General features: G+C 49.2%; 41 protein-coding genes, 1 tRNA gene and 1 rRNA gene (1 of these 43 running past the window's edge). 25 read left to right on the top strand and 18 right to left on the bottom strand.

All coding sequences use genetic code 11. The features are described 5' to 3' along the window. The 9 genes from MHN33_RS15885 to MHN33_RS15845 form a co-directional block, all read right to left on the bottom strand. Nucleotides 1-449: the 5' end (the start) of a peptide MFS transporter gene (locus MHN33_RS15885; RefSeq protein WP_239399204.1), read on the bottom strand. 988 nt of this gene lie to the left of the window's left edge; the window shows 449 of its 1,437 coding nt (coding positions 1-449); the start codon lies at nt 447-449; its stop codon lies off the left edge, out of view. Nucleotides 450-741: 292 nt separating this feature from the next. Beyond that, entirely contained in the window at nt 742-1,950 is a 1,209-nt protein-coding gene (locus MHN33_RS15880; protein WP_239399202.1) for a DUF642 domain-containing protein, read from the bottom strand. Between the two features lie 379 nt (nt 1,951-2,329). Further along, the gene (locus MHN33_RS15875) at nt 2,330-6,439 is read right to left on the bottom strand and encodes a poly-gamma-glutamate synthase PgsB (protein WP_239399200.1); all 4,110 of its coding nucleotides are present in this window, start codon (nt 6,437-6,439) and stop codon (nt 2,330-2,332) included. Continuing rightward, entirely contained in the window at nt 6,429-10,769 is a 4,341-nt protein-coding gene (locus MHN33_RS15870; RefSeq protein WP_239399198.1) for a hypothetical protein, read from the bottom strand. Before MHN33_RS15870 ends, MHN33_RS15875 begins: the two co-directional genes overlap by 11 nt. Next, nucleotides 10,757-11,515: a hypothetical protein gene (locus tag MHN33_RS15865; RefSeq protein ID WP_239399197.1), complete on the bottom strand. Its 759-nt coding sequence runs from the start codon at nt 11,513-11,515 to the stop codon at nt 10,757-10,759. Before MHN33_RS15865 ends, MHN33_RS15870 begins: the two co-directional genes overlap by 13 nt. After that, on the bottom strand, nt 11,505-13,802 hold the full coding sequence (locus MHN33_RS15860) for a hypothetical protein (protein WP_239399195.1): 2,298 nt from the start codon (nt 13,800-13,802) through the stop codon (nt 11,505-11,507). Before MHN33_RS15860 ends, MHN33_RS15865 begins: the two co-directional genes overlap by 11 nt. Continuing rightward, complete coding sequence (locus tag MHN33_RS15855; RefSeq protein ID WP_239399194.1) at nt 13,789-16,902, bottom strand: poly-gamma-glutamate biosynthesis protein PgsC/CapC; 3,114 nt, start codon at nt 16,900-16,902, stop codon at nt 13,789-13,791. Before MHN33_RS15855 ends, MHN33_RS15860 begins: the two co-directional genes overlap by 14 nt. Further along, on the bottom strand, nt 16,902-18,848 hold the full coding sequence (locus MHN33_RS15850) for a hypothetical protein (RefSeq protein WP_239399192.1): 1,947 nt from the start codon (nt 18,846-18,848) through the stop codon (nt 16,902-16,904). Before MHN33_RS15850 ends, MHN33_RS15855 begins: the two co-directional genes overlap by 1 nt. Before the next feature lie 50 nt (nt 18,849-18,898). Then, entirely contained in the window at nt 18,899-21,118 is a 2,220-nt protein-coding gene (locus MHN33_RS15845; RefSeq protein WP_239399191.1) for a CapA family protein, read from the bottom strand. 264 nt (nt 21,119-21,382) lie between these two features. Here MHN33_RS15845 and tyrR point away from each other — a divergent pair, with 264 nt between their 5' ends. Then, entirely contained in the window at nt 21,383-22,939 is a 1,557-nt protein-coding gene (gene tyrR, locus MHN33_RS15840; protein ID WP_239399189.1) for a transcriptional regulator TyrR, read from the top strand. Nucleotides 22,940-22,978: 39 nt separating this feature from the next. On the opposite strand, the gene MHN33_RS15835 is transcribed toward tyrR, so the two are convergent. Continuing rightward, entirely contained in the window at nt 22,979-23,470 is a 492-nt protein-coding gene (locus MHN33_RS15835; protein WP_239399188.1) for a hypothetical protein, read from the bottom strand. 150 nt (nt 23,471-23,620) lie between these two features. Here MHN33_RS15835 and MHN33_RS15830 point away from each other — a divergent pair, with 150 nt between their 5' ends. Then, on the top strand, nt 23,621-24,160 hold the full coding sequence (locus MHN33_RS15830; protein ID WP_239399187.1) for a thioesterase family protein: 540 nt from the start codon (nt 23,621-23,623) through the stop codon (nt 24,158-24,160). 75 nt (nt 24,161-24,235) lie between these two features. On the opposite strand, the gene MHN33_RS15825 is transcribed toward MHN33_RS15830, so the two are convergent. Further along, entirely contained in the window at nt 24,236-24,910 is a 675-nt protein-coding gene (locus MHN33_RS15825) for an OmpW family outer membrane protein (RefSeq protein ID WP_239399185.1), read from the bottom strand. Nucleotides 24,911-25,079: 169 nt separating this feature from the next. Continuing rightward, nucleotides 25,080-25,844: a response regulator gene (locus MHN33_RS15820; protein WP_239399183.1), complete on the bottom strand. Its 765-nt coding sequence runs from the start codon at nt 25,842-25,844 to the stop codon at nt 25,080-25,082. 340 nt (nt 25,845-26,184) lie between these two features. Here MHN33_RS15820 and dapE point away from each other — a divergent pair, with 340 nt between their 5' ends. Continuing rightward, the gene (gene dapE, locus MHN33_RS15815; RefSeq protein ID WP_239399387.1) at nt 26,185-27,363 is read left to right on the top strand and encodes a succinyl-diaminopimelate desuccinylase; all 1,179 of its coding nucleotides are present in this window, start codon (nt 26,185-26,187) and stop codon (nt 27,361-27,363) included. Nucleotides 27,364-27,382: 19 nt separating this feature from the next. Here the strand turns inward: dapE and MHN33_RS15810 are convergent, their stop codons facing one another. From MHN33_RS15810 to MHN33_RS15800, 3 genes are read right to left on the bottom strand one after another with little or no spacing between them, the layout of a single operon-like run. Continuing rightward, on the bottom strand, nt 27,383-27,919 hold the full coding sequence (locus tag MHN33_RS15810) for a hypothetical protein (protein WP_239399181.1): 537 nt from the start codon (nt 27,917-27,919) through the stop codon (nt 27,383-27,385). Further along, a complete protein-coding gene (locus MHN33_RS15805) occupies nt 27,916-29,106 on the bottom strand; it encodes a peptidylprolyl isomerase (RefSeq protein ID WP_239399179.1) in 1,191 nt (396 codons plus the stop codon). Before MHN33_RS15805 ends, MHN33_RS15810 begins: the two co-directional genes overlap by 4 nt. Continuing rightward, nucleotides 29,107-30,117 carry a phospholipase gene (locus tag MHN33_RS15800; protein ID WP_239399177.1) on the bottom strand — a complete coding sequence of 337 codons (1,011 nt, stop codon included), beginning with the start codon at nt 30,115-30,117 and terminating at the stop codon, nt 29,107-29,109. It abuts the gene before it with no gap. 188 nt (nt 30,118-30,305) lie between these two features. Between MHN33_RS15800 and MHN33_RS15795 the strand changes: the two genes are divergently transcribed. Together MHN33_RS15795 and MHN33_RS15790 are read left to right on the top strand one after the other, a co-directional pair. Then, nucleotides 30,306-31,139 (top strand): MipA/OmpV family protein, encoded by an 834-nt coding sequence (locus MHN33_RS15795; protein WP_239399175.1) that lies wholly within the window; start codon nt 30,306-30,308, stop codon nt 31,137-31,139. Beyond that, nucleotides 31,129-31,530, top strand: coding sequence for a DUF3019 domain-containing protein (locus MHN33_RS15790; protein ID WP_239399174.1), 402 nt, complete (start codon nt 31,129-31,131; stop codon nt 31,528-31,530). Before MHN33_RS15795 ends, MHN33_RS15790 begins: the two co-directional genes overlap by 11 nt. A gap of 47 nt (nt 31,531-31,577) precedes the next feature. On the opposite strand, the gene MHN33_RS15785 is transcribed toward MHN33_RS15790, so the two are convergent. From MHN33_RS15785 to MHN33_RS15775, 3 genes are all read right to left on the bottom strand, one after another. Beyond that, on the bottom strand, nt 31,578-32,081 hold the full coding sequence (locus MHN33_RS15785; RefSeq protein ID WP_239399172.1) for a hypothetical protein: 504 nt from the start codon (nt 32,079-32,081) through the stop codon (nt 31,578-31,580). 79 nt (nt 32,082-32,160) lie between these two features. Further along, complete coding sequence (locus MHN33_RS15780; protein WP_239399171.1) at nt 32,161-32,637, bottom strand: globin; 477 nt, start codon at nt 32,635-32,637, stop codon at nt 32,161-32,163. Between the two features lie 266 nt (nt 32,638-32,903). After that, nucleotides 32,904-33,683 carry a delta-class carbonic anhydrase gene (locus MHN33_RS15775; protein ID WP_239399169.1) on the bottom strand — a complete coding sequence of 260 codons (780 nt, stop codon included), beginning with the start codon at nt 33,681-33,683 and terminating at the stop codon, nt 32,904-32,906. 333 nt (nt 33,684-34,016) lie between these two features. Here MHN33_RS15775 and MHN33_RS15770 point away from each other — a divergent pair. The 20 genes from MHN33_RS15770 to MHN33_RS15675 form a co-directional block, all read left to right on the top strand. After that, nucleotides 34,017-34,093, top strand: a tRNA-Met gene (locus MHN33_RS15770). A gap of 260 nt (nt 34,094-34,353) precedes the next feature. Beyond that, nucleotides 34,354-34,809 (top strand): ribosome maturation factor RimP, encoded by a 456-nt coding sequence (gene rimP / locus MHN33_RS15765; protein ID WP_125719889.1) that lies wholly within the window; start codon nt 34,354-34,356, stop codon nt 34,807-34,809. Nucleotides 34,810-34,851: 42 nt separating this feature from the next. Next, complete coding sequence (nusA, locus tag MHN33_RS15760) at nt 34,852-36,351, top strand: transcription termination factor NusA (RefSeq protein ID WP_239399168.1); 1,500 nt, start codon at nt 34,852-34,854, stop codon at nt 36,349-36,351. 29 nt (nt 36,352-36,380) lie between these two features. Continuing rightward, nucleotides 36,381-39,059, top strand: a complete 2,679-nt coding sequence (gene infB / locus MHN33_RS15755; RefSeq protein WP_239399167.1) for a translation initiation factor IF-2 — start codon at nt 36,381-36,383, stop codon at nt 39,057-39,059. A 115-nt stretch (nt 39,060-39,174) separates the two neighbouring features. After that, nucleotides 39,175-39,585 carry a 30S ribosome-binding factor RbfA gene (rbfA, locus tag MHN33_RS15750; RefSeq protein WP_125562458.1) on the top strand — a complete coding sequence of 137 codons (411 nt, stop codon included), beginning with the start codon at nt 39,175-39,177 and terminating at the stop codon, nt 39,583-39,585. After that, nucleotides 39,585-40,520 carry a tRNA pseudouridine(55) synthase TruB gene (truB, locus tag MHN33_RS15745; protein WP_239399165.1) on the top strand — a complete coding sequence of 312 codons (936 nt, stop codon included), beginning with the start codon at nt 39,585-39,587 and terminating at the stop codon, nt 40,518-40,520. Before rbfA ends, truB begins: the two co-directional genes overlap by 1 nt. 105 nt (nt 40,521-40,625) lie before the next feature. Then, complete coding sequence (rpsO, locus tag MHN33_RS15740) at nt 40,626-40,895, top strand: 30S ribosomal protein S15 (protein ID WP_010385052.1); 270 nt, start codon at nt 40,626-40,628, stop codon at nt 40,893-40,895. A gap of 272 nt (nt 40,896-41,167) precedes the next feature. Continuing rightward, on the top strand, nt 41,168-43,282 hold the full coding sequence (pnp, locus tag MHN33_RS15735) for a polyribonucleotide nucleotidyltransferase (RefSeq protein ID WP_054015305.1): 2,115 nt from the start codon (nt 41,168-41,170) through the stop codon (nt 43,280-43,282). 111 nt (nt 43,283-43,393) lie between these two features. Then, nucleotides 43,394-44,296: a lipoprotein NlpI gene (nlpI, locus tag MHN33_RS15730; RefSeq protein WP_239399164.1), complete on the top strand. Its 903-nt coding sequence runs from the start codon at nt 43,394-43,396 to the stop codon at nt 44,294-44,296. Between the two features lie 4 nt (nt 44,297-44,300). Continuing rightward, nucleotides 44,301-45,473, top strand: coding sequence for a hypothetical protein (locus MHN33_RS15725; protein ID WP_239399162.1), 1,173 nt, complete (start codon nt 44,301-44,303; stop codon nt 45,471-45,473). A 232-nt stretch (nt 45,474-45,705) separates the two neighbouring features. Then, nucleotides 45,706-48,498: a monovalent cation/H+ antiporter subunit A gene (locus tag MHN33_RS15720; RefSeq protein WP_239399160.1), complete on the top strand. Its 2,793-nt coding sequence runs from the start codon at nt 45,706-45,708 to the stop codon at nt 48,496-48,498. After that, on the top strand, nt 48,498-48,872 hold the full coding sequence (locus tag MHN33_RS15715; RefSeq protein ID WP_239399158.1) for a Na+/H+ antiporter subunit C: 375 nt from the start codon (nt 48,498-48,500) through the stop codon (nt 48,870-48,872). Before MHN33_RS15720 ends, MHN33_RS15715 begins: the two co-directional genes overlap by 1 nt. Further along, entirely contained in the window at nt 48,869-50,380 is a 1,512-nt protein-coding gene (locus tag MHN33_RS15710) for a monovalent cation/H+ antiporter subunit D (RefSeq protein WP_239399156.1), read from the top strand. Before MHN33_RS15715 ends, MHN33_RS15710 begins: the two co-directional genes overlap by 4 nt. Beyond that, a complete protein-coding gene (locus tag MHN33_RS15705; protein ID WP_239399154.1) occupies nt 50,381-50,917 on the top strand; it encodes a Na+/H+ antiporter subunit E in 537 nt (178 codons plus the stop codon). Beyond that, nucleotides 50,911-51,180 carry a K+/H+ antiporter subunit F gene (locus MHN33_RS15700; protein ID WP_010385043.1) on the top strand — a complete coding sequence of 90 codons (270 nt, stop codon included), beginning with the start codon at nt 50,911-50,913 and terminating at the stop codon, nt 51,178-51,180. The genes MHN33_RS15705 and MHN33_RS15700 overlap by 7 nt, the downstream gene beginning before the upstream one ends. Nucleotides 51,181-51,189: 9 nt before the next feature. Continuing rightward, on the top strand, nt 51,190-51,519 hold the full coding sequence (locus MHN33_RS15695) for a Na+/H+ antiporter subunit G (protein ID WP_239399152.1): 330 nt from the start codon (nt 51,190-51,192) through the stop codon (nt 51,517-51,519). 275 nt (nt 51,520-51,794) lie between these two features. After that, nucleotides 51,795-53,909: a methyl-accepting chemotaxis protein gene (locus MHN33_RS15690; protein ID WP_239399151.1), complete on the top strand. Its 2,115-nt coding sequence runs from the start codon at nt 51,795-51,797 to the stop codon at nt 53,907-53,909. Nucleotides 53,910-54,033: 124 nt separating this feature from the next. After that, nucleotides 54,034-55,974, top strand: a complete 1,941-nt coding sequence (locus MHN33_RS15685; RefSeq protein WP_239399149.1) for a DNA topoisomerase III — start codon at nt 54,034-54,036, stop codon at nt 55,972-55,974. Nucleotides 55,975-56,049: 75 nt separating this feature from the next. Next, nucleotides 56,050-56,907 carry a tetratricopeptide repeat protein gene (locus MHN33_RS15680; protein ID WP_239399148.1) on the top strand — a complete coding sequence of 286 codons (858 nt, stop codon included), beginning with the start codon at nt 56,050-56,052 and terminating at the stop codon, nt 56,905-56,907. Nucleotides 56,908-57,555: 648 nt separating this feature from the next. Then, nucleotides 57,556-57,671: ribosomal RNA gene (locus MHN33_RS15675) — 16S ribosomal RNA — on the top strand; the annotation flags it as partial.

Here is a 57,671-nt window from a genome sequence, read left to right as displayed (position 1 = left end):
TTATCACCTTCCTGGTACAAATCACCCACCATAGTTGAAATGTTTGGTTTGAACAGACCGTTACCAGCACATAGTAATGCCAGACCCACATAGAAGACTTGTTCTTCCATACCGGCAACCAGACCATGTGGAATACCCATAGTAAAGTGACCCGCGGCCATCAGGATACCACCAATGATGATGGCTTTTCGTTGACCCAGTACGTTGTCGGCCAACCAACCCCCGATCAAAGGAGTCAGGTATACCGCCATGGTAAAGGTACCGTACAGGCTTAGTGCATCTGCGTTAGTCCAGCCGAAGCCACCATTTTGTACCTGGGCAACCAGATAAAGAACCAAAATTGCACGCATTCCGTAGTAGCCAAAGCGCTCCCACATTTCCGTGCCGAAGAGTAAGAACAGGCCTTTTGGGTGGCCCAGAAACTCACCGCGATTAGGTAATGAATTCATATTATTCCCATTTCAATCAAATGTGTTGTTTTGGCCTTAATATTATCGATACCGGAGGTACTGTTGATGACAGTAATCACCGACATACTTTGAACGGGTGGCCAGTCCCCAAATGATTTCCAAGTTCAGTCAGTGTTGACTAACTATTCATTAAAAGCGCGTCAGTATACCTAGTGGGGTGGCGATGGGGAAGCCTTACCAGCTGGGTTTGACACTTTTTGTATACAAAAAAACCAGCCTGAATGGCTGGTTTTAAGGTATATAAAGCAGATAATCCGATTATCGGCGCCGATTAGCGGCAAAAGTTATCGACAAAGGTCAGATCATTAATGTGTTCGGGGCCTGTCATCACTAAAGTCGCAACCGCTGTGTCTGGATTCATTTGCCAGATCTGTGCGTTGCTGCTGTCTTCACGACCAGAGACGTACAGCGTACCGTCTTCTGTAATGGCCAGACCGGATGCCCAGTTCACACCATGCTCCCCAATCTTGGTCAGCTCCATATTGCCTTCATCCAGGGTATACAGCGCCTTACCGGTTAAGACATACAGGACGTTGCCGTCTGCTGAGTAAGCAATGTCGCCATGGCTGAAGTCATCACCTGGGTATGACAGTTTACCCAGTACGGTTTTTTCACCGCTGGTCATGTCGAAATCGTACATGTAGGTTTTACTGGTGCTGCGTAAAGACACGCCATCTGGTGTGACCGCAGAGCGATACAGAGGCCATGACGTCGCGTTGGTTATGCTGTACTGCTGATTGCCATTCAGGTCTAGTGCCCACAAGGTAGATGCTTTGGTCTTGCTGTCCGTCTGTTCCATAAAGTAAAGCACACCGTCTTTGCTCGCGATGTTCGATGCAGTGTGCGTCACGCCTGATACTTTACTGTACTGACCCGCTTCAATATCAAAGTGATATACATAGCCGCCTTCAGCCGAGCCGTAATTATTGATTCCAAATAAGCCAGTGACACAGTCGGCAGTAACCGACACGTTATCCAGCAATGCACCGTATGAGTCTGAGGTGCCCGCACCTTCAAATTTCAGCGTACTTACGTCACTGTTTGCCGTTACCGTGATAGTGTAATGTTGCCAGCCTCGTTGCGTACCGTTTAGCTCTGCGATGACCTGATCGTCCCAGTATACGGTTGCTTTATTGGTATCTGCGTTATTGGTGACACGCGGTGAATAGTAGAAGCTCACGACATACTGCTTGCCAGCTTCTGTTGCAACACTTTGGTACGCGCTGTAGTTACGGGTTGAATCCAGCTCCAGATATTGTTCGCCATCCTGCGCCTGAATAAGGCCAAGGCGGTTAGTCTGAATTTCAAACTTAGCAGAGTTACGGCTCCAGCCGGGCAAAGTTTTAAACAGGCTCCAGGAACCGCTAACGGTATCTGACTGTTCAAAAGAACCATTGGTGATCAGGTTGTCACCGGCATTTGCAGCAAAGCTGCTGATTAGGGCGGCACTGAGGCCAAGCGCAAGAACTGATAATTTCATATATATACTCCAGGGTGCGATTCTATTTGTGTAAATAAAATGTTATCCCTAATCAATTTTAACTAATCCCATTTTCTTACTTTTACACAGTTTGGTCAATTAGAAATCAAAAAATGACTGTTAGTTCCGATTTATGCCTCAAGAACACATGATAAAATTAGTACCAAAGGATTGGGTTTCACACGCTGCGTACCTAATACTTTCACATGTCATTGATTCTCTGTCGTTTCGCAATTTGCATATTTTTGGCATTTTGCCAGACCTGAAACGGTCATTTGGCTTAGCAAAATGCGAAACGACACTAGATTTGAGGCGCTCAGGGATGATCAGAGCAAGGAGTATGCCCGCATTAAAGTAATGCGGGCGTTGGGTATGAATTTTAATCCTGATTGCGGTTTAGCCAGCGCTCGGTCAGCCAACCCGGCTTCTGTCCCCGATTCAGCGCAGCCAGAACTGAAATGGCCCGCTCCGGGGTGATCCTTTGTGTGGCGATATCCCGATACACTTGTTGTGCGGTTTTCTTTCTTTTTACCGCCGCGCCGGCATCCAGAAAAGACTCGACGACCTGCAGCACAAAGCGGGTCAAACCTGACAGGCTTTGTGGGCCCGCAGCCTGATCGTCGCTGGCGTTTTGCTGGGTGAGTCGCTCAGCCAGGTGGCTGAGTTCAGCCTGAGCAAACTCGCTTTGCGCCTGAGGGAGCTTGCTGAGGGTTTGCAACATATGCGAAAAATAGTCACGCTCGATGCGATTGACCTTATCAAGTTGCGTCAGCTTATTGAGGTCACGACGAAACTGAGCGTGGCTGATCTGAGGCTCAAGCAAGCGCTCACAACTGGCGTGCAGAGTATGCCAGTGTTGCCAGGCATAGACATAATTGAGACCCGGGCCTTTGATATTTTGCATGCCCACAATCAGCTGGTGTTGGCCGGTCAGACCAAGGCGAGCGATGCGGCTGGTTAGCTCATCTGCGGTGATATGCGGATTATCAAGCAACAACAATTTACTGTGCAGGATACTACTCAGAACACGTTCCAGTTGCTTATGGTGAGTGGTTAAGTCATCCAGGCATAATAGTGACTGCGCCAGTTGCCAGTTTTGAACTCGCAGCTGGATGAGACGCTGCTGTGCTTTATCGTCAATATGTTCGGTGAGTGCGATACCCAGCAGATCCTCATCATACAGGTGGGCCGTTTCGAGCCAGGGAGAGTCAAGTAGCGCATTAAGCTGATCGATAAACTGTGCCGGAGTTGCATCACATTTCCATTGCGCCAGCAGGCGTATCAAATCTTGTTTGTCATTATTGTCAGTCAAACGGCCAATGCGGGTATCCAGCGCCTGGTCCAGATACGCTTCAAAGCCATCGACATTGCTACCAACCACGACAATATGATCAAAACTGAGATCTTCAATCAACACCTGAGCAAACACTTTAGAGCGCGCAACACGGTCATTGCGGTTGTTGAGCAGGGCAATGGTTTGCGTCTTGGGTTGATCATTGAGTTCAAACAGCCCCAGACGACGCCAGTTTTCCAGCGTGGCCAAACGTTCATTGGCCGACATACTGTTGACGAAAGACTGAGTCAGATGATCTACCGGGGCAGCCGTAAAGTGCTGTAATACGCCCACATCAGGCACAATGCGCTCAGCGGTTTCTTTGTACACATAGTCTTTGTCGATACCAATGTACTGCGCCATTTTGCATACCAGCGCGATATTATCCGGGTGCTCTTCATAGGGATATAAAGCGCGGATATCCGGGGTGATCTGAAAGCCGTCTCCCCAGTGCAGTTGGATCAGGGTCGATTGCTTGTGTTCCGCTGCGCGATTCAAAATAGGAGCCATAGTTTGCTCTGCTGTGAAGATTTGAGTGTGGCTGCCAATAAACGCCGCCATTTCCTGCGCGACGTCGACCCCACTCGGACCGAGAATATCCTCATGATCCGGATAAGTATTGGTAATGGTGGTGAAGTTATCGCGCATCCAGCGGCGCAGGATCCGCACGTATCTGGGCGTCAGGCCCATACACTCCCATAAAAAGACATCTGCGCGTACCGAGCGGGCGAAATCAAGGACATCGCTTTGTTCCCAGATACTTGCTTTGTCAAAAGGCCGAAACAGAGGCAGCTCATATTGTTCCCCCGAACTGCGCGCGAAAATCATCATGGCTTCACAGCCGGTCGTTTTGGTGACCACGCGCAATGCCAGACTACTGAATAAGGCGGCTTTGAGTCGCTCCGTGCCGGATTTTCCCCGTGTGCCCCAGCCACCTATGGTGACGGGGATCTTGGCGCGGTTGGAGCGGATTTTGCGATTCAACCGAACATGGCGTAACCAGAAATAGACGATAAAGGTCGATACAAAAAACACCAGCTGGCCGATGCTGTTTTGATAAATAGAATACAGATACTCTTTAAAACTGTAGCCCAGATTGACCAGCACGCCTGGCACACCGGCTCGGGCAAATAACTTGGTAATCCCTGACTCAACCGGAAATTCACAGTTCAGCTCAGTGCCATAAGGCTGAAACTCCAGACTAAATCCGAGTTTGCGCAATCGCGCCAGGTAGTTTTGCTGCTCAAGTTCATTGCCTTTGCGCAGTCCATCTATTTCGGCATAGTTTACCGACAGTTGCCAGTAGGCGCGAACGCGTTGCCACACATGCTTTGGTGCAGAGACCACTAAAATACCATCGGGCGTATAATTTTTATTACTGGCTTTAAGGTGATCCTGGCTCAGTACGGACAACAGATAGTCGGGTAGCGGCAAATGGGGACGCGCACTGGCTTCTTTCAGGTGATAGAGCGCCTCGCCGGGGACATTGGTGGCACTGATCTCCGCCGTTGTACACGTTGGCACATGCAACTGTGCCGAGGGTATTTTGGCACTGGTATGGCTAAAACTTTGACGTTTATCGGTACTGGGGCTGAAAAACTCATGCCAAATGCGCCAGAAACGACGACGGCGCTTATATCCAATCACGATCCGCCAGCCTTGTTTGTCGCGATATGCATTAAAACTTTGTTCATGCTGAGCCAGCATACTAAGCGCACGGCCCAGGGTGTCCTGGTCGATATCACCCGGCAGATAAACGGTTTCTTTTTCCGCCAGCTGCTGAGCAAGCTGGGCATGTAAACTTTGTTGTGTGAAGCTGATCAGCTGCTCACGGGTTCGGGTAACGTAACGTCTGACGGCTACGCTGGGTTCACTGTCCAGTGCCTGATTCAGCACCTTGATATAGCTTTGTGTTAATGCCGCGTCCTGACTGGCAGATGCTTCATCGAGCGGTGTCTCGACCGCTTGGTTGAGCATCAGCCTGGGACTTTGTTCTAACAACATGCGTTTGACTTCAAGGCACTCCTGGCCAAGCAGAAGCGAGCGCCACAGCTTAAATGCGTAACCATCGGCGGCAAAGCGGGCGGCGGTCAGCTGTTTGACTAACGTGAAGCGCACGGCATCGACCGTTTCATCGGCAAAGCGTTGTTCAAGCAATGTTTTGGCAAGCCCATCCGGTAGATTGGGGAGTTGCTCTATGCACACTTGCCTAACCCGGGCAAACGGGTGCCGGGCTAACTCTCGCAGCAAAGGAATATCTCGCTCTGCCAGTGGGTATTTGTTGGCCAGAATACGCGGCATCGCGGCCACAATAAACAGCTGGTCATTGCGCTTTTGCACAGGTGTGCTGTCGCTCTCGCTTGCTTCGACATAGGCCCACATATAACTGCGCACAAAGGTCGGACGCTGATGGATCAGGATCTCCAGGATATCCACCACGGCCTGATAGGGGGTGTTTTCGGCATCAAGCAACTCGATTAATTCAGCAACCAGCTCACTGTCAAGTTCCGGATCGGCTTTGAATTCGTTGATCACAGACACCTGGTTGACTAACGCACGGATCATACCGTGGCGAACATGAGCATTGTTGCTGGTGGCCATCAGGCGCAGGAAAAACGGTTGCAGATCCAATTTCTTCCAGGCTTTATCCAGATTGTCTTCCGACAGTCTGAGGTAGCGGTTGGTCAGTGCGCCCAGCTTGGCGATAAAAAAGCGCAGATCCTGCTCTAAGTCGGCAACCAGGGTTTGATAGCGGCCTATCACAGCGCCTTCATCAAACCACCGGGAAAAGGCCTGTTTATCTTGTTGCAGCTGAGTGCCCGAGGCGCCCAGAGTTTCTGCGTATTTAAGGATATGCAGTTGTTTCTCGGTGGCCAGCTCTGCTTTACCGAGCCGTTCAACAAACGACTGATAATCGGCATCATGTCCTTCGAGCTGCTCGTGCAATCGTTCGATTTTATGGCGTAAAAAAGCAATGGTTTGCAGCAGTTGCCAGTAATTCAGTTGCTCGTCCTTTGGCGGGCTTTGTAACAACTCCCAGCTGGCCAGTTCTTCGAGCAGCTGATGGTATTTGTGTCGATGCAAATTTAGCCAGAACTTTTCTGTATCGGCGAATAATATCGCCTGAAGCTGGGATTTTAATTGATTATCTGCCATACAGGTCCTGCTCTAAGAAATGCGTAAGCTGCAGTGATTCAAAAATGATCTCGTCGTGTGCAAACGGGCCAAAGCCACTGCGTTGCAAGTTGCCCAGCGTGACCTCTAAGCGAATACTGTGATTATTTCTGAACCAGTCCTGTGTCCAGTTAAGGCTTACCCAGCCACCGGTGTGCTCAGTGAAGTCAAACAGCGTTTGCCAGCTTACTGTGCTCAGGTATTGCCAGGTTGCGTTTGGCCTGTGGTCATCGGCAAATACATAGCCACTGCTCAGCCCGACGGAGAAAATGTGGCCCTGATAATATTGCTGCCAGACACCACTTAATGAGGCAACGTCCAGTGAGGTCCAGTCTGAATTCGATGTCGTTGTGAGCTGAGCGCTGAGCTGGCTGTCTACCCGGCTCTGATGACGAATGCGATAGCCGCCGCGCCAGCCGTCACTGTGGTTGTGGCGATAAAAGTTAAACATGGCATTGCTGATGGTTTCATCCGCCAGGTACTCGGCCTTGTCTATGCTGGTGTAGTAATAAAAAGGCTGCCACCACCACTGATGACGCCAGTGTTGATCTTCTCGCCAGATCTCGCCTATTGCCACTGTCCACTGACTGGTCAGGTGGGTTTCCCGGCTCAGGGGAGACTCTTGCCAGCGGTTATACCACTGCGCTTTGGCAAACCAGTCGTCCTCATCATCGAGCCAGTCGTACAAGCCGTTAATGCTGAACGAGGGTTCGCTGGTGTTGTTCAGACGGAAAAAACTCTCCAGCCGATACCAGTGCTGTTTATAGCGGTTACGCAGTCGAATGCCAAGGTCCAGCGTATGCTCTGAGCCCAGTGGTTCACTGCTTTGATAGATCCCATCACGATTATACTGCATCACGCCTTCCACGTGGGTCAGGTTGCCATTGGCCTGCATAACGGGCGCGTGATAGGTTTGCTCCTTCTGGGTATACACCAGCTCAGGATCTGCCACTCGGTAAGGAACGACGGGCGGTGCCACAGCCAGCTTATGGCGGTTGGGGTCCAGCTGCCAGCGATAGAGTCTGGCCAGGCTCGCCGTTTGTGGTGCCAGAGTTATCAGGCCGGCCGGGTAGAATCCAGACTGCTCGTGTCGTGCATTGTGTTCGACATATTCCAGCTTGAGCACCGCGTCTTTACTGAGTTTTGCGGTGATCGGGTTAGCCTCGTCGCCGTAATAGAAAAGCTGCTCGGCCGCTAACTCTATGGCCTGCCAGCGACCCTGCTGATAGGCCTCGACTTCGACACTCAGCAGTTGCGCGGCAAATGGATTAAGCCAGCGCAATATCAGGCTGCCAGCGTCGAGATCCGCGCGAGTCATACCCAGCTCACTGCGGGCGTCGTCGAGCGACCAGTTAATCGTGCCTTCTGCGCGCTCAATACTCACCAGCGGACGCTGCTGCAGTTGCAGTAATTCGGCGTTCGAGAAGTGAAACACCAGCCTGACCTGCAAAGACGCAAGCTCGCGCAAGTCCAGCGCCAGGCTATGATTGGGGCGCAAGATCAGCCCGGGTAAGGCGTCATTGCGGCTGGTATGGCGGCTAAATTGTTCAGCGCTACTGCGCTTTAACAACGCAGACAAATCGACCAGCTGGGTGCCAGCATAATTCTGATAGGTATCAAATGCTTGCCAGTGTCCAAAGCTCAGAATACGGCTATACAAAATATCCAGTGGCGCCACCTCACTGCGTTGCATCAATTTTGCTGACAGGGCGGTGAATTCATGCTCACTGAGCGACTGGGAATCAAGCCTTAGCAGGGCATTGAGCAGTAAAGTGCGCTGTGCGGCGACTGCTTGCTCACCACTCACTGGCGTTTGATAGAGCAGCGACATAAAGTCTTCCTGCCACAGTGTGCCTGCCAGGTCCTGGCCGTGGGTGGGGTTGTGAGTGGGGGGCAGGGCATCAAACTGCAATAGTAGCAGTTGGGTGCTGCTGAGGGTTAACTGTTCTCCAGCACGAAGCGCAAAATAGCCGCTACTGGCGATAGACAGCCGAGGCTGATCGTCGTCATCGATATGCAGTACGCTGGATGCGGGGACGTCTTCAAACACGGGTATGATTTTACGCAGCTCACCCTGATGTATGTGCAACCAAGAGATCTGAGCCTGTTCTGTGTCGGCTGCTTTTGCCCGGGCACTGACCTTCAGCAACATAGGTTGATGTGCCGTGACTGTGAGTGGTTTGTCAGTCAGCGGATAGGCGCTTGTATTACTGGTCTCACTGAGCACGGTACTGACGCCAAAGTGATGGAGTGAATAATCAAGCTCGGGAGGGTTACTGACGGGCTGTGTATAACCGAGCTGCTCACTGAGCACTTGCAGGAGGTCATCCTCTTTGCGTGTGTCATGTCCCAGCCACAATGCAAAGAGGTTTTGCTGTAGCTCGGTAAAACTGGCGATCAGGGCTGTCTGACACTCAGGCAAGGTGCTATGCCACAGGCTGCATAACCCCTGAATACTGTGGATTGCCTGGGTGTTTTGATAGTGTGCCAACAGTTGCTGCGCCGCATAACGTTGTAGCGCCTGATAGGGATGGCTCAGCAATGCCCCCAGATAACGCTCCGCAGTGTTGTGCTCGCCCAGCGCCCGAAAGGCTGCAATGCGTAGCTGCCAGGCTCGGATCACCACTTCCTTATTCGGGCTGTCAATCAATGCCTTGAGCATCGGCAGTGCTTGCTGTGGATCTTGCTGAACCTGCATTTCGGCTTCGCCAAGGCGGTAGTGCCAATGGCTGGCGCTGAGACTATCCGGGCTGTACGGATGGTCTGTGTGGGTCAGAGAAAAACGAGACAGGCCCTGTTGATAGCTGTGAGCAAGACGTTGCAGTTGTTGCTCCAGGCGATAGGCAATGGCCGGGCTTTTTTCCCGAAGCAGTCCCGGGCGCTGATATAACAGCGCATTATTTGGTAAAGACTGCAATTCCCTGACACGCAAGGCCAGGTCAACCTGTCCATCATCACTGACGGATACACTGAGCTGCTCGGCATCCAGGGGCAGCGGCAGTGACAGCATGGCAAAATGCTCGGAGGGCAGCAGGTTGATGGTGTGCCGGTAACTGTCAATGACCAGCGTCAGCTCCGTGGCTGAAGCTGTGCGTGCATACAGCCGCAGCATTGGAGACAGGCGCTGTTGAGCGGGCAATTCAAACTGCACCGCGCCGGATACACTATGATAATGCAAAGTCTGATCTTGTACAGTAGGATACAGGCGGTCTATTGCCGGCCGGTAGGCATGAACAACCGGCTGCTCACTGACATGGCTGGTGTATGGTTGCTCGGACTTTTTGGGCAGCAAGAAGCGCACTGTCGCTAAAGTATCTTGCAGTTCTGACAGGCGTTGTCGCCCCAGTGCGCTGGCCCTCGCAATATCCGTCGACTGCAGCGCTGAAATATCATGATGCTGATAGACCTGCTCCAGTTGCCACTGCAAGTTATCGGTCCAGTAGGGGTTAAACAACGACTCCGGCCAGGTTTGTGCGGCATCTGTGTCGTATAAGCCCCGCTCCATTTGGATCAGATTAAGCAACGTATCGCCTTGCGCCGTAATGCGCAGGTAGCCCCCCGCAGGCACCGCGATATAGTCACTGCTGCTCAAACCAATGACTTGATCATCTCCGAAGGTAATATCATGACCAAGCCGGTGTTTGCGCAGTTGAGGCGTAAACTCATCGGCAGGCGTGTCGCTCAGTGAGAGCTGACTGATCAGCGCATCATCCAGCCTGGCTGTCACTATGCCACGCTGAGCTTGCGGCTGAGCCTGGCTCTGCAGAATACGTCGGGCATTTAACCTGAGCTTGATGGCCTTCGCAAAAAACAGTTGCACACTCTGGCCGTCGTTCAGGCGATACAAGGTGGTATGCGTTTGTGCTTCATAGACTTGCATAGCCGGCAGGGCCAGCTTGACGGGAATGCGAAACGGGTCTCTGTGACTGTGAAACTGACCCTGCCAGGCCGACACCGGCTGGATCTCATCAGTGGGATTATAAAAGCGCAGCAGCCGGGTTGTCGCGGTTGCAGGCAACTGGCACTGGTGTTGCTCACAGTGTAACTCTGCGCGGGTAACGCGCTGCATGGCAGAAGGAGACTGTCCCTGAAACACTTGCACGGTGTGCGGCGAGTTCTCCAGGCTTAGCCAGTTTCCGGCGGGTAGCAAAATAAAGCGCGACCGTCTGGGCGCCAGATTGATATCCGCGGCACTGTGGCGCAACTGCAGTGTGTCAGGTGCATACCAGTCGGGGGCGCTGTGCAGTGCGGCAGGTTTTGCCTGCACAGGCAACAGAACGCTTATCAGAAACAACACAATCAAATAAGGCATAGAGCAAACTGTTCCAGAGTATCGGGCTGCGCGACCAGCCGTTCGCGCATCGGGCGACTGATCTCAATATGAATAAAATAGCCTGCCGGTAATCCCAGGCGATGCATAACATTGCGCGTACCACCCAGTTCAGACACCTGTTGAGGGTACTGATAGGTGTGTACGCTGAGTTTTGACAGGCACAGGCGCAATTGTGACAAAGCGGCGGTGCTTTGTCTGCCCTGACTGATAATGAAATCGGCCTGACGGGCTTGCGGTGTGCGGCGTTTATCCTGAGCAAAGCCATGCAACTGGTACAGATGACCGGCTGGGTAACGTCTGGCAAACGCCTGCGCGGCCGCCGCATGCAACCCGTTTGGGCGGTGTGAGTAGTCCATACTGTACAAGTCGGGGCTGGGCGCGTTGCGATGTTCGGTATTGATCACCATCACCTGACATTGAGTCGCAAAGACCGCTTTACCTATTTCACCGGTCAGCTGATCGTGAAACTGATGAGGCACAGACAGCATGCAAGCCGAGCGTTCAGGGCGGTAATACAAATCGCCGCCACCAAAGAGTGCTGAACTTGCCTGTAGTTTGACCAGGTCCGGCTGGCTGTGTAATTGCCAGGGTGCCAGGGTAGCAGGCTGGGCAAACCAGTTGTACAGCATTTGCCAGCTGGGGCTTTGCTGTTCAGGTACATCGTTGGCCAGTCCCTTATCAGCTAACAGTAATAATGATAAAAACAGCAATTGCTTAATATTCATGTTGCCACCATTGTGGTTGGGGAGGTGGTGTTGCATATTCTTCCAGCAGGGCAAACCACAGGGTCTGCTCAGTGGACACACTCAGCTGGTCTAACGCTTCAATATCCGACCCGATTGTCAGCGTAACAGATGGGTAGGCTGTCAGCGCCGGGTTTTTCGGGTGCAGTAAAAATGCAGGTAGCCCATGCTCGGGGGCCAGCGCATAGCGCTTGCGGGCAATACTGTACTCATCGGTGACACTTTGGCTGAAACGACCATCCAGCTGGGTCTGGATGAGAAGCGGATCTGCCGACTGTGTACCTCGGGTAAACGGTTTGATCACAATCGCCATCGGTTTGCCTTTACCCCGGTAGTCTTGCTTCAGGATTTGGCCCGGTTTTAGCTGAAACAAACGCACTTTCCAGTAGTCACGCGGCTCGCCCAGATTGATAAAGTGCCGCGAAGACGGGTCCGATAAATCGGGCAGAGTATTAAGCTGCTTGATGTCCTGCTCGGTGTAGCGGATCCCGTTATCACTGAGGGTTATGACCCTGGGAATGGGCGCTGTCAAAGCCCCGGAGTGCTGTATGCTGCGCTGAGCACGGTGCAATGTCGCTAATCTGGTCAGCGGCGCATACTGAAACGGCGCTGGGGGCTGCGGTGGGGCAAAGTACTTGGGCGGACTGTAAACCAGCGCGGTATTGGATACCGGCAGGCGTACAAACAGCGCTTGAGACAAGTAGCCCGTTTGTTTCTCCTCAAGCGGTGGTGGCGCACTGAACAGGCGCACTTTAAGGATCTTTTGCTGTTCAATAAAATCAAATTCATTGTCGGCGCTTTGACTGAACCAGGCGCCTACCTCAGTAAATCCGGTTTGTGGTGCATCGCACAAGGTGGCGCACACATAATTCTGATGATGCATTGTACCGTGCCGGCTTTGCAGTTTTACGGCTATCGGGCTGGAGCTGCTAAGCGTGACTCGGTGTGCCTGCGGGCTCAGGCGCACAAAGCGCTTTTCGCTATCGGTAATGACTTCTCGTCGGGTTTCGGGGGTAATTAAACGATCAAATCCACTGCTCATACCCGACAGGATCAGGGTCTCTGTGCGCAATAATTGCTGCTGGCTATCATAAATACTGAGCTGCATGGTGCTGTCGGCCGGGCCTCGCATATCCAGCTGGATATCACTGCCGCCTTGTACTGTGTATTCGACCTGACTGGTCTCATCAAGCTGATAGTAATAGCTGTGTAAAGGGGCAATGACCTGATCCTGCTCGTCGCGCCAGGTGGTGATCATCTCAGAGCGGGAGCGGACCACCAATAGCCCGGGTTGCAGGTCAGGTAGCAGAAAACGCGTTGGGTCATCAGTCTCGATCAGGCTCAGTGTCAGCGGCGCCTGGTGCTGTGTGAGGTCGTGCCAGATCAGTTGCAAATCTTTGACGTTCCCCTGCGTTTGTACACTTAAACTGCCCGTGCTGGTCAGGCGAACTGAAGCAGACAGGTCCGGCCGGGTATAGTATCCATCCAAATCAAACTGCTCTGCAGAAAAATCATAGGTGATCACGTTATAGGGCAGAGACTCGTAGAGAATATCGGCGTCAAAGTCGATACCCGGGATCCCCTGTGGTGCGAGTTTACGCCAATCGTAAGAGACAGCATTGGCAATTTGCTGAGGCTGCAAACCGCTATCTCCCAGCGTATGGTAGCCAGTCATCCGCTCCCGCCACTGCTCGGGCAGCTTCAGCCAGGTGCGGGTGACATCGTCCGCATTGGTGGGGGTTTTACCATGAATACGCACAACGACGCCACGCAGACTCGGCTCTTCCGGGATTAGCCGCAACGAGATTTTACTGGCACGGGTTAACTGTTGCCAGTCGACATAAAACGACTGTCCGGATGTGACGGCCAGCGCCTGCCTGTCTTCAATCAGTTGTTTAACCTGCTGCTGACCTTCTTCCAGCGCAAGCTTGGAGGCATGGTGGTAGATATGCTTTTCCAGTTCGTTATCCTGACTATCCAGTAAGCGATACTCAATGGCATAATTGATCGGCCGGTCAAACACGGTGTGGCTGGCAAAAATAGCATTCGACAACACCCGGATAGCAACGGTCCTTGAAGTGGGGAATGTAAAAATGAGGGGACGATCCGGGCTTAGCCAGTGCACCACAGAACGGGTTTCTTCTTCACTGCGTGCTGCAATGCGCTCCGCTGAATTTAGCCAGACATAAAAATGTAGTGCAACACGGTATCCTGCTAGCAGTAAGAGGACCAGCAGCAGGGCTTGCAGGACACGTTTAATCCAGTACATTCGGCCCCCCTTGTATCATGATTTCAATTGTCTCGCGCGTGATCAGCCGATTGCGCTGAGCTAGGTATACGGCTGCGGTTTTGCCTACCAGTTGCACTTGCAAGCCGAGCAATTGGTTGTCAGACAGGCGGATAGCCTGCAACCGGCAGCGCGGCAGCTCATCACAAAGTGCGCTTAACCAGGGCAGATGTTGGGTTTGTGCGTAGCGATCTATGGCCTTTTCGAGCCTTTGCATTTGCTCGTCTGATAGCCCCTCCCAGTCATCCGGTCCGGTTGCCGCAAGGCGTAGTGGCATAAACCGGGGCAAAGCGGATACAGCGAGTAACCTTTCCTGCAGCGCTTGTTCGGAGACTGCATAGTGCTGTTTAAAATCTGATGCCAGCCACAGAGTGGCCAGTTCACTATCGGGACTGAACAGACGATAGCCTGACTGCGGAGATGAGCCAATCTCGAGCCCCCGCGTGGTGATCTGGCCAGATACTTTCTCGACTGAGATGCCCAGTCGCGTCATGGCTTTGAGTAGTGCATTAATAGTGGAAGTATGACGAAAGTCAGGCTGAGTAAATTGATAGGCAAGGGCGCTTGGGCGGATCTGTGACGGTGCGCTGTGGCTGCGTACCTGCAAGCTTAACACGGGCATGCCCGGATTATGACGTACCGCACTTTGGTGTACCACATTATAGAGTGTCCGAGTGTTGGTGGGTGCCATCACATTTGCTTCTTCACTGGCATAAGGGTGAGCACCGGCAATCAGCAATGCTCGTGCCCCGCTAGCCTGGAACAGGTCTGTTGCAAACTGCAGTGTATTACTCTCGAACAGGGGTCGGGGTACCTGAATGGTCAACGGCTGGGTTGAATTGAGGTTGATAACATAAAAGCCCTGACCCTGTTGATAATAGTTTACTTCAGGTAAAGGACTAATGATCACCAGACGATGGGCGTTATTAATGACCAGTTGCAGGCGATAGCCAACCATATTAGCAAGTCGATTAAGTTGTTCCAGGCGATTGAAGTCGTTTTCACTGAGTGTTCGCGAGCGTAGCTCGTGGGAGAGTTTAAATAGTGGTTCAAGCACTTCGTATTCCCACAGTGCCGCCTCATTTTTTTCGAGCATACGAAAATGGCCGCTGCCCTTAGCACTGATATGTTGAGAAAACTGGGTGACCAGCTCGTCGAGTGGTAAGCTCAGCTGCTCGACGGGATATTGTGGCGCGTTGGCGTTACTTCGTGCAGTGTGTGACAGCAGCGTGGAGTAACTCAGATTGTCAAAAAAAGTTTCCAGCATGGTGCCCTGATAACCTGGATAGGGCAGGTTGTCCTCACTGAGCAGGCCAAACTGGCTGCGTTCAAACCCAAGCAATCGTGTGAGCTGGCGTTGTGACAGCGATTCAGGCAGTTGATTGTAAATCCAAAACTGGCTTTGATCTGAAAAGCGCATAAGTTTGAGCTGAGGTCGGGTATATTGGTTTATGGCTCGTAGCTGAAGTACTTCATCGGTGTTCAGCGCCGCAATAAAAGCTTGGTAATACGCGCTTTGGGGGCGCGTTTGTTGGCTGGCTACCGATGGCGTGACCCGGGTCCCGAGTGCCAGTGCCCTGCTGCCTAAGATGGCGAAAAGTTGCCCTGCGGCATCGCCGGCCAGACGTTCACTCGTGGGATAAGGTACGGTTACTATGTGCGCTCGTACAGGAGACTTGGCCAGGGCAAAAAATCCTCTAGGATGGGTTGTCTGAGTGTCTTTGATGACCAAAGTGGCCGGGTTATCAATAAGCACAAAGCCTAATTCGGCCAGCACCTGGGCGGCACGATGCTGTGTGTCTGAGTCCTGGCGGTTTTCACTCAGCAATCGAATCGCTCCTTTGAAGCGCTGCAATTGTTGTGCTTGCTGGTAGTGGCTGAGATTCAGTAAATCGTATCGCGCTGTATACAGATAGCTTTTGTATTCACTTACATGATGGCTCAGAGGTGCACTCTGGGCTTCATCTACGGTGGCTGGTTGTGTCGGAGCTTGGATCAGAGATGGCACAAACATGATGGCGAAGCCGATGCCAAACGCCAGCAGACCGCCAACCATGGAAGTCTGGAAAGTCGCCCGCAGTACCAGGCCCAGGGCATTTTTCTGATAAATCTTGAGTGCCAGCAAAGTGGATAGCATATAGCCAAAGGCAAATGTGTCTGTGGCTTTGAGAGTCGGGAAATAATCAACCACAAAGTAATTTAGGGTGAGTTTGTAGATAAAACCGATATTGAAAAACAACAATAATAGCCGCGCGCCTTCAAAGTTAGCGTGTTTTAGGCGGGTCAAATTGAGCAATATGGCACCGAGCGACAAGATCACGGTGGTTTCGATAATCGTGGTGAGCAACTTGCTGGGCTGCATCAGCTGTAGGGCCAGCAATGCCGGAAGCATGATGCCATTGAACTCCCAGCCGTAGCGGATATTAGCCCGGGAGGCCAAAAAGGCCGTGATCACCAGAATGATATAAGCCTTGGGGGCTGCCAGTATGGAGGCCGCAACGGCTTCATACATGATGGCGAGGTTAGCAATACTGAAATTGGTAAACGGCATCAGGACAAAGCGTACCAATATAAAGGTAATCGCAAGCTGGACCAGCGTTACTCGCATACCATAGCGGAAACCACCATTCCACATCACGTTGGCAGTCAGGGCAATGATCACCAGGCCGAGACTATACAGTTGTCCTGCGTAATCAAAGGTGATGTCCCACAGCGCCAATAACTGACCAATCTGTGGCCAGAACAGGATGTCCATCACCACCCTGACCAGAATACTGATCAGAATAATGGCAAAGAAACGATCCCGGCCAAACATTTCCGCGTAGCCCAGTCGTTCCATCACCATTTTGGCGCTGAAACGCATGAGTACATAGACGACAATGGCTTCTATCAAAATGACCATGGCAGAAACCGGGCTGACAATCAACAAGGGTACCAGGTAGCCCGGTACTACCAGACCTGTGAGCGGAAAGCCAAAGCGCAAATTCAGCAAGCATACCACGGCTATCCCAACCCAAACTGTGGTGATAACCGACTGGCCAAGCCCGCTTCCATCCGGAAAAAGTGGTAACACCCAATCCATTACAGCGTGTGCTCCTCATTGCTATCTTCATCGTTGTCGGGGGAGGCCGACGTTAGCTGGTTCAACAATGCTTGCGGATCTTCCAGTTGTTGTAGCAAGGTAGTGATGTCGATAAATTCAAATAGGATCCCGGCCACCGAAAAGGGCTCGCCTATGGTGCTGCTGACCTGGTTGGCAGAGATGGAGCGAATGTTCAGAATATAGGTATCTTTGCCGAGCGTGGCTGGCAGAAACAGCTCACCCTGTTGCAGGGTCAGATAGCGCAGCTTGCCTTTAAGCTTTTCTTTTGACATGACGGTGATTTTGTCAAGCAGGTCCAGGGCTGTCATTTCGAACAACGCCAGGTGATGCTTTTTAGCCAGCTGTTCCAGCGGCTGGTTGGTCTGCACTACCTGACCAAACAGGTTAAATAGCACCGCTGCAGTGCGGATCTGATTAAAGACCTGCTCCAGCGTAGACAGCTTTTGCTCCATTTCGCCGATGGCAGCTTTTACTTTCTGGCTCAGGGGTTTTTCAAGTGTGAGCGTCAATGCCCGGGTTAATGGACTAAGAGATGCACGTTGTTGGGTTTGCAGCATTCTGTAGTGGAATAACAGCTCACCAATCTGGCTCGCAAAGCGATTGACATTTTTGATGAAGGCTTTTTCATCGAATTGCTCATTGGGGATCACCGTCATGGCCCAGAATCCCCGAATGTCGCCAGCATACATCAAAGGTACGACAAATTGACGCTCCAGCTCCTGAAGACCGGTGAAGAAGGGTCGGGCGGTGTGCACTGCGCCAAATGCTTTAATGGCATCGGAATAGGGTGGACGCTGGTAGTCTCTGCGCTGTTCCAGGATGTCTTCGATATTGCAGTTTATAGCTCGGATCTCTTCAAGCCGGTGATCCCCTTCCAGGCGTGCGAGAAAAATAGAGCGGTTTAGTGCAAGTTGCTGATTTACCAGGGTAATAATGGCATCCCACGGGGTGCTCTCGGTGCTGATTGAGCGCGGCAGGTAGCGTCCCATCATGCGCTGGTGGACATTGGCAATCAGCTCTAGTAGTTCGTTCTCTTCAAGCCATTTTCGCGAGAAAAACACCCACAACATGGTCATCACATTGATCACCAGCAACTGGCCAATTGGCAGCAGATAATGAGCCATCAGCATGACTATATAACTGCTCAACAAGCCGATGACAGATAGGCCGACAGCAATAATGACGCTCAGGGTTAGCGTATTTTTCTGGTAAATGATCAGCAACAGTGCCAGCAAGCTCAGCTGTAACGCGACAGACTGCCACTGCACCAGACGCGTCACCAGTTGTGATTTGGCCAGGCTATCTGCAACATAGGCATGCAGGTAGACGGGGTTATTGGCACCTTGCAATTTCGGGGCACGCAGCGGAACGCTAAAGCCCAATTGTTGCTGGGCGATTAAGACAACTTTGCCTGCAAGCTGACTGAGCAGCACGTCCTCTTCAAGTAATCGGGTACTCGAAAATTTAGGCAGGGCACTGGGCGCCAGTGCGAAGTTGATCAGCTTGCCGGTGTTGAGGTGTTGTGGCCCATAGATACTTTCCCAAACATTCTGGCATTGAGATGCCGGTTTGCCAAGTACCATATTATAGCCCAGCCAGGATTGAACAGCTGGCAGGCAATAGCGCGGATCGGCAAAAGGAAAGTATACATTGGCAAAGGACATGCTTTGCTTTGACACAACATCGGATAGCACGACGATGGCTTCAACATCATGTTGAAGCAACTGGCTGATCAGGTCTGACTGCTGATGTTGCAGATTTTCAGACTCAATTACCACGATATCACTGCTTTGCTGCTCAAACAGGTGGTTAAACTGGCTATATACGTAGGCATTCAGACGCGTAAAAGAACCGTGTACGGCAATCACCAGCACCACCAAAAATAGCAGTAAAATCGACCAGAACGGTTTTTGCCGCTTGATCATAAATACTTGTTGCTTGAGCGACACATGCCCCCCGAATTAGTATGGTTACATTAGTTGTAAGCAGAAAAATGCAATGTCAGTGTGACTGAGTTACCCGTCTGCAAGGCGAGAAAGTCCATACCATGCATGCGCTCTGCCTGCCATAACCCATTGTTGAGACTAAGAGGTTTTTGCCACGAGATCAATGCAAGTTGGTCCAGCATGAGTGTCGCTTCACCTTTCTCTGGCGGTGCCTGCTTGAATGCCAATTTTACCGCGCGCGCTGGCAGTTGTTCTGGCCCCAGAGTCTGGCTATCATCTGGCAGGGTAATATCATGACGGAAAGTTTGCCAGTCGTAGCTTCCTGACTCAATCAGGCTGACTTCTGTAGCGGAAAACTCCAGGTTGTCTTCGGCGGTTACTATGGTCAGCTCTGCACTCAAGTTTCCTGCGTTGTCACCCTTAGCGTAACCATACAGGCTCATGTCATGATAGGCCTTGAGTGTGGATTCGGCAGGTGTGACAGGCATAGTCCGCAATGTTTGTTTAAAGGGCATGCGAAGTGGGCGATTATTAAATTGGGTGCGTGACAGGCACATGCCCTGCAATCCACGCATCGCGCCTGTCAGGCAGGGGGTGATGTCGTCACTTTCATGCTCCCACCGGGTCACTTCATTTGTTTCGTCATCATTATCCCAGTCTTCAAAATCACCAAACCACATCAAGTCCCGGCCAAGGGTCATCTGAGGGCTACCTGCGCTGCTGATTTTACTCACAAAGGCATGGCTGGGGGCATATTCACGCAGATCAATAATGTGCTCACCCGCAGGTAAAGTCAGGGTGACAGATTCAATCTCCTGTGCGACCGGTGCCTGCTGAAAATAAACATCGCCATAGCCTGGTCCCGGAACAATCACAACCTCAGAGCCAGAGAATTCGGCCAGCCGGCGGATCAGGTAGTCACTTAAAAACCCACCAACCAGTTTGGGCTGATAGTCTTCCAGGTATACCGGGTAGGCTCTGGCTGATTGTGTTTTAGGTGCTTTTGTCGGGTCGATACGTACAGAGACAGCAACACCCAGCAAGGTTTCATGACGATTTTGCTCAAAGACAAAGTTGCCTAATCCGAGCAAGGCGGGAACGCCATTATAAAGTGCAAAGCCCTGAGCTACGTGGGGGTGGTGGGCGATCATCAGATCCGGCTCTCGGCGACTGACAAATTCGAATCGATTGTCAATATAGCGAGTTGGGGCGTAGGAGTATTCATCACCGCCATGTAGTTGCACAACAGCATAATCACTGGTGTCTCTGGCCTGCTCTACGGCGGATCTGAGCGCCGTGCTGTCGGTCAGGTCGGCAGCGCCTCCCTTGTCAGTGGTAGCGATATACGTGACAAGATGGTCTTCTCCGGTAATGGAAGTCGCCGAAACCAGTCCTAATGTGGTATTGCCCACTTCAACCAAACGGGGAGCATAAGCTTCAGCTGTGTTGTTTCCGGCACCACTGTGACTGAAGCCCGCCTGCTCGACAAATTGTAGTGTGTCTTCCAGTCCCTGCTGCTGATAGTCAAACACGTGATTGTTGCCAAGCGCGACATAGTCGATGCCAATCTCCGTCAAGCCCTGTAAGGTGTCTGGCAATGAGAAAAAAGCGAATTCTTTGCTCGGATGCACTGTGGTCGGTGTCGCCAGGACCGGAGATTCGAGGTTTACCGATGCAAAGTCTGCGCTGGCCATAATAGGTTTGACGAATTGTGTCAGAGCTATGGCACTGCTGGCTGCGTTTCCAGGCCTGATCAGGGCTTCTTCGACATCTGGCAACAGATTACTCATAGTTGTTAAGGAAGGGTCCATATAGCGACGACCAAACATGGTGTCCCCGCCAAACATCAGCTCACTGCTGCTGGCACTGATCCGCTTTAGCTGGATGGCCAGCGGATTCTCCTGATAGTCACGACTATTGATGGTGACCACTGCGCGTTCATAGCCGGGTTTGGTCAGGGTGAGGGTCACCATGCCCGTGTTTAGGTCCGCCACAGTAAGCTGGCCCTGCTGATCCGTGCGATACTGGTTGCCCGACAATTGTACGCTGACATCAGCCAGGACGGCATTGTCTGACCCCTGAAGTTGCAGGTTTAAACCGCGTTTTTGGTCTTGCTGTTCCTGTTCTTGTTGCTTTTGCTGTTCTTGTTGCTGTGCTTGTGTCGGGCCAGTTTCGTAGGGGTCTTCCACAGAACAAGCGCTCAAAACATACATCACAGGAACAAATGGAAGTAATTTGTAAATATTCAAGGTGGCCCCTTAACCTGTACGGCTCAATAACTAGGTCTTTAGTATTATAAAGTGATTGTTAACCTTACTGCAATCGTTAACTGTTAATAATGTACCCTTTAAAGCTCGCATAGCTACCTATTACTTTAATAGGAGTTAGAAGTTATTTTTATTATAGTTGCTTTGGTCAAAATCTCTGTCCAAAAATGTTTACGTTTTGCTAGTCTGGGGTCTATTCTTAGAGTATGATCCCGGCAAAAGGTAGAAAACCGTTTTGAGGAACAAATGCGTTTAGAAATTCACTGTGCCGATCGGATCGGTATTGCGCAGGAAATTTTGAATATCCTGGTTAAATACCGGGTTGACCTAAAAGGAATAGAAGTTGATTCAGTCAATTGCAGAATGTATGTGAGTTTCCCCCCCATTGAGTTTGAACAGTTTCAGAAAATCATGCCTGAGATCAGGTTAATTGATGGGGTAGAGGATGTCAGAACGACGGCTTTTCTGCCTTCTGAGCGTGAACACAATGAGCTTAACACGTTGTTAAGTGCACTCCCCGATGGCGTTATTTCTATTGATGCTAAAGGCTGGGTGCGCCACTGTAATGATGCTGCCTGTCGTGATCTGAATCAGCCAGAGCCGGAGGTCATCGGCGCAAATATTAATAACCTATTGAAAGGGTTTAATTTTACTCGCTGGCTGGAAGGTAAAGATGTACTGGGTCAGACAACCCGGGTTGAAGTGGGTGGTGAAGATTTTATTGCTGACATCTTACCTATTTCCGTACCACAAGGTCCCGAGGGAGATGTACTGGCCGGTGCTGTGATCAACATAAAATCACAAAGTCGACTTGGCCAGCAGGTCAGTGCGTTTCGTCGTTACGGACAGGAGAGCTTTGCGGCAATTCACAGTCAGAGTACCGCCATGCGCCGTGTGGTGCGCGAGGCCCGTAAAATGGCACAACTCGAAGCGCCCATATTAATAACAGGTGAAACCGGCACAGGTAAAGAGTTACTTGCCCGGGCCTGCCATTATGCTTCTAATCGTTCGCTGAAACCTTTTATTGCTTTATCGTGTGCCTCGTTGCCTGATGATGTGGCGGAATCGGAGCTATTTGGTTACGCCGGTTATGAAGAAAATAGTGCTCCCAAACGCGGTGTTCTTGAGCAGGCCGACGGTGGTACGGTGTTCCTCGATGAAGTCGGTGAAATGTCAACGCAACTGCAAACTAAGTTACTGCGCTTTTTGCAAGATGGTACCTTCCGTAAAGTCGGTGATGAGAATGAAGTTAAGGTCAATGTACGCATCATAGCTGCCACCCAAAAAGACTTACCGGCTATGGTTCAGGAAGGTAGTTTCCGTGAAGATTTGTACTATCGCATCAATGTACTGACACTGGAGATAGCCCCGTTACGAGACCGCAAAGCAGACATCAAATCTCTGGCAGAGCATTTCATTCAGAAGTACGCGCAGCAAAGCGGCCATGCGACACCGGCTCTGGATGAGGAATGTCTGCAATTTCTGGAGCAGTATCCCTGGCCAGGTAACGTCAGACAACTGGAAAATGCCATTTATCGTGCCGTCTCTATGTTAGACGACAACGAACTGCGTATTGAGCACTTGCAGCTGCCCACGTTTACCCATGACCTGGGTTATCTGGAGTCGGATTTTGAAGGGACACTGGAGCAGGCGGTGAAACGTTTTGAGGCGACCCTATTGAGAAAGCTTTATCCGGCATATCCCAGCTCGCGCCAGCTTGCGAAGCGCTTAGGGTTAAGTCATACGGCAGTGGCGAATAAACTCAGAGAATATGGGATTAATCGTAAAACCGTTAAAGTATGAATAGGGGGGGACGTTTGGCCCCCTTTATCACTTCTGCTGTTATTGCTTGGTGCCCATATTTTTGGTTACACCGTCCAGCTTAATGCTATCAACGCCTTGCTCGGTAAACTTAATGGTGACGCTAAGATTATTGCGGACCAGGAAGTAATCAATATTATCCAGACGCAGGACATAGTCCCCTTTAACGGGACTCATAAATTGCTTTTTGAATAGCGTCAGTTTGTGGTCACCAATCTGCCAGCTAAACCCTTCAATAAAACCGGGGTTAAACTCCTGGATCCAGACTTTAGAATCATCTTTACTCAGCGTAATGGCAATAGAGTATGATTCGGGGATCTGAGCCATGTCATAACTGCGGTCGCCGATGCGAAATTTTTGTGCATCACTTTGCCAGCCGAAGCCAAAGCTGAATTCTTTTTCTATCCCGGTGGGATAAACCAGCTGACCCTTGCCGGGCAAATCAAAATCTGCCCAAGCGTAGCTGGCACTGAAAAAGGTCAATAAATATACTAGCTTGGTTATATATTTCATTAGGTTACACTCTTTTAATTCTTGTATAAAAGTTAATGCACAAACGCATTTTTCGCAAGTTACGCGTGTTTAGGTTGGTTTAATTCCTGCTTGTTGTGGGACCCGACTATGCTAAACTCGGGTTTTATGCCAACTGGTTGGACCAATAACATGAATTTGTATTTTCGTTTACTATGGTTGTTCTGGCGGATCCGCCAAAATAAAGCTAAGCAACCTTTACTTGACGTGATTGATATTAATTTCAGAGCGTTGCCGAGTGATTGTGATATTAATTTGCACCTGACTAACTCACGTTACCTGGCCATGATGGATCTGGCGCGCACCTGGATGACCGAGCGTGTAGGGTTATTTGCGGCTGTTATGAAACGTCGCTGGTTTCCGATTGTGAATGCAACAGCCATTACGTATATCCGCGATATTAAGCCACTACAAGAATTTACAGTATCAACCCGGTTGGTTGGCTGGGATCACAAGTACTTTTACATCGAGCAGAGATTTCATTCTGCGCGGGGTTTGCATGCAATCGCCTATGTCCGGGGTGTATTCAGAAGCCGTCAGGGTGTGGTAAGTGTAGAAGAGATGCTTGAAGTTGCCGGATTTAAAGGTGAGGCCCCGATTCTGCCAGAAGAAATTGTTCACTGGAAAGCCATGCTTGAGCAGAAGAAAGCACGCAATACTCAGGTAGCATAAAGGGCCAGTGTGATGGCCCCTGGGGATTGAGAAAGTAACGCTGTAGTGTGCCCACACTGTGGGCACTTTAAACTGTTAGAACTTGTACTTTACACCGAACATAGCAACAATTGGGTCTAGTTCAACATCTGATGTAAGCGCTTGCTTACCGTTTGCATACACTGTTGCATCGGTATTGATATCCATCTTGGAAACCATAGCGTGCAGACCCCACTTGTCGTTCAGGTCGTAATTGAAACCAACCTGAAGGGCAACGCCGAATGAGCTGTCCAGATCCACTTTAACGTCGTCAGTGCCCAGCACACCTTTAAGTGCCGCACTGGCTTCTTCATCGAAGAACACCGTGTAGTTCAGACCTGCACCAATGAAAGGACGGAACTTGTTATTGGCGCTGAAAAAGTGGTACTGCGCCATCAATGTAGGTGGTAAGTGCTTCACAGAAGCAATTTCTACGCCGCCCAGTTGTGTGCTTGGGTTGCCCGGAATATAGCCTTCCCCTTCAACCGTATGAGAAAACGGGGTCGCAGCAATTAATTCAAATACAATGTTGTCGTTGTACTGGTAGTCAAAAGTAAGGCCCAGTTGTGTGTCTGAGTCAGCCACCAGACCTGCTGTTTTGATTTCATTCAACGCTGAACCTGTGTCACTTGGGTTAACGTTAATTGCACCGACATTCACACTGAACTGAGCCTGAGCCAGTGGCGCTGTTAACATAAGCGTAGATAGGATAGCTGCAGTAAGTTTTTTCATTTTCATCTCCTGAACCTGTGCAAGGCAAATCTTTTTGTTGCAGCTATCTTAGGTCGATGCGTTTTTTCAAAAGCTGTTCTAGATCAATATTTAAATTGCGAAATTTCAGAAAAAATTGAAAATTTGATTTAGATTAAGTTTTTGCCCTGGTTCTACCCGGAAACTGCCGCTAATTATCCTGGATCAACTCAGTTTCGCATCCACCTAGCTGCTTTAACAGTTCATCAAGATGACGTTTGGTGGTGTCATTGAGCATGTCACGATTAAAGCGCAGTGCCAGCTGGCAAATTTTAGTGTCAACAAAGCCCTCGACAGCCACAATGCGTACAGGTACAGCGTACAATGGGGTGATCAATAAATTACCGCCGTTCAGGTCGAACACATCCAGTTCCAGCTCATAGGTATTAAACAGGTGCATTTCGCGGCTGTAGGGGGATTGTAGTAACATCCCGGACTGACTAATGTTTTTCACATGACCTGATAAGGTTCGACTACCGGTGCGGATCCGGACACTGTGCTCGGGTAGTCCGGATAACCGAACCGCGCCGCGACGACTAATCGTGTTCCAGGACTTATGAACCGTTTCTTCTAGCTTGTCAGCGGTAAAGGGCTTCATCATATATTGAGACACCCCATTTTGAATGGCACACACGACATGTTCTCTGTCGCCCAGTGAGCTCATCATAATAAAAGGGGTTTTACTGTGTTTTTTAGATTTTCTGACCCGTTTAAGTAGTTCTTCACCATCGAGGTTTGGCATTTGCCAGTCGGCGATGATGATGTCGATATGTCGGGCATCCAGTAATTCCAGCGCCTCTTTGCCATCTTCTGCGGTATAGACGTTTTCGGCACCGAGCCGGTTAACTAAGGTAGTGCGTACCAGATTTCTAACCAGCTGACAGTCGTCGACGACCAAAAAACTGACATCCTGCATTACTAGTTCCTTATCTTGCAGCAATTAAAACGGAGTAAAGATTGATGAAACCCACGATCAGGTCAACAATACTAACCTTCACATACTTAGTTCTAGCATACGCAGGGCAATTGACAACTTGTTATCGACATTGACCAAAATATTACGGGTCGCTTGGCTTTATTGAGTCTTGCGCAACATGCTTTGTCATAAAATTGCAGTGCAGCCGACATCAACAGGTCATGCTCAGGCGGTGTAATCAAAGGTAAATGAGCGATTTCACGGCATGGAGCGCTCAGGTTGCGCCTCTACGCAGCGGTGCATGTCGTTGCTTAGTCTCAGAACACAGGAACTGTATGTTATGCCTTCCCATGCAATAAAACCTTCAGTCAAATACAATACCAACAGTAACACAGTGAAAACGCTGCGACGCTTGATCAATGCCCCCTCTGTCACGCCGGATGATGCCGGCACGATTGACTACCTGGCTGAACGCCTGGCGGTACAGGGCTTTGAATACACGCATCTAGATTGTAACGGTGTGCGTAATCTGGTTGCCTGGCGCGAGTTTGGTCCGGGGCCAGTAATGGCCTTTGCGGGCCATGTTGACGTGGTGCCAGCGAATCCTCAGGGCTGGGTGGCGCATCCCTTTGCCGGGGCTGTGATAGATGGGGTGATATATGGGCGGGGGGCTGCTGATATGAAAGGGGGGGTTGCCGCTATGTTAAGTGCAACTGAGCACTTGTGTGAGCAGGCGCAGCATTGCCGGGGCTCCTTATTCTGGCTCATTACCTCAGATGAAGAGGGAGAAGCAGAGTATGGCTCAAAAATCATGGCTGAGTATTTGGCGCAACAGGCGATTGTGCTTGATGCCTGCCTGGTGGGTGAACCGACTTCACATCAACAGGTAGGTGACACCATTAAGAATGGTCGACGTGGCGCGATTTCCGGGCGCATCCAGATCCGGGGTAAGGCGGGACATGTTGCCTATCCGGAACAAACCATCAATGCGGCGCATATTGCAGGTGAGCTGGTGAATGAACTGGCAAATATTAGCTGGTGGAAAGACGTACTGGGATCGCAGACCAGTTTGCAGGTGACCGGTCTGACTATTCCGGATATTGTTGATAACCTGGTGCCCGCGAGCTGCGAAATTACTTTCAATGTACGCTACAGCCATGCCTACAAAAGTCAGGAAATCTACCAGATAGTGGCACAGGCCCTGGCACCGTGGCACGACAATGTCAGTGTGCAGTGGGAACGTCCCTGTGAGTCCTACTACACGGGAGGGCGCGAGACAGGATGTTTTCTCAACCTGGTTGAGCAGGCCATTTTGCGTGTGCGAGGACAGTTTCCGGCACTGAGCACGGCCGGTGGTACATCGGATGGTCGCTTTTTCGCCTCAAATGAGACACAGGTGATTGAGTGTGGCGTAAAGAACGACTCTATTCATCAGGTCAATGAACATGTGTCGGTGGTAGATCTCCACGCCATTGAGGAGATCTACCGCGCAATTTTATGCGACTATTTTGTTGTTTAAATGAACTTCATTGCAGCGGTTATTGCGCCAGCTCGCGGCGCAATTGTGCCTGCATGGATCTGAGCCCCTGTATCTTGTTCCTAGCTTCCTGCAGTTGTTGTGGTGGCAACTGGTGTTTAATTCCCTTCTCAAGCAGCGCTTCCAGCCGGGCAACCTTCTTGTCTACGGCAGCAATATAGTTCTGTTTCATCTGAGCAGAGCGGGCAGATTGATGTGCCAGGTAGGCTTGATGATCTGACAAGTCGCCCTGGTAAGCAGGCGCAGATGTAGCGGGTGCAATGGGCGGAACATAGGGCGCGTCATCGCCGACCTCTTGTGACTGCACGACAGGTTGTAAATTAGGCGTGTCGGCAACGGCTTTCGGTCGCGTGGCACTGTCGACGGACAATGCCAGGCTTGCAGTCCCAGCAGGCTCGACGGGCTTTGTTTGTTGTGGGTCGTGCTGCACCTGTTCAGGGCTCACTTGCAATGGGGAAAGTGAGTACAAGGTCCACAATGCATAGCCCAGTCCTCCCAGCATCAGGGCAAGCAAGATTGCCTGTATGCGGCCCATCAAAGCTTTATTCCGTGCTGTTGTTGCCAGAGTTTAAAGCGCTTTTGATAAGCCGCCACAGCGTGCTGCGTTGTAAGCGATTCCAGTGCCCGATATCGCACGGTTTCGCTGTCCTGCGGGTAGTAGGCATATTGGGGTTGCTCTGCATAAACAACAGCCCAGCGTCCCTGAGGCGTGCGTACCGGCGAAGTTGCTTTACCTGGCTGACTGCTAAACGCCAGCTGGGCAAGCCAGCGGTGAGTATGCTCGCGAGTAATGGTGCTCAACGTTGCTTTATCATCAGTGGCAAATTCATTACGACGCTTGGCCGCTTTTAGGGCAGGTAATGGGCCTGTTTTTCGAAGCTGTTTATGGAAGTGTTTTGCATCCTCCATGGTATCGAAGGTCACGGCCAGGGCTGACAGCTGAGACTGATACCTGAAATCGTCGCGGTGGCGTTTGTAATAATGCAGGATTTCATTGCCTGAAATGTTCGCTCTGAGTGCTTCCAGATAGGGGCTGCGTTCGCCATGAAGCTGCGCCTTGATCCCCAAATAAGCCAGCATGGGCGGGCGTAACAACTCTCCTGTAGCAAGTGCGTTCAAACGTGCCAGTGTCAGGCCCCGTTGGGCCAGTAGTGGTGCTGCCGCCGCTGTCAGATCGGCATAGTAGCGCCATTCTATTAACTGGTGCGTGAGTAACCCGATATCGCCCTGATGAAGGCGAAAACGATTTTGCATCGACTGGCTGGTCAGTAACTGTGCCAGGGTTACTTTGGGTGTATCCAGTAAATTGATCTGCTCCCAGTGTGTGAGCTGCTCTGGCAGATAATCGCCATTAGCTGGATAAGAACCCAGCAGGCCAGATAACGTTGCCGCGTCAATTGGTGCCTTTATCTGCACTTTAGGAACGGATTTAAGTGCCGGAAATTGGTGAGTGAGCAAAGTCACCATCAGGCGGCGAATATGGTAGCCGTTGTCGAATCCGACACTGGACTGGCGAACCAGTAGTTCAGGGTTAAGTTGACGGGCTGTTGCCAGCAGAAACTGATTCTCAAGTAAGTGTACATTGAGTTCATGACTGGACAATGCGCGGTCCTGCTGTTGATACAGTGACTGCATCAAGGCCAGTTCAGGTTTTGTTAGTTGAGTCAGAGATGCCCAACATGGCAGGCTTAAACAGCCTGCCAGGAGTAATGCTAAGTAATACATTTAACGCGCTACCATCGCATGGTTTAGCATGTGTACAACCATGGCTATCGCATGTGGAATAACCTGACGAGCTGTCGTCACGCGGTCATAGTGATCCTCTGAATTCAGTACGATACCGCCCTGAGAATAGGAGTAAGCCCCGCCCTGGGTAAGTAGTGGACGAATGTCTTTGTTTGTCGCATCGGGGGCCGTGAAGCTGGCCATGGCTTGTTTCACTAAGTTCAGGTTGTTGAGATTTTCCTGATCATAATAGTCTTTTACCCAGGATTCCCAGCCAGCATGGTTGAGATCAGAGGTCGTCCAGGTATGATGAGGTTGCAGCAGATCTGTGGTGTGAAAGACAAACCCCAGGATCTGTGGATTACCGTTTTGCAGGTAGCTCTGGTACCAGTACTGGCCTAGGTTGTCGATGGGCTGGAATGGCATCTCTTCGAAGTCATCATACATGTTATAGGTTGAATGACTGTCTATACGGTAATTCTTTTCAGTGATGCCATAGCTGTCATATTCGCTGTCGTCGGCACTGAACCAACCTGTTTCACCACCTTTACCGTCATCCAGGTAGTCACCTTTTAACCAGGTGGCCGCCATGTTATCGACGGTGCCCCGGACAGTGAGCTTGTCATAATTATATCCACCAAAATCATTACCATGGGTATCAGCACCCTGAGTGTGGTTTTGGAAGTGCCAGTAACTGGTGTATTTGACAATGCTTTCGGCAGCCCCCCACAAAGGTGCCTGAACACAGTCACCAGTGATGGCACCACAGAAGAAAGTATCTTCAAAGTCATCAACGTCGTAGGCAGCCTGGCCCATAACCTGGGCGAGCTGAGTTACGCTCATGCCATGTGTCTGAGCGTAAGCCTGAAGCTTGGCATATTGTGTTGTTGATGGGTTTTGTGCCATGTAATTGACCGCATCGATCACAATGCGCTTATGTGTTTCCTGACTAAAGGCCTGTGCGCCGGATGTGACTAGCGTCAGAGCAGAGAGTAATAATCGTTTTTTCATTGTAGTGTTATTCCGTAGTTAGAATTTACGCTCTATTAAGAGCAGCGGGCATTAAAATGCGCCAGTGTTACATTAGTATTAAATATAAGTTAAATTAAATCTTGATGTCTATACCTTGTTGTCCCGATAGAGCTCAGGTATGATTGGGACTTGATTTGGGCACATGAAAAGCCACAATAACGATGAAAATGATAAAGCTACTTTCTGCTGTGCTGCTTTTCCTGACGCAACAGGCTTTCGCTGATGAAAGCGTTGTTGATCAGGAGGACTGGCTCGAGGACAATGGATTGAAGTGGCAACTGAGTGTGGGCGCATTTTATGCGGATATGGCACTACCTAAGTTGATCGGCGCTGATAATTCTCCGGCACATCTGACTTTACTGGCCGACATCAAGCTGCAGTACAAAAACTTCTATCTCATCTCTTACTCCGGCGATTTTTTCGGTGGTTCTGATGTGGGCTATCAGTTTATTCAGGAGGAAGAATGGGGCCTGGATATCATCTATGGCAGCTATCAGCTGGCTTTTACTGAAACGGGTTATTTTGATACCAATGATCCGGTTATTAAAGAATTAGAGGGCATCAGGGACAGAGACCCGGATCAATCGCTGGGGATCGCATATTATCGGTCGGTGGGCGAGTACCTGGCCGTGGCTGAGTTGGTCTACGATGTTTTCGGCGATACCAATGGCTGGGTGTTTCACCTGGAAGCGACGCGTAATTTTGAACTGCGTAACTGGGATCTTTGGCTTAATTTTGGTGCCAACTACTATTCAAGCAACTTCAATAACTATTTCTATGGTGTAACAGAACAAGAGCGCAATGATTATTTGACGCCCTATAAGCCCGGCAGTGGTGCTTCTGCGTTTGTTCAGGCACAGTTAAACTACCCCATAGCAGAAGATTGGGAGTTCAGTGCGGGTATGTCATTTTTGGTCGGATCCAGTGAGGCTAAAGATAGTCCGTTGCTGGAGTCTAACTATGCCAGGGTGTTATTTACTGGAGTGAAATATGTATTTTAAACTCACTTCAGCTATGACTATCGGGATGCTTTGTATGGCCTCAACCGCACATGCAACTCCACAGGATGATAGGAAAGGGATATTACAAGCCGCACCAAACAAGTGTGTTGCGCTACATAAAGGAAGAACTTGCTACACTGATGTGACGTTTTCAATCTCTGCACCACACGTGGGTGACTATTGCATTCGAGACAGCAACTCGAAGAAGATTTTGCAATGCTGGGCAAATGTAAGCCACTTTGATTATCTGTTGGCTTTTGGCTCGGCGGAAAGTGTCAGTTATGAGTTAATATCCAAAACAAAGCGTGATGTTTTGGCGGTGACGACCATCAATGTCAACTGGGTTCACAAAGTACGCAATAAAAAACGTCGTTGGCAAAGGTTGTTTTAACGTCCCTTACTAAACAGGCCAGCTTAAGCTAGCCTGTTTAGGGTTTTCTATTGGCACTGCTCTACCAAATTTCTGAGATGTGTGCCTATATCTTCGCTTTTGCTTTGCCCCTGCTCAAGTAGTGTTTGTACTTGTTGTTGTAACTCTGCGAGTTCATAGTTTGCCAGAAGGGTTTTAAGGTAAGACATGGTATCCGCACCAGCTTGTAATAAGTCCGGCAAACTTTCCATAGAAAGCTCCTTGTCGGCCAGTCCGGTTATGGTGTCCATTAAATCTGCCAGATTCGCACTGTCCTGGAGTGCCCCTTCCACTTCAATCATTGCACCCATTGGATCGCCATTCAGTTGTTTAACAACGCAGCTTGCCAACGTCCCAGCTTCTGCTGACTGACTCATCGCCGTCAGGCCTTGGGCTCTGATGTCTTCAATGACCTGCTCCAGCTCCTGATTATTGGCCAGATATTGTTTTTCGATCTGAGCTTTAGAGTCGCCAAGAAAATCGCACCCGGCAAGTGCCACTAAACCGATACCACAAAATAAAAAATGCTTCATACAAGTATCCAAAATCAATCCAATTGATCTCAGTTTACTGTCTTGCCGAACGGTTGTCATTATCGCAGTACTGCTGATATCAAGTACGTAAGCGAGCTTTTGTCTGATCCCGATAACGCGCCAGCTCAACAACATTTGAAATACCAAACAGCTCTGATTTTATGATATTGGCAAACACATGCAGTGCGCGTTTCCAGGCATTACGCACAGCGAGAGTGAATTGTGTACCCAGGTGGAGCTTGAGGACTTCAAGCAAGCAATTGCACATAGTATTGATATCACTCGCAGAAGGCGCAAGGGTCGCAATCAAAATACTTTGATGGCGAAAGAAGCATGTAAGTTCTTGTTGTCTGGGTAAATGTGTCAGGCACTGCTGCATAAAATCATGCAAGCGATACTCAAGTGACAGCATATGCTGCTCGGACTCAGGTAGCGCCATGGTGACCCGATGTTGCTTTAATTTATTGTAAAGACTAACGCAGAAGCAGTGAAAGTTTGGCTTCAGGGTCGTAAAAGACTGGTTTAATAACTGATACTGATAAGGTGAAATACTCATAATCGCTCCGCATACGATTAGAGCGAATCCATTTGCTCAAGCAATTGTGCAGACTTAATGGCATAAGCTGCTTGGCTGACCAAAAAGCTCTACAGTAACTTGGGTAAAAGTTGCGCTGAAGCACACTGAAACAGCATGACAGTAAGCACCAGCCCTTTCAGTATAGGTAGACTTTAATCTGTTTCGCAAACTTTATTGTATGTCTGGCAACCGCAAAAGAAAGCTACCAGCCGAACCGATTGGCAAAGCTGGTAGTCTGTCAGCACTTACTTGATAGGGGCGAGTAGCTTGGGATCGGTGACGAGTTGTCTGACGCCATGAGCGTGATCTTCTTCAAAGACATTGTCTTCACACCACCGGGCCAGACTGTTGATATCAACTTTGGCGCAGGCAGGCCTGACACTCCAGGTGACCTGAAGTGGCGAACACTGCTTGTTGTTATAGCTGGGTCCGGTGGTTGAACCCAGGAATTCGACTGGCTTACCAGTTGTTTGCGGGATATATTTCGCCTGATGATAGTCATTTACAATGTTACCATCATAGCTTAAGTCATTAAAATCCAGCGCATCTTCGTCATTCACGACCAGAAAAACCTGGGTCTCTACGCGTAAGTCCGGATTGGCACATTCATTACTTAAACAAGAACCCAGGCCTTTGCCGGGCGCAACGTCACATGAGCTGTGCACCCAGTGCACTTCTATCGTGTCACCTGGCTTCACGTTTTTACAGACCTTGCCTTTGGGTGCCCGCAACTCGGCCTCGGTCAGGCTGCTGGTGGCGTTACACTGGTAGCCACCGTACTTGCCGTTACCGGCAAACACCGAAAAGTCTTTTGCCTTGTGCTCTGCATTTTTATGGAAGTGGATGTTACACAGGTTCATTTCACTGGCCGGGGGAGCAAGCGAAAATACCCGCTTATTTTCACCATGCAGCTGGTCGATATCACGCGGGGTTTGCGGTCCAAAGCCGTCACAGCTATTCGCGAGAGTATGAAAAGACAATAATGTCAGCGCTGTCATTGAGGCGCCTACTAGTACTTTCTTCATGACTGATTCTCCATCACTTGTATTAACTCGATGGGCCGCCAGTATAGATGTTTAACTTTTAAGAACAAGCTAAATGGTAAAATATTGTGAATGAGTGGTTTTTTATAAGTTAATTCCGATGTTTGTAATCGTTATTCTCGATGCTTTTGTTTTTTTAAGTAAATTATTTTCGATCTTTTTGACCTGGCTGTGCGTGCCAAATAGACGTTATTTTGCGTAAGATATTGACCGTATAAGACAGTCATTTCGGCTAAAGGCCCTAACTAAGGTTGCGTATTAATACAACTCTCTCTATAATACACGCCAGTTGATGCAGCATTGACTGCACGTTGACGCGGGATGGAGCAGCCTGGTAGCTCGTCGGGCTCATAACCCGAAGGTCGTCGGTTCAAATCCGGCTCCCGCAACCAAGCTTAAGAAGTGGATTCATTTCTTACAGTTCGCGCATTCATCGTAATGCGCGTTTTGCGTTTAAGCATATGCTTAATTTAGGCTGATACAGCCCGCAACCAAGCTCGGCCACTGGCCACACAGTTTGTTTTTGGTGTGACGCCCCGCTTGGTTCGGGGCGTTGTTGTATCTGGAGCTAAGCAACTCAGCCCAGCCCAGAAGCAAACAGCTGAATCATTAGGGCTTTTAGGCCCTTTTTTTGTTTGTATGGAGGTAATTTGTGACAAAACTCGAGCAAGAATTAACAACTATGTTAGAGCCGGCTGTTGAAGCCTGTGGCTTCGAGTTGCTCGGTCTGGAAGTGATGCAAGCCGGTCGCCACTCGACATTGCGCATCTACATTGACCATGAAAATGGCATTAATGTAGATAACTGTGCCGATGTGAGTCGTCAGGTGAGTGCCATTTTGGATGTCGAGGACCCCATTACAAACGAGTATAACCTGGAAGTGTCTTCACCTGGTGTAGACAGACCATTATTCAAACAAGCTCATTATGAGCAGGCAGTGGGCGAAGAAGTGCGTTTGCGTACTAAGCTTCCTCAGGAAGGTCGCCGCAACTTTAAAGGCGACTTAGTTGCAGTTAATGGCGATATGATCACGCTAACCGTCGATGGCCAGGAGCATCACCTTATGCTCAGCAACATCGAGCGCGCGAACATCATCGCAAAATTTTAAAAATTAGGTGCGAAGGAAAAAAGGGCAAGCGAGGCAATACTTATGGCAAAAGAAATATTATTGGTTGCAGAAGCTGTTTCCAATGAAAAAGCAGTCCCAAGAGAAAAGATTTTTGAAGCATTAGAGTTCGCACTAGCGACGGCCACCAAAAAGAAACACGAAGGTGAGATCGAAGTACGCGTATCTATTGACCGTAAAACGGGCGAGTATGACACGTTCCGCCGTTGGATGGTGGTGAACCCACAAGAAGATGGCTCACTGGAAAACCCGTATGCAGAGATCACATTTGAAGCCGCTCAGGTAGAAGAGCCTGAGATCCAGCTGGGTGACTATGTTGAAGAGCAGATTGAATCAATTCAGTTTGACCGCATCACAACGCAGATGGCTAAACAGGTTATCGTACAGAAAGTACGTGAAGCTGAGCGTGCGTTGATTGTTGACGCCTACAAAGATCAGGAAGGCGAGCTGGTTACCGGTGTGGTTAAAAAAGCATCACGTGACACTGTGGTACTGGACTTGGGCAATAACGCAGAAGCCGTTATTTACCGTGAAGACATGCTGCCACGTGAAAGCTTCCGTCCGGGTGACCGTGTACGTGGTCTGCTTTACGCGGTTAAACCAGAAGCACGTGGCGCACAACTGTTTGTAACACGCTCTAAGCCTGAAATGCTGATGGAACTTTTCCGTATTGAAGTACCAGAAATCGGCGAAGAGATGATCGAGCTCAAAGGTGCAGCGCGTGATCCGGGATCGCGTGCTAAAATTGCGGTAAAATCGAATGACAAACGCATCGACCCTGTGGGCGCGTGTGTTGGTATGCGCGGTGCGCGTGTACAGGCTGTGTCTACCGAATTAGGTGGTGAGCGCGTTGATATCGTCCTGTACGATGACAACCCGGCTCAGTTTGTGATCAACGCTATGGCGCCGGCAGAAGTGGCATCGATCGTAATGGATGAAGACACGCGTACGATGGAAATCGCGGTAGAAGCCGACAACCTGGCGCAGGCGATTGGTCGTAACGGTCAGAACGTACGTCTTGCCAGCCAATTGACGGGTTGGGAATTGAACGTGATGACAGTAGAAGACATGGAGCGCAAGAGCGCAGAAGAGTCTGACAAACTGATCAACCTGTTCACCGAAGCGCTGGATATCGATGATGACTTCGCAACGTTACTGATCAACGAAGGCTTCTCAACACTTGAGGAAGTGGCCTACGTACCAGTTGCAGAGTTCCTGGAAATCGATGGTCTGGACGAAGACACAGTGGAAGAGCTGCGTAAGCGTGCAAAAGATGCATTGACGACCAAAGCGTTACGTGACGAAGAAAGCCTTGAAGGGGCTGAGCCTGCGGAAGATCTGCTGAACCTGGAAGGGTTGGATCGTCATCTGGCATTCGTGATGGCCAGCAAAGGCGTCATCACGCTGGAAGACCTGGCAGAGCAAGGCATTGACGAATTAGTCGAAATCACTGAATTATCTGAACAACAAGCGGGTGACTTGATCATGGCCGCACGTAATATTTGTTGGTTTGGTGAGCAATAGTAGTTTATTAACGGGAGGTAACGCATAATATGGCAGAAGTGAGCATAGAGAAACTAGCCGAAAACATTGGTACAACTGTTGATAAATTACTCCAGCAGTTGGCAGATGCAGGGATCACCAAAGCCAATGGCGACCATGTTACTGAAAACGAGAAAGCACAATTGCTGGACCATTTGAGTAAACAACATGGCGGTACCGGTTCGGAAGGACCGGAGCGTATGACTTTGCAACGCAAGAGCAAAAGCACATTAAGTGTGACCGGCTCGCACGGCAAAGCAAAATCCGTTCAGGTTGAGGTACGTAAAAAGCGCACTTACGTTAAAAAGAGCGCAATCGAGCAGCAAAAAGAGCAGGAAAGACTCGCTGCAGAGGAAGCTGCGCGCAAAGAAGCAGAGTTGAAAGCTCAGCAAGAAGCTGAGCAAAAGGCCAAAGAAGAAGCCGAGCGTAAGGCACAAGAGGAAGCCGAGCGTAAGGCAAAAGAGGAAGCTGAGCGCAAGGCTAAAGATGAGGCAAAACGTACAGCGCAAGCTGAACGTCAAGCGAAAGAACAGCAGAGTGAAGAAGTGGATAGCGCCCAACAAGAGAAAGAGAAACTAGAAGCAGAGCGTCTGCGCAAAGAAGCAGAAGCGACTGCCCTAAAGAAAGCAGAAGAAGAAGCCAAGCGTAAAGCTGAAGAAGCAAAGCGTTTAGCAGAAGAGAATGAAGCCCGCTGGAAAGCTGAAGAAGAAGAGCGTGCACGTCGCGAAGCTTCTGCAGATCACCACCTTACGACGTCGACTTACGCGCGTGAAGCCGAAGACGAGTCAGATGCACAGGAAGAAAAGAGTGCACGTCGTAAGAAAAAGAAAAAGCCAGCTGAAAAAGTGGCTCAGCCAGTGCGTGGTAAAGGCAAAAAAGGCAAGCTTAAAGCACCTACCTCACTACAGCATGGCTTTAAGAAGCCAGTGAGTGAAGTGAAGCAGGAAGTACGCATCAGTGAGACCATCACAGTTGCTGAGCTGGCATCACGCATGGCAGTGAAAGGCGTTGAAGTGGTTAAAACCATGATGAAGATGGGTGAAATGGTTACCATTAACCAGGTCATCGATCAGGAAACTGCGCAAGTTGTGGCTGAAGAAATGGGTCACAAAGTTGTTCTGGTGAAAGAGAACGAACTGGAAGAAAAAGTACTGAGCGAGCGTAACGAAAGTGAAGCGCTTGAGCAACGTGCACCAGTTGTTACCGTTATGGGTCACGTTGACCACGGTAAAACATCAACACTGGATTACATCCGTAAAGCGAAGGTTGCAGCAGGCGAAGCCGGTGGTATTACTCAGCACATTGGTGCATACCACGTTGAAACCGAAGGCGGCATGATCACCTTCCTGGATACGCCGGGACACGCAGCGTTTACCTCAATGCGTGCTCGTGGTGCCAAAGCCACTGATATCGTAGTACTGGTTGTTGCGGCTGATGATGGTGTAATGCCACAGACTAAAGAAGCGGTACAACACGCCAAAGCGGCAGAAGTACCTCTGATCATCGCCGTTAACAAAATGGATAAAGAAGGCATTGACCCGGATCGTGTTAAAAACGAACTGGCTCAGCTGGACGTTATCCCTGAAGAATGGGGCGGTGATACGCAGTTCGTTCATATCTCAGCGAAAACTGGTCTGGGCATTGACGACCTGTTGGAAGCGATCCTGATGCAATCTGAGCTACTTGAGCTGAAAGCGGCACACAAAGGCATGGCGTCAGGTGTGGTGATCGAATCTCGTCTTGATAAAGGTCGCGGTCCGGTTGCAACTGTACTGGTTCAGTCTGGTGAGCTTAACCAGGGCGATATCGTACTGTGTGGTCTGGAATATGGCCGTGTTCGTGCAATGAAAGACGAAAACGGTAAAGACATCACGACAGCAGGTCCTTCAATTCCGGTTGAGATCCTGGGTATGTCGGGTGTACCAGCTGCGGGTGACGAAGCAACTGTTGTTAAAGACGAGCGTAAAGCCCGTGAAGTTGCACTATATCGTCAGGGTAAATTCCGTGATGTGAAACTGGCGCGTCAGCAAAAAGCGAAGCTTGAAAACATGTTTACCAACATGACTGAGGGCGATGTGTCAGAAGTGAACGTGGTACTGAAAGCAGACGTACAGGGTTCAATCGAAGCTATCTCTGATTCTTTGGTTAAGCTTTCTACAGACGAAGTTAAAGTGAAGATCGTTGGTAGCGGCGTAGGTGGTATCACTGAAACTGACGCAACGCTGGCTGCTGCGTCTAACGCTATCATCGTTGGCTTTAACGTGCGTGCTGATGCATCTGCACGTAAAGTGATTGAAGCTGAAAACCTGGACTTGCGTTACTACAGCGTAATCTACGACCTGATCGAAGAAGTGAAGCAGGCAATGTCGGGCATGCTGGCACCTGAATTCAAACAAGAGATCATTGGTCTGGCTGAAGTACGTGACGTGTTCAAGTCACCTAAGATCGGCTCTGTTGCAGGTTGTATGGTAACTGAAGGTGTGGTTAAACGTAGCGCACCTATCCGCGTACTGCGTGACAATGTTGTTATTTACGAAGGTGAGCTTGAATCACTACGCCGCTTTAAAGATGACGTGGCAGAAGTTCGTAACGGCATGGAGTGTGGTATCGGCGTTAAGAACTATAATGACGTTAAGGTCGGTGACCAAATCGAGGTATTCGAAACCGTTGAAGTACAACGTACGTTGTAATCCAATCGGGGTTAAACCTTGAAATGGGGGCGTCAGCCCCCATTTGTGTTTGTGTTTCCTCTAGTGGGCGAGTGTATGCATTGCCCGTTTTAATGATTAAATTGAAGTGGTGAAAATGAGAGAATTTTCTCGTACTGATCGTGTTGCACAACAGATCCAAAAAGAAATTGCCGTGATTTTACAGCGTGAGATTAAAGATCCACGTTTAGGCATGGTCACCGTATCAGCTGTAGAAGTATCGCGCGATCTGTCTTACGCCAAGGTCTTTATTACCGTACTTGGCGGTGACGATGACAAAACCAAAGAAAATCTGTCTATTTTAAATGAAGCGACAGGCTATATCCGTTCACTGCTGGGCAAACGGATCCGTGCGCGGATCATGCCGGAGCTGCGTTTTGTGCTGGATAACTCCCTGATGGAAGGCATGCGCATCTCTAACCTGGTTGATGAAGTGATCCGCAAAGACAATGAGAAGCGCGGTGACGAAGAACAGCCAGATACGAAAAGCGACGACGGAGAAGCCTGATGGCACGTCGTAGTAAAGGCCGTCCGATAGACGGGATCGTGCTGCTTAACAAGCCGCAGGGGATCTCCTCCAATAAAGCCCTGCAACAAGCCAAAGGCATCTACTTTGCACAAAAAGCGGGCCACACGGGGGCGCTCGATCCACTGGCAACGGGCATGCTGCCAATCTGCTTTGGTGAAGCGACTAAATTTACGCAGTTCCTGCTGGATACTGATAAAACTTATGTCGTCCGTGCCAAATTAGGCGAACGTACCACGACCTCGGATTCTGATGGCGAAGTGGTTGAAACACGGCCGGTGCAGATCACCCGCGCGCAACTGGAGCAGGACGTCGCCAGTTTCCTGGGAGAGTCAGATCAGTATCCGTCGATGTACTCGGCGCTAAAGTATCAGGGGCAACCTTTATACAAGTATGCCCGTGAAGGTATCGAGGTGCCGCGCAAGTGTCGTAAGATCACCGTCTATTCGATCAGCTTGGATGAATACGACGAGCAGGCGCAAGAGATCCAGATGACGGTGCATGTCTCCAAAGGGACTTACATTCGCACCATAGTGGATGACCTGGGCGAGAAGCTTGGTTGTGGTGCGCATGTCATTATGCTGCATCGCTCTGAAGTGGGCCATTACCCCAGTGATAAAATGATCACGCTGGAAGAGCTGGAAGAAAAACTTCAGCAGGCCAAAGCAGAAGATTTGCCGCCGTCGACTTACATTGATGCTTTGTTACTCCCGATGGACACAGCACTGGTTGATTTACCGGCGGTAGAGATCAGTGCCGAGCAGGGCGTGGCATTCAGCCATGGTCAGACCGTGGTGGTTGGTGAGCTGCCAGAGGGGGTACTGAAAGTCGTGGCTGATGGTCGTTTTGTCGGTATTGGTGAGCGCAACCAGCATGGCCATTTAAAGGCCAAGCGCGCCTTATCCAGCGCACAATAAAATTTTTTGTCAGCGGGGGGAATTGCTGATACAATGCCGCCCGCTTTGTCGCTTTGGCTGAATTAGTGATCGGCTGAAGCATTACTTAAACAATTGGAGTTTATTATGTCACTAAGCAATCAAGAAAAAGCAGAAATCGTAGCAAAATTCGCACGCGCAGAAGGCGACACTGGTTCTCCTGAAGTTCAGGTTGCACTGTTAACTGCTGATATCAACAAGCTACAAGGTCACTTCGCGAACCACAAGCATGACTTCCACTCACGTCGTGGTCTGCTACGTAAAGTAAGCCAGCGTCGTAACCTGCTTGACTACCTTAAAGGTAAGAGCGTAGAGCGTTACTCTGCACTAATCAAAGAGCTTGGCCTACGTCGCTAAGAATTTGATTATTTGTCGGATTTTTATCCGATAAGAAAAAAGGGGCTAAATCGCCCCTTTTTTTGTGGGTATATACTCAGTATACTTATGCCCGAACCACCATTCTGGCGGTTCAGCGCCAAGTCTGCAGCCAATTGTAGTGCTTAAGCGGATCATCTAGCTCTGTTTGGTTTAATCAGTTTTATCAAATAGTTATTAGCCTCATTAGTCCGCTTAAGACTGTAATTGGTCGTTGTTGGCGCTTATATGTTATTTTTGTAAGGAATATATTTGTGCAAGCAATTATTAAAGAATTCCAACTTGGTCAACACACAGTAACCCTGGAAACCGGCGCGATTGCGCGTCAGGCTGACGGTGCTGTACTGGCCAGTATTGGCGACACTTCTGTACTAGTCACTGTTGTAGGTAAGCGTGAAGCTGCACCTGGTCAGGACTTTTTCCCTCTGACAGTAAACTATCAGGAAAAAATGTATGCGGCAGGCCGTATCCCTGGTGGCTTCCTGAAGCGTGAAGGCCGTCCTTCAGACAATGAAACGCTGATTGCGCGTCTGATCGACCGTCCAATCCGTCCTCTGTTCCCGGACGGTTTTGTAAACGAAGTACAAGTTATCGCGACAGTGGTTTCTTCAAACCCTGAAATTCAGCCAGACATGGTTGCAATGATTGGTACTTCTGCGGCGCTGGCCATTTCTGGCGTGCCATTCAATGGTCCAATCGGCGCCGTGCGCGTTGGTTTCACTGATGGTCAGTACGTACTGAACCCGTCAGTGACAGAGCTTGAGCAAAGCAAGCTTGACCTGGTTGTTGCGGGTACCGAAGGTGCCGTACTGATGGTTGAGTCAGAAGCTGAAATTCTGACTGAAGAAGAAATGCTGGGCGCGGTTGTATATGGTCATGAGCAATCACAGGCTATCATCAAAGCTGTGAACGAGTTTGCTGCAGAAGCAGGCAAGCCGGCTTGGGACTGGACTGCACCAGAGAAAAACGTTGAGCTGTCTGACAAAATCGCAGCTATCGCTGAACAAAAAGTAGGTGACGCTTACCGCATCACTGATAAAGTTGCTCGTAAAGATGCACTAAGCGAAGCAAAAGCCGAAGTGGTTGAGAAGTTGACTGCTGAGCTGGCTGAAGGCGAAGCGCTGGACGAGCAGGAAGTGTCTAAGCTGTTCAGCTCACTTGAGAAGAAAATCGTACGTGGCCGTATCATCGCGGGTGAGAAGCGTATCGATGGCCGTGAACCAGATATGGTTCGTGCACTTGACGTGATGACGGGCGTATTGCCACGTACACACGGTTCAGCCATCTTCACGCGTGGTGAAACTCAGGCTTTGGTTACTGCTACCTTAGGTACAGAACGCGATTCACAAATGATGGACAACCTGATTGGCACGCAGAAGCATCACTTTATGCTGCACTACAACTTCCCTCCATTCTGTGTGGGTGAGACAGGTTTCATCGGTTCTCCTAAGCGTCGTGAAATTGGTCACGGTAACCTGGCTAAGCGCGGTGTACAAGCGGTTATGCCAACGCTTGAAGAATTCCCGTACTCTGTACGTGTGGTTTCTGAGATCACTGAATCAAACGGTTCGTCTTCAATGGCGTCTGTATGTGGTACGTCTCTGGCCCTGATGGACGCTGGTGTACCAATCAAGTCATCTGTTGCGGGTATCGCGATGGGTCTGGTTAAAGAAGGCGATGACTTTGTCGTACTTTCTGACATTCTGGGTGACGAAGACCACCTGGGTGACATGGACTTTAAAGTAGCGGGTAACAGCGCGGGTGTAACTGCACTTCAGATGGATATCAAGATCGAAGGTATCACGAAAGAAATCATGCAGATCGCACTGCGTCAGGCAAAAGCAGCACGTCTGCATATCCTGAGCGTGATGGACCAGGCAATCGCCAGCCCATCTCAGGATCTGTCTGAGTTCGCACCACGTATCTACACCATGAACATTCCACCTAAGAAAATTGCTGATGTCATCGGTAAAGGTGGCGCGGTGATCCGTCAGCTGACGGAAGAAACAGATACAACTATCGAAATCGAAGACGACGGTACCATTAAGATTGCTGCAACCAACGGCAACAGCGCGAAAGAAGCGATTGCTCGCATCGAAGCGCTGACTGCTGAGCTGGAAGTAGGCACTATCTACACAGGTAAAGTAAACCGCATCGTAGACTTTGGTGCATTTGTAAACGTACTGCCAGGTAAAGATGGTCTGGTACACATTTCACAGATCAGCAAAGAGCGTGTAAACAACGTGGCTGATCATCTGAGCGTTGGCCAGGAAGTGAAAGTAAAAGTACTGGAAGTAGACCGTCAGGGTCGTGTGCGTCTGAGCATTAAAGAAGCATTAGAGTCAGAAGCGGCACCTGCTGCTGAGTAAGATCTGACAAAGAAACAATGAGTTTCGATGAAAGGGGCTGAATGGCCCCTTTTTTTATGCTTTAATGATTGCTCGAACCGAGTAGCGACGAGCGGATCAAAAATTCGCACCATGCCCAAAAGGGGAAATAGATTGAGACTGTTATTATTACCTTTGCTATGTATGAGTTTGCTGGGATGTCAGTCAACTCAGCGAGCAGCGGATATCCCAAATGTAACCGTGCCTTTTGCCGTGCCTCTGGCGGCCAACTTTCGCAATGAAATCGCCATTGCCAGATACAGTGAGCTGTTACAAAACAAAACGTTAGACAATGAACAGCAGGCTCAGTTATTTTATAACCGCGGCATGCTATATGACAGTCTGGGGTTAACCACATTGGCACGGATAGACTTTAATCGTGCAGTTAAACTCAAACCAGACCTGGCGGAGGTTTACAATTTTCTGGGTATACATCATACATTGCGGCAGGAGTATGGCACGGCCTATGAGATGTTTGATGCAGTACTGGAACTGAATACAGACCATGAGTATGCGTACTTAAACCGAGGGATTGCGCTGTATTATGGCGAACGTCCTGCCCTGGCCGTCAGTGATTTTGAAACCTTTCTTGAGCGTTCTCCTCAGGACCCATATCGACTAATGTGGCTTTATCTGGCCGCATCAGAAATCGATCCGGTTGCGGCGAAAGCGGCCCTTAAGCAGCATAGCCAGGCGTTAAATAATGACGAGTGGGCGACGCAACTGGTACAGCTTTATCTGGGTGAACTGTCTCAACAAGCCTTTCTGGCTCAGGTTGGAGAGGGCGTTAAGTCACAGCAGGAATTTGCAGAGCGTCTGTGTGAGGCCTACTTTTATCTGGCTAAACGGTATCAAGCCCAGGGCAAGACAGCCAAAGCCATTGAGTATTTCAAACTGGCACTTGCAACCAATGTTTACGAATTCGTAGAGCATAAATATGCCCGGCTGGAGTTACAAATTATTGCCGATGAAATGAATCAGGCGGATGTAAGCTGAACTTATGTCTTTGCTGATGCTTCGCTATATGGTGTTGCTCGTTTGCTGCACCCTCGTAGCGAGCAGTACGTTCAACCCCTGGCAAACTCACTCTCCCAACGCACGCCTGGCACAGCTCTCTGTACTCAAACGCAGTCCGCACAGTTTTTACCTTGATGTCCAGCGCGCGAAATTACGTTTGCCAGAGTTACCCGACGACACCGTTTTAGCACTGCGCCAGCTGGGGCATCCTGAGGCGGCGTTTGAATGGGCGCTTCGACAAGCCAGGCATGGCGAACTTCACGCGGCACTGCTGTTGGCCAGTGCGCACTGGGAAACTGTCAGTCTGCAATCCCAGCGGCGTTTATTAGAATCACTTATCTTTGCAGAGGCACTGCCCGAAGTACAGCAGCTGGCTTCTCAATTTACATTGCCCCAACCTTATCGGACGCTGTCACGGATAATGCAGGGGGTGTCAGCCAGTGCACTGAGCAGCGCCGACCTACAGGCGCTGAACATAAAAACCGTTGATGAGATCAGCTGGGGGAGCGCGCAATGTGCCCGGCGGGTGGCCATGCTGAGTGATTCCTGGGCGGGTCTTAAAAAGCTGCAACAGTTGAAAACGCAGTACCTTGCTGCCCCTTTACCCTATTCGGGGAGTTATTGTTTTGCCGATCCTGTGTATTTGGGGACAGATTTACAATGCCGGTTAAAAGCACAGAAATTTGCCTATTGCGATCTGTCGATATTGCCCGGCAGAGCGAAGTGGTCTTCTGCTGATCATCTGGTGCTGATGACCGAGCACGGTGATGCCAATGTGAGTCGCGGCGTAATGACTTTGAGTTTGAGCAGTGACTATAAGGTGTTTATTCATGAGCTGATGCACTTCAGCGGTTTTGAAGATGAGTATGCCATTGGTAAAGCAAAGGCACACAGGTTATGTGCAACACCAGGGCATAAAGCACCCAATTTATACGTTGGCCATCAGCCGCCCGATGGCTGGTATCCCAGCCGCAGTTGCGAGGCTGGGCTGTTACCCGCCTTTAAGCCACAGCAAGCGATGTCTAACATGCAATACCAGAGCCTGGCATTGACCACACGTTACAAAGCGCTCTGGCTGTTGGCATTTCAACAACAGCGCAATAAACCCACAGACTTTCAGCAATTTATTCAGGTTAGATTAGCCGCAAATGGTTAAAAGCCGAGTTTATTTATGAATTTAATCTGAATTGTTTGTAAATGTTGGCTAAAATGGCAGCGTATAGAGCGCGAAAGTCTAGACAACTCAAATACTAATCAAGTATAACTGGTAAGCGTTATGTGTGATAAAAACGTGCGCAAAATAAATCAGATAGTCTACGCATAACACTAGCTACATACTGCGCACTGTTCCGTTTATTTACGGTTATTGAAGATAAAAGGTTTTCTTTATGACATTGCTTTGGATACCCTTGCTATCCTTATTAGGCAGTTTACTCTCATCATTAACAGGTAAACTATCCCGCAATCAATCGACTGCGGTGACTTTGCTTGCGCCCTCACTGGCACTTGCGTTGGCCTGCTATTTGGCACCCGATGTATTCGCCAATGAACAGCTGCGCACCACCATAGAGTGGATCCCGCTGTTGGGCTTGGAACTCTCATTCCGCTTAGATGGGTTATCACTTCTTTTCGTTTTCCTGATCCTGGGAATTGGCGTACTGGTGATCTTCTACGCGCGTTACTACCTCAGTAGTAACGACTCGATGCCTAAACTCTACGCATACTTAATGTTGTTTATGACCGCCATGCTGGGCATTGTGATGTCGAACAACGTATTGCAATTATGGCTGTTCTGGGAGTTAACCAGTATCAGCTCATTCTTGCTGATCAGCTACTGGTGGCATAAATCCGAAGCCCGTAAAGGGGCAAAAATGGCGCTGGCAATCACCGGTGGTGGTGGTCTGGCACTATTGGCCGGCTTGCTGCTGATAGGTGACATAGTTGGCAGTTATGACCTTGATATTATCCTGGCCAGTCGTGAGCTTATTCAGGCCCATGACTTGTATGAACTGGCGTTGATCCTGGTATTGCTGGGGGCGTTTACCAAATCTGCGCAATTCCCGTTCCACTTCTGGCTACCTCATGCCATGGCAGCACCTACACCTGTGAGTGCTTACTTACACTCAGCAACTATGGTTAAAGCAGGTATTTTCCTGCTAGCGCGTTTTTATCCTGCCCTGGCCGGGACGGAGATTTGGTTTATTCTGGTTGGCCTGACTGGCCTTGTGACTTTACTGGTCGGTGCTTACATCGCTTTGTTTAAGCATGATCTAAAAGGGCTGCTGGCATTCTCGACCATCAGTCACTTAGGCCTGATCACCTTGTTACTGGGGCTGGATACCGAGCTGGCTACGGTCGCAGCCATATTTCATATCATTAACCATGCGACTTTCAAGGCGTCGTTGTTTATGGCAACGGGTATCATAGATCATGAGACCGGTACGCGAGATATGCGTAAGCTCAATGGCATGTGGCGATTTATGCCATACACTGCAACACTGGCAATGGTGGCAGCAGCATCGATGGCTGGTGTGCCTCTGTTGAACGGCTTTTTGTCGAAAGAAATGTTCTTTGCTGAAACCTTGCACCAGCAGTTGCTTGGCTCAATGTCCTGGCTGATCCCGATTTTGGCAACCATTGCAGCTGCTTTTTCTGTGGCATACTCGGCACGTTTCATCCACGACGTGTTCTTTAACGGGGAACCGGTGGGTCTGCCTAAGGAACCGCACGAGGCGCCACGTTACATGCGTGTGCCTATCGAAATTCTGGTCGCACTGTGTCTGATTGTGGGCATGTTTCCGGGCTTTATCGTTAGCGACATCCTGAATGTGGCATCTGCTGCTGTTTTAGGTGGCGAACCGCCGCAGTTTAAAATTGCAATCTGGCATGGTTTCAATCTGCCCCTGCTAATGAGTGGTATAGCGGTGTGTGGTGGTTTACTAATTTACACACAGCGCCGTTACTTATTTGCATTCCAGGCTTCGTTGCCGCCTATCAATGCGAAGAAAGGCTTCGAACATACCATGTATAAAGTGGTGAGCTGGAGCCGGGCCCGTATTGATGCGATTGAGAATGGCTCACTGCAGCGCTATCTGATGCTGATGCTGATGGTGGTGCTGCTGAGTGCAGGCTGGCCGCTGTTCGAAATGAGTCAGCTGGTTGGTGAAAATAAACCCACGCCAATTGATGTGCATAACGCAATTGGTGCTGGTCTATTGATGATTGGTGCAATTGGTACTGTGATCTGGCACCGCACTCGTATGGTTGCTTTGTTGATGATTTCGGTTGTGGGCCTGATGGTCGCTGTGGCGTTCACCCGCTTCTCAGCGCCGGATCTGGCACTCACTCAGCTAACCGTAGAAGTAGTGACTATTATTCTGTTGATGCTGGCGCTGTTTTTCTTACCACAGCGAACACCTAAAGAGAGCAGTTCGATACGCGTGTTGCGCGATATAGGTATTGCGTCTGCGATTGGTGTAATAGTAGGTAGTATTTGCTATGCCTTAATCACACGTCCTTTAAGTTCAATCTCTGACTTCTTCCTTGCTAATGCAAAGACGGGCGGCGGCGGTACCAACGTGGTGAACGTCATCCTGGTTGACTTCCGTGGCTTTGACACTTTAGGTGAGATCACCGTATTAGGTATTGCTGCGCTGGGTATTTATAAACTGCTTATTAATTTGCCTCTGTTTATGCCGGGAAGTGACTCAGAAGGTCGTCCCTGGGCGAAAGAACGTTACCCTATTCTATTGGCGTCTATCTCACAGAGCTTGTTACCGCTTGCATTACTGGTGTCGGTCTACATCTTCCTGCGTGGTCATAACCTGCCCGGTGGTGGTTTTATTGCGGGTCTGGTTACCGCGATAGCCTTTATCTTGCAGTATATTGCGCACGGATCGAACTGGATCTCAGAGCGCTTTACGCTTAACTATCGAAAGATCATTGCCTCGGGCATTGCCATCGCCATGATTTCAGGCTTAGGCAGTTGGGCATTTGACCGGCCGTTCCTGACCAGCTGGTTTGATTACTTTGATTTACCTGTGATTGGTGAGATTGAACTTGCCAGCGCACTGGTATTTGACTTGGGTGTGTATATTACCGTTGTTGGCGCGACTTTAATGATCCTGGCAAGCCTGGGTAAGTTGACTGCCAATGCACCTAAAGAAGAGGTAAATATTTAATGGAGCTATTGTATTCATCCTGCGTGGGCCTGTTAGTGGCCTGTGGTGTGTTCCTGATTCTACGGGCCCGCACTTTTCCGGTAGTACTGGGGCTTACGATGCTGTCTTATGCAGTAAACTTGTTTTTGTTTGCGTCTGGCAGATTAACCATGAACAAAGCGGCGGTTTTGGGGTACAGCGACGGGTACGCCGATCCTTTACCTCAGGCGTTGGTGTTGACTGCGATAGTCATCGGCTTTGCAATGACGGCGTTTGTGGTCATTCTGGCTATTCGCGGTCGTGCAGACCTGGGCAATGATCATGTTAATGGCAGTGAAGTATCTACAGCTTCACGTACTGTTGGCTCTCAGCGTAAGGAGCAAGGTAAAGCATGACGCAGCATTTAACTTCCTTGCCAGTATTGTTGCCAATGCTGGCCGCTATTTTTATGTTAATGCCGCCTTGTGGCAAGAACCTCAGAGCGCGTCGTATTGTCTCGGTAGGGATGGGCGTGATCACGACAATGGCATCGGCAATTTTGCTGTTGATGACGCAAGAACATGGTACTTCGGTTTACGCCATCGGTAACTGGTCAGCGCCATTTGGCATCGTGTTAATAGCCGATCCTCTCTCGGCGCTGCTGGTCACTTTAACATCGTTTCTGGGCCTGGTATGCGGTCTTTATAGCTGTGCCGGCGATGATGAGCGCGGCAGCTTTTTTCATCCGCTGTTACACTTCCTGATCCTTGGGGTTAACGGTGCGTTCCTGACGGGAGATGCATTTAACCTGTTTGTATTCTTCGAAGTCTTGTTAATTGCGTCATATTCTTTGTTGATGCACGGTGGTGATAAGCGTAATACCCGGGCAGCCTTACAGTATGTGATTCTGAACCTGGTTGGCTCATCGGTTTTCCTGATTGCTTTGGGAATACTGTACGGCACCTTAGGTACACTGAATATGGCCGATATGGCACAAAAAGTAACGTTACTGCAAGGTGACGACGTATACCTGGCTAAAATAGGTGGGTTGCTGCTGTTGGTTGTATTTGCCCTCAAGGGGGCGTTGTTGCCCCTTCATTTGTGGTTGCCCAACACCTATTCGACGGCGATGCCGGTGGTGGCTGCGTTGTTTGCCATTATGACTAAAGTGGGCGTGTATTCCATGATGCGCGTGTATACGCTGATCTTCGGAGAAGAAGCGGGTGAGTTGAGCCACATGGCACAAAACTGGCTCTGGTGGCTGGCTATAGCAACCATTGTGATGGGGGCTATAGGTGTTCTTGCGAGTCAGGACTTAAGAAAAATGGTTGCAAATCTCGTGGTGGTATCCGTTGGTACGCTCGTTGCTCTGGTTGCTGTTCAGACTGTACAAAGTAGCGCGGCGGCAGTTTATTATCTGGTGCATTCTACACTCGTTAGTGCCGCTTTGTTTCTGTTAGCAGATCTGATCGCCCGACAGAGGGGGAAGGTCGCCGACAGGATCACCGCAGGTCGCCCGGTTGCACAACCTTTACTTCTTGGTGGCGCATTTTTGATTGCAGCGGTCGCGGTGATTGGTATGCCGCCCTTATCCGGATTCGTGGGCAAGGTTTGGATCCTAAGATCGACCCTGGACACACCCTACGGGAACTGGTTTTGGCTGGTTTATTTGGTAGCGAGTCTGGCAATTTTGGTATCGGTTTCTAAAGCGGGTAGTACCGTGTTCTGGCATCACACCGGTAAAAGTGAGAGTGAACAGGAGCGCGCCCATCCCGCTCAGATCTGTGCCGTGCTATTGTTGGTAATGTGCGCGCCATTGATGGTGATTTTTGCAGGTCCTCTGAGTGAATATGCACTGCTTGCAGCGCAGGAGTTACACGATTTCACTGGATTACTGCAGGACGTGTTGGGAGGAGTAAACTAAATGCGTTTGGAAGCAAAATATAGATGGTTGCCGACACCGTTTCGCAGCCTGATGTTGTTCATCGTTTGGTTGCTGCTGAATAACAGCGTGGCACCGGGACATTTGATTCTGGCAGCAATTTTGGCTGTGGCCATTCCCCTTGCGACCTTCCCGTTTCGCACTAAACAGCCCTTGGTATTGAGACCAGGCAAGGCATTGCAGTACTTGTTGCTTGTTCTGTACGATATTTTGATGGCAAACATTGAAGTCGCAATTAAAATTCTGGGACCTACACGAAAACTGAAGCCCGCGTTTGTTAAAGTTCCGATAGATTTAGCACAGTCTATGCCGATCACTATTTTGGCCAGTACAGTGTCGCTGACGCCGGGTACAGTGAGTGCTGAGGTTTATCCCTGGCCGGAAGATATGACGGATGGCACTGAACCGCAACAACGCTACTTATTGATCCATGTACTCGATCTGGACGACGAAGCGGCCTTGATCGACACGATCAAAACACGCTATGAAAAACCCATAAAGGAGATCTTTGCATGTTAGAGACGGTGATTTTGATTGTCTTTGCGATGATCGGTGTATCTTTGCTGCTTAACTTGTGGCGACTGGTCGTTGGGCCATCTATTCCGGATCGTATTCTGGCACTAGATACCATGTATATTAATACCATTGCCCTGATAGTGCTGTATGGCATGAATATGGGCACTTCATTGTATTTTGAGGCTGCACTTTTGATTGCCTTACTTGGCTTTGTCAGCACAGTTGCAGTATGTAAATATCTGTTGCGCGGCGATATCATTGAATAAGGGGATCGAATGATGGAGTGGGTTATTTCATTTTTATTATTGTTAGGCGGCAGCCTGGTTTTGGTCGGCTCTATTGGCTTGGTCAAAATGCCTGATTTTTTTATGCGCCTGCATGGGCCTACCAAAGCAACAACACTCGGTATGGCCTGTTTGCTGTTTGCTGCAATGGCATATTATGGCATTTTTGGTGAAGGTGTGAGTGTGAAAGAAATCCTTATTTCTATGTTTTTGCTCATTACCGCGCCAATCAGTGGCTATATGTTGATCAAGTCTGCGATTCATCACAGGCTAGACAGCATTGAGTCTACTCGTGGCAAAGATAAGATTGAGGAAGACTAAACCTCACTTTGACAGTGAGTCGCTGTGATGCTTATGCAGCGACTCTTTTCACACCAATCACACACTCTTAAAGCCTTAAGTTTACCGTCTCTAGTTTACCGTCTCTTTTAAGGTCGCTCGCAATCAGTTCAATTAATGTACTGTCATTATTCAATGTAAAAAAAATCTCGGAATAGTGTAGTCATAATTACTTAAAGCTGTCATTTTAGAATACGCAAGAAAGCGAAACTTTTGCTAAAGTTATCTCAATAAACAACCATTTGTGAGTGTTTTATATGCAGCATATGTCCATCAAGAAAAAGCTTATCCTGTTTGTGATCACGCTGGTTACTGCCCTTGTTGCTTTACTAGTAACAACCATGTGGATGAACCTGCAAAAAGAGAACAAGGCGCAGAGTTCACAACTCAGAGAACTGGTTTATCAGGAGATCAGAACAGGGTTAACAGCCCAGGGACAATACTATGCACAACAGGTCGCCGAGTTTATCAACTCGGCTTACCGCGTACCTTACACATTAGCAGGGGCTCTTAAAGAAACCTCTGTAAGTGAACCACTAGCACGCACTCAGGTGCAAGACCTCGTTGCCGGCGCATTGAAACAAAATCGCTTTGTATCTTCAATGTATGCTCAGTTTGAACCTGATGGCTATGACCGACAAGATCGGACTTATTCGGCCGGGGCTAGTCACTCAGCACCAGGCGATGGCACGCTGGAGCTATACTTCACACGAGACGCAAGCGGGATCACTCAGCATCAAATCGAGTCGGCAGCTGATAAATATTTAGATAAACTCAATGAGTTTGGGCTTCGCGAAGCCGAATGGTACCTATGCGCGCACGACAACGTTGCGCCCTGCATTATGGAACCTTATCTGTACGAAATTTCTCCTGGTAATAAAATGTTGATGACGTCGTTGACGGTACCGGTTGACGTTAACGGCCGGTTCCAGGGGCTGGTAGGGGTCGATGTGAATTTACCCGTGTTCCAAAAGTTGGTTGATGAATTATCAGAATCACTGTATCAGGGACAGGCGAAAGTGACTTTGCTCAGCAAATTGGGGCTGGTTGTTGGTGCCAGTCATTACGATAACCTTGCCAGGCCTCTGAAAGAATCTGTTAGTCCAGATTTAGCTGATAAGTTAATGAATTTGCATCAAAGAGGCGGGTTTAGTGAGATGGGGGATATGCTTGCTATTGCCGTACCCATTGAAATCAAACTTGCCAACACAACCTGGTCTTTGGTTATTGAGCTTCCTAAGGAGGTGGCGCTGGCCTCCGTTACTCAGATAGAGCAACAAATAGAAGAATCAACCAACTCACTTGGACGCTGGATGCTGTTTTTAGGGACTGTCGTCGCAGCTGTGGCACTGGGCCTTGCACTTGTGCTTATAAATACCATTATTGGGCCATTAACATATATTGAGGAGCGCGTAGACAGTTTGGCTAGCAGTGAAGGAGACCTGACTCATAAGCTTGAGGTGAGTCATCATGCTGAGCTGATCTCCCTGGCCGATGGCTTCAACCGCTTCACTGATAAATTAAGAAGTATGATCATCGACCTCAAAGAGTTGGCCGAGGAGTCATATACCCAATCTCACAAGACCACAGAAGCTGCCATCAATATAAAGAACAAGGTATCTAACCAGCATCTTGAAATCGATAGCGTTGTGACTGCGATTAATGAGTTAAGCGCAACCGCAACGGAAGTAGCCAGGGCGTCGGAGAAAGCCGCTTCAAGTACAAATCATGCTGTCGAAACAGTGCAGAGTAGTGAAAGCAGTATCGTCAGAACGACTGAGACCGTTCAGGAAATCGCCGAGCAGGTGCTGGAAGCGAAAAATGCGTTTAGTAAAGTCTCTGAACGAAGCGGGGACATTTCTAAAATTCTGGATGTCATCCGCGCAATAGCTGAACAAACCAATTTACTGGCGCTTAATGCAGCAATAGAGGCCGCCCGGGCTGGCGAGCAAGGGAGGGGATTTGCGGTGGTCGCCGACGAAGTAAGGGCATTGGCGTCAAAAACACAAGCTTCAACGGATGACATTAGCAAGCTGATAGACAACCTTCAGAGTGAAGTAAGCGGTTCGGAGCAGATTATAGAAAGGACGGTTAGTCGGGGTGAACAAGCGGTTTCATACTGCCAGGAGTCTGCACAGCTGATGGGGAGCTTAGTAGGTGAGTTGAGTAGTATCTCAAACGAAGTCACGCAGATCGCGACGGCAGCAGAAGAGCAGAGTATGGTGACTGAAGAAATTAGCACCAACACGACGGGTATTTCTGATGCGGCAGCTGAGCTGTCTGGTTTTGCCGATGAGGTAGAGCAAGCGGCGAGTGCACTGACCTATATAGTGGAACAAAAACATAAGCAGTTAAACTTACTTAAAACCTAAGCCTCGTCCTATGGCTCAGTGTCCGATATGGTAACGCCGTCGGATATGATTATTGGGTCAACTCTGGCAATTGCTGTCAGAGTTGACTATCATAACTGTAAATACATACAGTCTTTTTTGAATAATGAAACTTTATATTGCCGAAAAACCCTCTCTGGGTAGAGCCATTGCAGATGTATTGCCTAAACCACATAAAAAGCATGATGGCTATATTGAAGTAGCCAATGGAGATTGTGTTACCTGGTGTATTGGCCACTTGCTGGAGCAGGCTGCCCCTGAAGACTACGATCCTAAATACAAAAAATGGCAAATGGTGCATTTACCCATTATCCCGGAGCATTGGCAGTTCAAAGCGAAACCGAAAACCAAGAAGCAACTCAGTATTGTAAAAAGGCTGGTCAAGCAAGCTGAATGCCTTGTTCACGCGGGTGATCCAGACAGAGAAGGCCAGTTACTGGTTGATGAGGTATTGCAGGAAGCAAAGCCTTCGACATCTAAAAAGCAAGCCACTCAGCGGCTACTGATCAGTGATTTAAATCCATCAGCAGTAAAAAAAGCATTAAATCAAATGCGTACGAATCAGGAGTTTGTGCCGTTAAGTGTGTCAGCTTTGGCAAGAGCAAGGGCAGACTGGCTGTATGGTATGAACCTGACCAGGGCGTATACCTTGGTTGGACAAAAAGCTGGGTTTCAAGGTGTGCTGTCTGTTGGCAGAGTACAAACGCCAGTCCTTGGACTGGTTGTCAGACGGGACTTGGAAATAGCAAATTTTGTTTCTAAACCTTTTTTTGAGGTACAAGCCCAGGTAAGAAAAAGCGACGGGGCAGAGTTTAGTGCTAAGTGGCAACCTAGCGAGGCGTGTCTGCCATATATGGATGAGGAAGGCAGGGTGCTAGTTAAAAAATTGGCCGAAAATGTCGCATCAAGGATCCAGGGGCAGGACGCTCAGGTCAAAAAAATTGAAGCCAAACCCAAGAAGCACAACCCGCCTTTACCTTATAACTTATCGGCACTGCAAATCGATGCCAACAAACGGTTTGGTATGTCAGCAAAACATGTATTGGATGTTTGTCAGGCACTTTATGAAAGACATAAACTGATCACTTATCCCCGATCGGATAATCGCTACCTGCCGAAGGGGCACTTTGCTGAGTCTAAGCAGGTGTTAGATGCAGCATTAAATAATCTGGGGCTGGAAGAAGACAAAGTTGCTGGTGCAGATCTGAGCTTGAAAAGTAAATGCTGGAATGATGCAAAAGTTGAGGCACACCATGCGATTATCCCGACAGCAAAGAAGCTAAAAACGGCCCAGTTAGGGCAGCACGAGCAGCAAGTCTACCAGCTCATTTGCACTCAGTATCTGGCGCAGTTTTATCCTGCCTACAGGTATACTGAAACCAAAGTGGAATTAGAAATTGCAGGTGGGGTGTTTGTCGCCAAGGCTGAGCAGATCATCGACCTCGGTTTTAAATGCTTATATAAAGTTGAAGAAAAGAAGCAAGATATTTTGCCTCAGCTGGACATTGACGAGTTACTTCACTGCTTTAAAGGAGAAGTCATCGAGAAACATACGCAACCTCCCAACCATTTCACAGAAGCAACGTTATTAAGTGCCATGACAGGCATAGCCAGATTTGTGTCGAACGCAGACATTAAGAAAGTGTTGAAAGAGACCGATGGACTGGGCACTGAGGCAACCAGAGCCGGAATTATCGATTTATTGTTTAAAAGGGGCTTCTTGCAACGCAATGGCAAAAGCATCAAATCAACAGAATTAGGTATAGCGCTTGTTAAGACGCTTCCAGAGGATCTGTCTTTGCCAGACAGAACGGCATTGTGGGAGTCTCAACTGGCCAGGATTGCAATGAAAGAGCAACTCTATCAGACATTTATGCATCCTCTTGAAAAGGAAATAGCAGATATTATTGAACGAGCAAACATGAGCGACAGTTCCATGTTTAGTGGCCTGAAAAGTGGTAAATCCGGTTCGAGAGCTTCATTTTCTAAGAAAAGAACTAGAAAACGTACGACGACTAAAACGGGTCGTCGAAAGTCAGCTGCCTAATCGGATTTTATATTTGCCTTGTAATTGGTATGGATGTCACCATATAGATAGTCAAATATCACAGCTGGTTTGAACATGGAAAATAAAATCTCACTTACGCCGGAAAACATTCAACAAGTGTTGGCATCTTCGGATCCTGAAAAGCTCATATTAATGACGTTTTTTAGTGCTCAGGAGCCAAACTGTATTGCACAAGCTGATATTCTTGATGCGCTTGCTCAGCAATATCCAAATAATATAGTGGTCGCTACGGTCGATTGTGATCAACAGCAAATGCTTGCTTCTCAGTTGGCACAACAAGTGGGCCTTCAGGCACTGCCAACTTTAGTTGTTCTGAAAGGGGGTACACCTGTAGATGTCCTTCCTGGTGCGAAAACGCAAGAAGAGATTTCCAAAGCATTATCGGAGCACCTGCCTTCGCCTGAACTGATTTTACTTGATCAGGCAAAGCAAGCGCTTGCAAACGGCGACCTGAATGATGCCTTTGCACTGGCAAAGCAGGCTTATGGTGTCGCAAAAGATAACCCGAGGGTTGTGCTTGTGTTTGCAGATATTTGTATTCAGATACAAAAAGTAGAAGAAGCGGAGGCGCTTTTAGCGTCTGTGGCGGTAGAAGCACAGGATGCCTACTTCACCAATTTAAGGTCAAAGCTGGAACAGGCAAAAGAAGCTCAGGAGTCTCCTGAGCTCAAGCGTCTTGTGGCTGAAGCAGAATCTTCACCGGATGATTTATCCATATTATGTCAACTGGCTCAGGCTCAGGTCGATGCTGGAAAGAAAGCTGATGCATTGGAAAGCCTGATATCTGTGCTAAGAAAAGACATGAATTTTGGAGAAGCCAAAAAAGGCTACCTTGATATCATTACCTCTTTACCCGAGGGCGATGAAATTGCAGCTCGCTACCGACGAAAACTCTACAGTCTATTGTACTAATTATTCTCTCTATTAAAAATGGCGCAAAAAAGCGCCATTTTTTCTTGCGTCTCTTCTGAAATGTACAATACTTAGATCCCTATCAGTTAAATTGTGTCAAATCGGTGAATTTTTGATGACAAAATAGGGCTTTTTGCCGTGTTCTGTATGTTAATTGGTCTAAAGGGTGGTTTTTCTCACTTTTCTTCAAAAAAGGGGTTGCGCTGGGTTTCGATTTCCCTATAATGCGCATCCACCGACACGGGGCACAACGCTGGAAAGCAAGGCACCAAGTGACGGGAAAGCCAAACGGAAAGCTTAATTAAGAAAAATTAAATTTTCTAGTTGACTTTAAAAGTGAAGCGGTTAACATGGCGCTCCACTTCGCAGCAAGACTGCGGTAACTAACCAGGGTTAGTTACTTTGTTCTTTAAAAATATGAAGCAATCATCTGTGTGGGCACTCGTACAGATTGAGTTCTAACAGCGGATTTCAGTTTTACTGAATGATGCACAAAAATTTAGAGTCTCAATGTTTTTTCCTTAAATGGAAAGTGAGTGACCAACAGAATAAACATAGTTTATTCAGCACAGTCAATTCGATACCGAAAGGTATCAAAATCAGAATTCATTGAGCATGGTTTGAAGTTTACTTCAAACAAAAAACTTTTAATTGAAGAGTTTGATCATGGCTCAGATTGAACGCTGGCGGCAGGCCTAACACATGCAAGTCGAGCGGTAACATTTCTAGCTTGCTAGAAGATGACGAGCGGCGGACGGGTGAGT

The sequence above is a fragment of the Pseudoalteromonas sp. OOF1S-7 genome, assembly GCF_022347765.1.
In the GTDB taxonomy this organism is placed as follows: Bacteria; Pseudomonadota; Gammaproteobacteria; order Enterobacterales; family Alteromonadaceae; genus Pseudoalteromonas.
This window is presented reverse-complemented; position numbering and strand designations above follow the sequence as displayed.

Excerpts from the sequence above, each read along its gene's own strand:
- MHN33_RS15830 (WP_239399187.1), top strand. The coding sequence starts at position 23,621 with ATGAATTTGTATTTTCGTTTACTATGGTTGTTCTGGCGGATCCGCCAA.
- MHN33_RS15680 (WP_239399148.1), top strand. The coding sequence starts at position 56,050 with ATGGAAAATAAAATCTCACTTACGCCGGAAAACATTCAACAAGTGTTG.
- MHN33_RS15695 (WP_239399152.1), top strand. The coding sequence starts at position 51,190 with ATGATGGAGTGGGTTATTTCATTTTTATTATTGTTAGGCGGCAGCCTG.
- MHN33_RS15835 (WP_239399188.1), bottom strand. The coding sequence starts at position 23,470 with ATGAAATATATAACCAAGCTAGTATATTTATTGACCTTTTTCAGTGCC.
- nusA (WP_239399168.1), top strand. The coding sequence starts at position 34,852 with ATGGCAAAAGAAATATTATTGGTTGCAGAAGCTGTTTCCAATGAAAAA.
- MHN33_RS15880 (WP_239399202.1), bottom strand. The coding sequence starts at position 1,950 with ATGAAATTATCAGTTCTTGCGCTTGGCCTCAGTGCCGCCCTAATCAGC.
- MHN33_RS15795 (WP_239399175.1), top strand. The coding sequence starts at position 30,306 with ATGATAAAGCTACTTTCTGCTGTGCTGCTTTTCCTGACGCAACAGGCT.
- MHN33_RS15805 (WP_239399179.1), bottom strand. The coding sequence starts at position 29,106 with ATGTATTACTTAGCATTACTCCTGGCAGGCTGTTTAAGCCTGCCATGT.
- MHN33_RS15705 (WP_239399154.1), top strand. The coding sequence starts at position 50,381 with ATGCGTTTGGAAGCAAAATATAGATGGTTGCCGACACCGTTTCGCAGC.
- MHN33_RS15865 (WP_239399197.1), bottom strand. The coding sequence starts at position 11,515 with ATGAATATTAAGCAATTGCTGTTTTTATCATTATTACTGTTAGCTGAT.
- MHN33_RS15785 (WP_239399172.1), bottom strand. The coding sequence starts at position 32,081 with ATGAAGCATTTTTTATTTTGTGGTATCGGTTTAGTGGCACTTGCCGGG.
- rbfA (WP_125562458.1), top strand. The coding sequence starts at position 39,175 with ATGAGAGAATTTTCTCGTACTGATCGTGTTGCACAACAGATCCAAAAA.
- tyrR (WP_239399189.1), top strand. The coding sequence starts at position 21,383 with ATGCGTTTAGAAATTCACTGTGCCGATCGGATCGGTATTGCGCAGGAA.
- MHN33_RS15820 (WP_239399183.1), bottom strand. The coding sequence starts at position 25,844 with ATGCAGGATGTCAGTTTTTTGGTCGTCGACGACTGTCAGCTGGTTAGA.
- MHN33_RS15825 (WP_239399185.1), bottom strand. The coding sequence starts at position 24,910 with ATGAAAAAACTTACTGCAGCTATCCTATCTACGCTTATGTTAACAGCG.
- MHN33_RS15700 (WP_010385043.1), top strand. The coding sequence starts at position 50,911 with ATGTTAGAGACGGTGATTTTGATTGTCTTTGCGATGATCGGTGTATCT.
- MHN33_RS15715 (WP_239399158.1), top strand. The coding sequence starts at position 48,498 with ATGGAGCTATTGTATTCATCCTGCGTGGGCCTGTTAGTGGCCTGTGGT.
- MHN33_RS15685 (WP_239399149.1), top strand. The coding sequence starts at position 54,034 with ATGAAACTTTATATTGCCGAAAAACCCTCTCTGGGTAGAGCCATTGCA.
- MHN33_RS15690 (WP_239399151.1), top strand. The coding sequence starts at position 51,795 with ATGCAGCATATGTCCATCAAGAAAAAGCTTATCCTGTTTGTGATCACG.
- infB (WP_239399167.1), top strand. The coding sequence starts at position 36,381 with ATGGCAGAAGTGAGCATAGAGAAACTAGCCGAAAACATTGGTACAACT.
- MHN33_RS15775 (WP_239399169.1), bottom strand. The coding sequence starts at position 33,683 with ATGAAGAAAGTACTAGTAGGCGCCTCAATGACAGCGCTGACATTATTG.
- truB (WP_239399165.1), top strand. The coding sequence starts at position 39,585 with ATGGCACGTCGTAGTAAAGGCCGTCCGATAGACGGGATCGTGCTGCTT.
- MHN33_RS15725 (WP_239399162.1), top strand. The coding sequence starts at position 44,301 with ATGTCTTTGCTGATGCTTCGCTATATGGTGTTGCTCGTTTGCTGCACC.
- MHN33_RS15710 (WP_239399156.1), top strand. The coding sequence starts at position 48,869 with ATGACGCAGCATTTAACTTCCTTGCCAGTATTGTTGCCAATGCTGGCC.
- MHN33_RS15875 (WP_239399200.1), bottom strand. The coding sequence starts at position 6,439 with ATGGCAGATAATCAATTAAAATCCCAGCTTCAGGCGATATTATTCGCC.
- MHN33_RS15790 (WP_239399174.1), top strand. The coding sequence starts at position 31,129 with ATGTATTTTAAACTCACTTCAGCTATGACTATCGGGATGCTTTGTATG.
- rpsO (WP_010385052.1), top strand. The coding sequence starts at position 40,626 with ATGTCACTAAGCAATCAAGAAAAAGCAGAAATCGTAGCAAAATTCGCA.
- dapE (WP_239399387.1), top strand. The coding sequence starts at position 26,185 with ATGCCTTCCCATGCAATAAAACCTTCAGTCAAATACAATACCAACAGT.
- MHN33_RS15850 (WP_239399192.1), bottom strand. The coding sequence starts at position 18,848 with ATGATCAAGCGGCAAAAACCGTTCTGGTCGATTTTACTGCTATTTTTG.
- MHN33_RS15780 (WP_239399171.1), bottom strand. The coding sequence starts at position 32,637 with ATGAGTATTTCACCTTATCAGTATCAGTTATTAAACCAGTCTTTTACG.
- MHN33_RS15870 (WP_239399198.1), bottom strand. The coding sequence starts at position 10,769 with ATGCCTTATTTGATTGTGTTGTTTCTGATAAGCGTTCTGTTGCCTGTG.
- MHN33_RS15860 (WP_239399195.1), bottom strand. The coding sequence starts at position 13,802 with ATGTACTGGATTAAACGTGTCCTGCAAGCCCTGCTGCTGGTCCTCTTA.
- MHN33_RS15800 (WP_239399177.1), bottom strand. The coding sequence starts at position 30,117 with ATGAAAAAACGATTATTACTCTCTGCTCTGACGCTAGTCACATCCGGC.
- MHN33_RS15720 (WP_239399160.1), top strand. The coding sequence starts at position 45,706 with ATGACATTGCTTTGGATACCCTTGCTATCCTTATTAGGCAGTTTACTC.
- MHN33_RS15855 (WP_239399194.1), bottom strand. The coding sequence starts at position 16,902 with ATGGATTGGGTGTTACCACTTTTTCCGGATGGAAGCGGGCTTGGCCAG.
- nlpI (WP_239399164.1), top strand. The coding sequence starts at position 43,394 with ATGCCCAAAAGGGGAAATAGATTGAGACTGTTATTATTACCTTTGCTA.